Genomic DNA, 57,293 nt, shown 5'->3' with positions numbered 1-57,293 from the left:
ACCGCGCAGTGGCGGATGATGGCGCGGCGGCGGAGCTTGAGCGAGGGGGTCAGCAGGCCCGACTGCTCGGTGAAGTCCATCGCCAGGATCCGGAAGGCGCGGACCGACTCGGACCGGGAGACGGCGGTGTTGGCCGTCACGACCGCGCGTTGCAGCTCGGCGTGGATGTCCGGGTCGTGGGCGGCCTGAGCGGGGCTCAGCTGGGGGCGGCCGTTGCGGCGTTGCCAGTGGTCAAGGGCCTCGGCGTCCAGGGTGAGCAGCGCGCCGACGAAGGGCCGGTTGTCGCCCACCAGCATGCAGTGGTTGACCAGCGGGTGGTTGCGGATCCGGTCCTCCAGGGTCACCGGGGCGACGCTCTTGCCGCCGCTGGTGACGATGATCTCCTTCTTCCGGCCGGTGATCCAGAGGTAGCCCGTGCTGTCGAGGCGGCCGAGGTCGCCGGTGGCGAGCCAGCCGTTGCGCAGGGTGTCCTCGGTGGCCTCGGGGTTGTTCAGGTAGCCCTGGAAGACCTGGCCGCCGTGGACCCACACCTCGCCGTCCTCGGCGATCAGGACGCTGGTACCGGGGATCGCCTGGCCGACGCTGCCGAAGCGCGGGCGCTCGGGCGGGTTGGCGGTGCTGGCGGCGGTGGTCTCGGTGAGGCCGTAGCCCTCGATGACGGTGACGCCCGCGCCCTTGAAGAAGAGCGCGTGCTCGCGGTTCATCGCCGAGCCGCCGGACATCGCGTGCCGGACCTTGCCGCCGAGGACCGCGCGGACCTTGCCGTAGACGAGCGACTCGTAGAACTGGTGCTGCATCCGCAGCGCGGCCGTCGGTCCGGGGCCCTCGTCGAAGGCCTGCCGCTCCAGGGCGGCGGCGTAACGGACGGCGGCGTTGTAGGCCTTCTCGAAGATGCCGCCGCGTCCGCTCTCCTCGGCCTTCTGGCGGGCGCGCTGCAGCAGCTTCTCGAAGATGTACGGGACGGCCAGCAGGAAGGTCGGGGCGAACGACGCCAGCGACGGCAACAGGTCGGCGGGCCGCAGGCTCGGTTCGTGGCCGAGCCGGACCCCGGCACGGATCGCGCCGACCTGGACCATCCGGCCGAAGACGTGGGCCAGCGGGAGGAAGAGCAGCGTCGAGGCCTGGTCGCCGCGTCCCTTGGCGCCGAAGACCGACTCGTACTTGGTCACCAGGTTGTCGCACTCGGCCATGAAGTTGCCGTGGGTCAGCACGCAGCCCTTGGGGCGGCCGGTGGTGCCGGAGGTGTAGATGATCGTGGCGACGGTGTCCGCGGTGACGGCCGCGCGGTGGCGCTCGATCTCCTCGTCCGGCACGGAGCGTCCGGCGAAGGCGATCTGCCGCAGGGCTCCGGCGTCGAGCTGCCAGATCCGGCGCAGCGTGGGGAGGCTGTCGCAGACCGAGCCGACGGTCATCGCGTGGTCCTCGTGCTCGACGATGCACGCGACCGCGTGCGAGTCGCCGAGGATCCAGCGGACCTGCTCGGCCGAGGAGGTCGGGTAGACCGGGATCGGCTGCGCGCCGATGGACCAGAGCGCGTAGTCGAGCAGGGTCCACTCGAAGCGGGTGCGCGACATCAGCGCGACCCGGTCGCCGAAGCGGATGCCCTGCTGGAGCAGGCCCTTGGCGAGCGCCTGGACCTCGTCGCGGAACTGCGCCGCGGTGACGTCGTGCCAGGTGGCCTCCGACTGGCCGGGCTCCCCGCCCGACGCGTCCGGGTTGCTGGTACGCCTGCTCAGCACCGGGAGGAGGGGAGTCTCCTCGGCGGTGCGGTGGACGGAGTCCGCGAGGCCTTCCGTCCGTTGTGCCCGGACCAAGGCCGGAACGCTGAACTCACGCATCCGGCACCCCTTCTTCATACTGCTTCTTCATACTGCGTGTGGAGAACCCGCAAGTTACCTGAGGTAATCAGCCCTAGCCAGAGCGGCACGGGGGATGATCCAGCCTTTTCACAGGAGCTACACCGCACCTGTCCGCCTTCTGTGTACCAACTTCCCCGGATGGCAGGTGTTTTGGGCGATCTGCCGGAAATGCCCGGGGGATGGGGTGACACTGCGGCTCGCTGGCCGTGCCGTATCGACGGTGTATCGGGAGCGTCAGCGCAGTCGTGCCGAAGACGTGGTGAGAGATGTCATCGGAAGTGCGGCGTTCTGTGTCCTGGGACGGTCGAACTGACGTCCTTGCGAGTAGTAGAGTCGCGGCGATTCGGCCGGGCCCTGAGAGGAATCCATGCGCTTCCGCCGCAGATCCATCCGCGCGAAGATCACCGCGCTGCTCCTGGTGCCGCTGACCGCACTGACGGCCCTGTGGGCCTACACGTCGGTGCAGTCGGTCAGCCAGGTCTGGGGCCTGATGCGGGTCGCCAGCGACTACCGCTGGTTCGGGACGCCGGCGGACGCCCTCTCCCGGGCCCTTCAGGACGAGCGCCGCGCCGCCGTCGCCTACTCCGCGGCCACGCTCGAAGCCTCCGGCGCCCCGGCCGGCCAGACCGACACCGCCGACCTCAACACGCTGCACCAGGCCGAGGCGGCGACCGACGTCGCGTCCGCCGCCTTCACCCGGAACGCGAACGACCCCGGCCACCACGCGAGCCTGAACGCCGCCGAGCTGGCCACACTGGGTCTGATCGACTCGCAGCTCAAGGGCCTGACGGTGGAACGGGAGGCGATCGAGGGCCACTACCAGGGGTGGTACAGCGTCTACGACTGGTACACCGTCGCGCAGGATCCGTTCTTCCAGCTCCGGCTCCAGCTCAGCGACGTCAGCGGCGGCGACCTGGCCCGGACCGCGCAGAACCTGATCGAGATCGTCCGCGCCCGTGAGTACCTCTCCCGTGAGGACGCGATCGAGGTCGGCGCGCACATCCAGGGCAAGCTCGACGTCGAGCAGTACCAGGAGATGCTGTCGACCGGGGCCACCGAGCAACTGCTGCTCCAGGTCCACGCCGGGGAGTTGCCCTCCTCGATCGCCGCGCTCTACACCCCCTACCTCAACAGCTCCGACTACTTCGAGATGGAGTCGCTGCAGGCCGACGCCGCGCAGGAGGGCGCGGCACAGGCGGTGGACCGGCTCGGCTACCAGCAGTGGCGGCAGAGCGTCGACGCCAGCCTGAGCCGGCTCAGTGACATCAACCAGCAGGCCGCCCAGGTGGCCGGGCAGCAGGCCACCTCCTACGCGATGCGGGTGATCTGGCAGGACGGCATCGCCGGTGCGCTCGGCCTGCTCGCGGTGATCGCGACGATCGTCATCTCGCTGCGGATCGGCCGCCGCCTGGTCCGCGAGCTGGTCGAACTGCGCAACGGCGCCTTCGAGCTGGCCGGGGTCCGGCTGCCGTCGGTGATGCGCAGGCTCCATGACGGCGAGAAGGTCGACGTGGCCGTCGAGGCGCCACCACTGGCCACGCCCGGCGGGGGCAAGGCCTCCGGGGGCAGGCATGCCGACGGCTCGCACGACGAACTGGCGCAGGTCGGTCGGGCGTTCAACGCGGTGCAGCGCGCCGCGATCGAGGCCGCCGTCGAGCAGGCAGAGCTGCGGCGCGGCATCTCCGCTGTCTTCGTCAACCTGGCCCGCCGCAGCCAGGCGCTGCTGCACCGGCAGCTGTCGCTGCTCGACGAGATGGAGCGCCGGGCGGAGGACCCGGGCGAACTGGACGACCTGTTCAAGCTCGATCACTTGACGACCCGTATGCGCCGCCACGCCGAGGGCCTGATCATCCTCTCCGGTGCGGCCCCGGGCCGGACGTGGCGGCGGCCGGTGCGGGTGCTGGACGTGGTCCGCGCCGCCGTCGGCGAGATCGAGGACTACGCCCGGGTCCGGGTGCACCGGATGCCTCCGGTCGCGGTGGTCGGCAGCGCGGTCTCCGACCTGGTCCACCTGCTGGCCGAACTCGTCGAGAACGCCACGGTCTTCTCGCCGCCGCACACCCAGGTGCGGATCCAGGGCGAGGAGGTGGCCAACGGCTTCGTGCTGGAGATCGACGACCGCGGCCTCGGCATGGGCGAGGAGCCGCTGGCGGCGGCCAACGACCGGTTGGCGACGGGAGGCGACTTCGACCTCGGCGACACCGACCGGCTCGGCCTCTTCGTGGTCAGCCGCCTCGCCGCGCGGCACGAGGTCCGGGTCTCGCTGCGGCGCTCGCCCTACGGCGGCACCACGGCCGTCGTCCTGCTCCCGCACGCCCTGCTCACGCCCGCGCCGCCGCGGCCCGGCGACGCCGAGGTCACCGGCGAGCAGGTGGTGGTGCCCCAGCTGACGCGGGTGGCACGCGAGTTGACTCCGGCCGGCCGCACCCGTCCGGTGCTGGAGGGGGACCAGCCCGGGTCGGACCAGCCCGCGCTGGGCGGCCCGCGTCCGCACGAGCCCGAGCCCGGGTCCGGGGCCGGGGCCGGGAGACTGCCGCGCCGCCGTCGGAACGAGGCGCGCCGCGAAGCACGCTCTGAGGCACCTCGTGAGGTCCGGGACGAGATCAGGCACGAGGTTGTCGACGAGGACGTGCTGGCGGACGAGATCCTGCTGCGCAGCGACACCGAGACCGCCGTCGCACCGGCACTCCCCAGGCGCGTGCGTCAGGCCAACCTGGCCCCGCAACTGCGGAGCGCGCCCGAGGCGGATGCCGCCCCCGGGGCTGCGGCACCCGCGGTGGACCAGGTCGAGCGCACACCCGAACAGGCCCGCGCCGTCTTCGCCTCGTTCCAGCGCGGCCTCGCCCGAGGCCGCGCCGAGGCCGACCCCGCTGCAGCCCCGTCAACTCCCGCCCAGCAACCAGTCTCAGACTCAGCCTCAGACTCAGCACCGAAACCGGAAGGAACCCCCCGATGACCGGCACGACGAAGCCGTCCGGCGACCTCACCTGGCTCTTGGACGACATGGTCCGTCGCGTGCCGGCGATCCGGCACGCGGTGGTGCTCTCCAGCGACGGGTTGGCGACCGGGGCGTCGGGGGAGCTGGAGCGTGAGGACACCGAGCACCTTGCCGCGGTGGCCTCCGGTTTCCACAGCCTGGCCAAGGGCGCGAGCCGTCACTTCAAGGCGGGCGATGTCCGGCAGACCATGGTCGAGCTGGACCAGGCCTTCCTCTTCGTCACCTCGGCGGGCGACGGCAGCTGCCTGGCCGTGCTGAGCGAGGCGGACTCCGACGTGGGTCTGATCGCCTACGAGATGGCGCTGCTCGTCCGTCGCGTCGGTGAGCACCTGGGCACCGAGCCGCGGGCGTCCGCGTCCGCGGGGTGACCTCGATGCCGGGGGAGCAGCGGGACGGGCACGACAAGCACGACGGGCAGGACGCGCACGACGTGTGGGACGAGGACGATGACGATGACTGGGATGACCTGTCCCAGCTGGTACGTCCCTACACGCTGACTCGGGGACGGACCCGGCACTCCGGGTCCGAGGCGTTCGACGTGGTCACCCAGATCAGCGCGGTGCCGCGCGAACCGGGCATCGCGGACGAGGACGCACAGGATCCCGAGCACGAGGCGATCCTCGACCTGGTCCGCCACGGGCCGTTGTCGGTGGCGGAGTTGGCGTCGGACCTGGATCTGCCGCTGGGGGTCGTCCGGATCCTCCTCGGCGACCTGCTGGCGGCCGAGCTGATCCAGGTCACCCGGCCGGTACCGCTCGCCGAGCTGCCGGACGTCCAGATCCTGCGCGAGGTCATCCAGGGGCTGCGCGCGCTCTGACGTTCAGCGCCCTTTGGTGTTCAGCGCCTCTGACGTTCCGCGCTCTCTGACGATTCGTCAGTGCGGCTAGTCCTGGCGCGGCAAGCCCGTTCGACGTTTTCTCGCCCGGACGGGTCAATCGGGTGCGGCTCCGGAGTGGCGTGGCGGCGTGCGGGCAGCTTCGGCGCATGTCGCCTGGGATCTGCGCGCCCCCGCCGGTACCACCCCCGCACGTGCCGGTCGTACCACCGGCCGGACCGGGATCGTTCTCGCCGCCGCATCCGCCGCCCGTACCACCGGCGTTCCCCCCGCCGCTCAGCTGCGTCCGGGTGGTGCCGCACCGGCCGCACCCGCATGTCGTCGTGCACCCGCGCCCGCCGTTGCGGGTGACGCCGCACCGGACGCCGCCGCCCAAGCCGCCGCCTTCTCCGCTGCCCTCGATCGCGCTGGTTGATGTCAAGGCCGCCACCGCCGTGCCGCACGTGCTGCCGCAGCCGACCGTGACGGCGGCTCCCGCCGCGCCCGAGGCTGCGTTCGTATATGTCGCGATCACCATTCCCGCCCTGGTCGCCGCCGGGGCGGGCGCGCTCAACCATGTGCTGGGAAGGGGTCGTTGATGACCAATCTGGGATTTCTCGCGGCTGCTGTGGTGGGCGGACTGCTCGCGGTGCTGGTCCTCGCCGGGTTCGGGCGGACCGCCCGCTCGAAGGAGGGAGCCTTCTCCGGAGGCGCGTTGGGCTTCCTCGGCTCGGCCTCGCTCTCCTCCTTCGTGCTGATCGCGGCCTTTCTGATCGCCGGGTCGTGGTCCAACCTCAACACGGCGCGCGGGCACACCTTCGACGAGTCGCGTGCCGTCAACGCCGCCTACACGGACGCCGACACCACCACCAGGCCGCTGCTCAAGGACTACGTGACCGCCGTCATCGACAAGGAGTGGACCTCCATGGCGTCCGGCCAGGCCAGCCCGGCCGCCTGGCAGCGGCTCGACACGGTACGGGCGCACGTCGAGGCGCTGCCCGCCGCCACCCCCACGGCGCAGGCGGCCAAGGACCAGGAGCTCAGTGATCTGGACACGGTCTACACGACCCGGCAGATCCGGCTCGCGGACACCTCGGCGACCATGCCGTGGCCGCTCTATCCGGCGCTGATCTGCACCGGCCTGCTGGTGCTGCTCTACGCGCCGATCGCCGGGCTGACCTTCCACCGCCGCGAGGCGGTGGCGTTGGGGCTGGTCGGCGCGGTGGTCGGCTTCGGGGTCTGGATGGTGCTGCACCTGACCCATCCCTATGCCGGGCCCGTCCATGTGACACCGGTCGCATACGTCCAGAGCCTCGCCCGATTCCAGCAGTTGGGCACGGGCTGAGTCGGGCACCGGCTGAGCTGGGTGCGGGCTGAGCTGGGCACGGGCCGAGGCCGGAGCGGTGTCCCGCGGAACGGGCGGCCTTGACCGGCACCCCGGCCGGTGCCCTAAGGTGCGGCCGTGAACCCCGACGCCGTGAACCCCGTCGCTGTGAAAATACTTGTCGCGGGCGGCTTCGGCGCCGGCAAGACGACGCTCGTCGGCGCCGTCAGCGAGATCCGGCCGCTGCGCACCGAGGAGCGGCTCAGCGAGGCCGGGCGGCCGCTCGACGACACCGCCGGTGTGGAGGCCAAACAGACCACCACGGTGGCCATGGACTTCGGCCGGATCGACATCCGGCCGGGTCTGGCGGTCTACCTGTTCGGCACGCCCGGGCAGGACCGGTTCTGGTTCGTCTGGGACGAGTTGGCCCAGGGCACGCTGGGCGCGGTGGTGCTGGCCGACACCCGGCGGCTGGAGGACTGCTTCCCGTCGGTCGACTACTTCGAGCGGCGCGGGATCCCGTTCGTGGTCGCCGTCAACTGCTTCGACGCCGCTCCCCGCTACCCGGCGGACGAGGTCCGGTCCGCGCTGGACCTCGCGCCGGAGGTGCCGGTGGTGCTCTGCGACGCCCGGGCCAAGGACAGCGTCAAGGAGGTGCTGGTCGAGACGGTCTCGCTGGCGCTGGCGCTGGGGCCGGACAGGGCCTAGCCGAGACGAAGGCGCTCGTTGGTCAGGGTCATCGGACCGTCCGACAGCACGCGCAGGTAGGTCGCCCCGGAGGGGTTGCGGGCGAAGGGCGCGCCGATCCGGACCAGCAGGTAGCGGGCGGTGCCGTGCGCGGGAAGGGTCGCGGGACCGGAGACGATCCGCCAGTTGAAGTCCATCCAGGCGTTGTTGCTGGTGGCGAAGGCGGGGGAGAGCGGCTGGTCCCCGGTGTTGCGCAGCGTCGCGGTGATCCGGCTGATGCCCGCCGTGGGCTTGGCCCTCGCCGTCGCGGCCACGTGCAGCGGCGGCGGGGTGAGCACAGCGACGGCAAGCAGGACCACCGCCGGGAGCACCAGCAGCGCGGGCAGCGCCAGGCGGACCGGTCGGGCCCGCAGTACCGCCAGCCGCCAGGTCCACGCCGTGGCGAAGGACGCCCGCTCGTTGCAGGCGAGCGCGGTCAGCCAGAGCGGCGTCAGCAGCATGAAATAGGTCTCGGTCGACCGAGCCGACAGGAAGAACGCCGGCCACGGCAGCACGGCGACGGCGGGCGCGAGACGGGCCGGGTGGAGGGCGAAGAGCACCAGCGTCGCCAACAGGAACGCCGCCGCGGCCGTGGAGTAGAGACCGAGCGCGCCGCTGCCCCGGGTCAGGTAGTAGCTGATGTCGACCGGCCCGAGGCCCTGCGGTGAGGCGTGCTGGGTCAGCACGGCAACGATCCCAGGAGCCCAGTCCAAGCCGTCGCGGATCAGGAACGGCAGGTTGACGACCAGGAAGACGGCCCCGGCCAGGCCCGCGTAGCGACCGGTGACGGCGACGGCGGGACGCCAGGAGCCCAGCTCGCCCCGGCGCAGCAGCACCACCCCGAGCAGGACGAACGCGGTGAGGAACCAGGCGAGTTGGTGCGCGGAGTCGGCCAGGCCCAGGCAGCAGCCGGAGACCACTCCGGACCGTCCGAGGCGTCCGCCCGCGCCGATCCGGCTCCAGCCCGCCAACACCACGACCAGGAACGGCAGCGTCAGGAAGACCGGGTAGCCGTCGCGGGCGTACGGGAACATCCAGCTCATGCCGAAGAGCGCCAGCGTCGCGGCGGGCCGCAGCGGCACCGGCAGCAGCCGGAACATCAGCACGCCGGCGGCGACCACGGCGGCCAGCGACCAGAGCCCGGCCACGGGGACCCAGAACGGCGCGGGCAACAGCCCGTGCGCGGCGAACGGGGCGTTCAGCAGCACGCTCAGCGGCGGATAGCCGAAGACGTCGACGGGCCTGCCGGTCATCAGCGGGGTCAGGCCGACGTGGTAGACCGCGCCGGCGGTGGGGAAGTGGGCGCCGTAGACGTGTCCGCCTGCCGCGAAGGCGCGGGAGGCCATGCTGATCAGCGCGCCCTCGTCGTCCCCGTAGGGCAGGGTGCCCCGGCCGGAACCGGTGCCCAACTGCAGGACGACGCGGACCAGCGCCGCGCCGAGCACCGCCAGATCCAGTCGACGCAGCGTCACCGGCCGCCGGGCGAGGGAGATCAGGACGGCGAAGGCGAGCAGCGTGCCGTAGAGCACGCCGAAGCCCGCGCTGAGGTAGGCCCGGCTGACGGCCTCGCTGCGCAGGTCGGCCGGAAGGCCCTGGAACAGGCTGAGCAGCGCGACCAGCGAGAGGATCCGGTGCGCGAGCAGCGGGCTGATCAGCGGGTGCGAGGCGATGACCGGTGGTTCATCGGTGTGCGACTGTCCGGCGCCGGTCCGGTTGACGATGGTCCGCATGGCGAGGCCGACGCTAGTCGACGTAATCCGGCATTCACGGCGAACGGCCCCAACGAGTGGGGAAGGGCCCCAACGAGTGAGGACTGCGGAGCAACTATTCGCCTGGCCGGGCGAATCCGGACCAGGCGTTCGCGGGTCGGCCACGGCCCAGGCCGGATTGGCGGAAGAGGCCGCCGCCCGCGGTGGTGACGTAGAGGGTGTCCAGCTCGGGGCCGCCGAACGCGCAGCTGGTGACGTTGGGCACCGGCAGTTCGACGGTCTCCAGCAGCCGGCCCTGCGGGGACAGGCAGCGGACCACGCCGCCGCCCCAGAAGGCGATCCAGAGGTTGCCCTCGGCGTCCAGCGTCATGCCGTCCGGGTCTCCGCCGAGATGGGACAGGTCGAGCGAGCGCAGCGGGGTGGCGAGCGGGCCGTGCTCCGGGTAGGCGTAGAGGTCGATCCGGCGGCGCGGGGTGTCGGTGTGCCAGAGCAGGTCCGGCTCGGGCCAGTCGAGGCCGTTGGGGATCAGAAAGCCGTCGGCGATCGGGACGGCGGTGACGCCGGGGATGCCGGGGACGCCGCTCCTGTCCGCCGCGTCCGGCTCCAGCCGGTAGAGCGGTCCGGGCCGGCGCGGTTCGTCGACCTGCATGGTGCCGGCCACGATCCGGCCGAAGGGGTCGCACTTGCCGTCGTTCATCCGCCGGTCGGGGCGGTCGGTCTCCACCTCGGCGACGGTGCGCAGGGTGCCGGTCGCGGTGTCGAGCAGCGCGAATCCCTCGGCGACGGCCAGCAGCACGGTGCCGTCCCGGTACGGCGCGACGGTCCCGGGCATGGTCGGCAGGGCGATCTCGCCGACGGAACCGTCGGCGTGGGAGAGCCAGCGGAGCGTGCGGTCCTCGACGCCGATCCAGTAGACGCGTCCGGTCGCGGCGTCCCACAAGGCGCCCTCGCCCAGGGCGAGTGGCGTGACGTCGGCATGTTCCAACGGCATGTGCTGCTCCGGATTCTGTGGCGAGGTGGGACCTCGGTGCCCACAACCATGCTCGCAGGCCGCACAATGGTTCTTCACGGACCGAACACACCGGAAGGATGCGGGGGCGGGCTAGGCGATGCAGGGGGCGGTACTGACGCACTGGCGGCTGGGCAAGTTGGTCAGTCCGGGCAAGTTGCGCGGGCTGGTCGAGCTGCGCCCGCTCGGCGTGTTGCGCCGCGTCTGCGGCCTGCGGCGGCTCGGGGGCGTGGTGCTCACGCTCGCGGTCGTGGCGTCGGTCGCCGTGGTCGGGCAGGCGGCCGGTTGGCTGGCCGATCCGCCGCCGGGTCAGTTGGCGACGCAGGCGGCCGACGGCGAGGCCCGGCTGCTGGCCCTGGCACTGCGTCAGATTCCGCCCGACGGCCTGCCGGACGAGGCCCGCTTCGCGGAGACGGCGACTTCGGTGCCGAGCGAGCTGCTCCGCGTCGACGTCCGACGTCCCGGCGACGCCGTGCTGACGGTTCGGCTCGTGGGCCAGGCGAGCTCGGGCGCCTTCGACGGGCGGAGCGCGGCCACGGTGGTGCGCTGCTACGCCATGGACTGGCAGCCGGTGCAGCCAGTGCAGCCGGTGCGGTCGGGCGGTTCGGTCGTTGGTCGGACCGGCGGTTCGGTCGGTGGTCCGGCCGCTGACGGGGCTGGTGACGGGGCGGGAGACATCGTCGGTGATCCCGTGCCGACGGCCTGCCCGGCCCTGCCTGGGGTCCCGGCGGGAGTGCCGAGCGGGAGCGAGTTGGCGGCGGAGCTGAACGCGGGCTCGACGGGGGAGCGGACCAGTCGGGCGGGCGTCTTCGCCACCGGACAGCCGGGTGCGTGCGCATTCGCGGAGACTGAACCGTCCGGGCGGCTGCTGGCCTGGGCCGCGCCGCTGCTCGCGCCCTGCACGACCGCCGCGGCACGCGAGGCGGCGGCTTTCGGCACGTGAGTGGACCGGGTCGATATCGCACGAGATCGGGCATGCCCGCCCGAGAATGACCGGGTGACCCTTTCTCGCGGACAAGCGCAGTCTCCCGGACATGCGCAGTCTCTCGAACGCGCGCTGCGCGGTGCGCTCCGGGGTGAGGTGGACTTCGGGACCGCGCAGCGGGCCGTCTACGCCTACGACGCGTCCAACTACCGTCAGGTCCCGCTCGGGGTGGTGAAGCCCGCGTCGGCGGACGACGTGCGGGCGGCGGTGGCCCTGGCGCGGGAGCACGGGGTGCCGGTGCTGGCGCGCGGGGCCGGGACCAGCGTCGGCGGACAGGCGATCAGCCCCGGAGCCCTGGTGCTCGACCTGCGGGCTCGGTTCGCCGGGGTGACGGACGTCGATCCGGAGGCGCGGACCGCGTGTGTGCTGCCCGGGACGGTGCTGGACACGCTCCAGGCGGCGGCCCGTCCGCACGGGCTGGTCTTCGGACCGGACCCGTCCACGCACAGCCGCTGCACGCTCGGCGGGATGATCGGCAACGACTCCTGCGGCCCGCACTCCGTCGTCTGGGGCCGCACCGCCGACAACGTCCGCTCGCTCGACCTGCTGCTCGCCGACGGCACCGAACTGACCGTCAGCGGCCCGCTCTCCGCCGACGCACGGGCGGAGCTGCTGCGCAGCACACCCGGTCGCGCGGGCGAACTGCTGCGTGGGCTGCATGCGCTGGCCGAGCAGAACCTGGCCACGCTGCGCCAGGACTTCCCGCAGCTGCCGCGTCGCGTCTCCGGCTACGCGTTGGATGCACTGCTGCCCGAGCGCGGCTTCGACCTGGCCCGCGCGCTGACCGGTACCGAGGGCACCTGCGCGCTGCTGCTGGGCGCGACCGTCGTACTGGCCCCGTTGCCGAGCCGCCACGTCCTGGTCGTCGCCGGATACGCGGACGAGAGCGCCGCCGCCGAGGCGGTGCTGGAGTTGCTGCCGCTGCGCCCGCTGACGGCGGAGGGCATGGGCGGGGACCTGGTCCCCGGCGGCCTGGCCGGGTTGAGCGGCGGCAGCGGCGGCTGGCTGTTGCTGGAGGCGGAGGCGGGCGACCACGCCCGGGCGCTCGAACGGGCCGCGCGGGCGCAGGGGGCGGCCGTCGCCGTGGTCGAGGACCCGGTGGCGCAGCGGGCGGCGTGGCGGGTGCGTGAGGCCGCGGCTGGGACGGCGACCCGGGCGCCGGACGGCTCGGAGGCCTGGCCGGGCTGGGAGGACGCCTCCGTGCCGCCGGAGCGGCTGGCCGGGTACCTGCGCGAGCTGCGGGAGCTGATGGCCGCACACAGGCTCCAGGGAACGCCCTTCGGGCACTTCGGCGAGGGCTGTGTGCACCTGCGGATGGACTTCGACCTCGACCGCCCGCAGAACGGCCGGTTCCGCGGCTTCCTCACCGAGGCCGCCGACCTGGTGGTGCGGCACGGCGGGTCGCTCTCCGGCGAGCACGGCGACGGCCAGGCGCGCGGCGAGTTGCTGGCGCGGATGTACCCCCCGCGCGTCATCGAGCTGTTCGGGGCGTTCAAGTCGCTCTGGGACCCCGAGAACCTGCTCAACCCGGGCAATCTGGTCGACCCGCGCCCGCTCGACGCCGATCTGCGGCAACCGGCGCTCCGGCGGGAGTTGCCCCTGGCCGACGGCGCGCGCCGCTGCGTCGGGGTGGGCGCGTGCGTCACCGACGACCCGGCGACGGTGATGTGCCCGAGCTACGCGGTCACGAGGGAGGAACGGCACTCGACGCGTGGCCGGGCCCGGTTGCTGGGCGAGATGCTGGGAGGCGCCCTCGTCACGGACGGCTGGCGCTCGCGTGAGGTGCGCGAGGCGCTGGACCTGTGCCTGGCGTGCAGGGCCTGCGCCAGCGACTGCCCGGTGCATGTCGACATGGCGACGTACAAGTCCGAGTTCCTGCACCGCTTCTACCGGCACCGGCTGCGACCCAGGATCCACTGGACGCTGGGCGGACTGCCGCGCAACCTGCGGCTTCTGCGCGCACTTCGGCTGGCCCGGCCGGTCGGCGCGCTGGCACGGAGCCGCTTCGGGCCGCTGCTGGCACGGCTGGCCGGGACCACTCCGCAGCGCCCGCTGCCGCCGATCCCCGCGCGCGCCTTCACCGAGGGCGTGGCAGACACGGGTTCGGGTGGTCGGCCGGTGCTGCTCTGGCCCGACACTTTCGGCAACCACTTGCAGCCCGAGGTGTTGCACGCCGCCGCAACGGTGCTGCGCCGGTTCGGGTTTCGGCCGGTGCTGCCCGAAGGACCCGTCTGCTGCGGGCTGACGGAGGCCACCACCGGACGTCTCGACGCGGCCCGTCGCACCCGCAACCGCACCCTGCGCACGCTCGCGCCGCTGCTGGACGCCGATCCGGAGCTGCCGATCGTGGTGGCGGAGCCGAGCTGCGCGGCCGAACTGCGCGGGCCGCACTCTCGACTGGCCGACCGGGTGCGGACGTTCGCGGAGCTGCTGAACGAGCAGCTGGACCGTCGGCCCGAGCTGCTCGACTCCCTGACGCTCGCGGGCCGGCCGCTCGCGGACCGGCCGAGCGCGTTGGTGCAGACGCACTGCCACCAGCACGCCGTCCTCGGTACCGACGCCGACCGGCGCCTCGCCGCCCGTCTCGGGCTCACCCTGCGCCAACTGCCGCCGTCCTGCTGCGGGTTGGCGGGAGACTTCGGTTTCGAGCCTGGACATCACACGGTGTCCGTCGCGGCCGCCGAGCGGGTGCTGCTGCCCGCGCTGCGGGCCGAGCCGGACGCGACCGTGCTGGCGGACGGCTTCAGCTGCCGGACCCAGATCGCGCAGCTCGCCGACGGCCGCCGCGCGTTGCACTTCGTCGAGTGGCTGGAGCGACTGCTGCCCGAAAGTGGGACCCGGTCGGACATCTGACGGACACGCGGGGGTAACGATCCGGCGCCCTTGCAGAAAGTTGCTGCAAGGGCTTTCCAAGCCGATTGCATCGCTGTTACGTTCCTCCCCAAGCCCGGCGGCTGTGCGACCCGGGCACCCACCCCCGAAGGAGTCCATCGATGCGTCGTGGCATTGCGGCGGCCGTTCTGGCGACGGCGATAGCGGTTTCTGCAAGCGCTTGCGGTTCCTCTGGCAGCAGCTCCGGCGGCGCCTCCGCCAACGCGGGTCCGGTGACCATCACGTGGTGGGACACCTCCGACGCCACCAACGAGGCGCCGACCTACAAGGCCCTGGTCGCGCAGTTCGAGGCCGCGAACCCGAGCATCAAGGTGGACTACGTCAACGTCCCCTTCGCGACCGCGCAGACCAAGTTCACTGCCGCGGCAGCCGCCGGCAAGGGCGCGCCGGACGTGCTCCGCTCCGACGTCGGCTGGGTCGCGGGCTTCGCCCAGCAGGGCTACCTGGTCCCGCTGGACGGGACCCCCGCCTCCGCCGACAAGGCCAAGTTCGAGCAGCAGCTGGTCCAGCAGGCCACCTACCAGGGCAAGCTCTACGGCATGCCCGAGGTGACCGACACCTTGGCGCTGATGTACAACAAGCAGCTCTTCACCAAGGCCGGCATCACCGCCGCGCCGACCAGCTGGGCCCAGCTCACGGCCGACGCCGCGGCGGTCAAGACGAAGGACGGCGTCGACGGCTTCGCCTTCAACCCGGCCTCCTACTACGCCATGCCGTTCCTCTACGGCGAGGGCACCGACATGGTGGACCTGAGCGCGAAGAAGCTGGAGTTCAACTCCGCCCCCGCGATCAAGGCGATCACCACCCTCAAGAACCTGCTCGCCGCTCCGGGTGTGAGCAAGCTGGACACCACCGCCAACGGCTACGCCAACATCATGGACGCCTTCGAGAGCGGCAAGGTCGCCTCGATCATCCAGGGCCCGTGGGAGACCACCAACGTGCTGAAGGGCTCCGCCTTCGCCAGCGCGTCCAACCTCGGGGTCGCGGTGGTCCCGGCCGGGTCGGCCGGCAAGGCGGGCGCGCCGATCGGCGGCGCCAACCTGGTCGCCTACGCCGGTTCGGACGCCGCGCACCAGGCCGCCTCCGAGAAGTTCATCGCCTTCATGACCTCTGCCGCCTCGCAGCAGACCATCGCCACCAAGAACTCCACGCTGCCGACCCGCAGCGACGCCTACACCTCGGCCGTCACCGCCAACCCCGGGATCGCCGACTTCCAGGCGGTGCTGTCCGCCGGTGTGCCGCGTCCGCCGCTGGTCCAGTACAGCGACCTCTACAACACCTTCCAGACCGACCTCACCAAGATCCTGCTCAACCAGGAGAGCGTGCAGACCGGGATGAACAACGTCACCATCCAGGCGCAGAAGGAACTCCCCGACTACGCCGCGCAGTGACCGGACGCCGGTGACTCGAACCCGGTGAGCAGATCCGGGTGACTCGTACCCGGTGACCAGACCCCGGCCGGCCGTCACGGCGCCGTGGACGGAGGGTTCCACGGCGTTGCGGGCGGCCGGTCGGTCGCAGTTCCCTTCCCAGGTAGTAGCAGGTAGCAGCAGTGTCTGAAGAGGTGTCAGCATGACCGTGGCAGCACCCGCCAAGGCCGCGCCACCGGATCCGGTGGGCCGGGCCGAGGCGCGACGCCCAGGGCCGTTCCGCCGGATCCGGCAGTCGTACGACCAGTTCTGGTACGCCTGGGCGATGTGCGCCCCGGTCGTCGTGGTGCTCGGCGTGCTCGTCGGCTATCCGCTGGTGCTGGGCGTGATGTACACCTTCACGGACGCGACCAGCCTCAACGTCGGGCACACCATCGGGGTCAACCACATCCCGGACACCTTCAGCTGGGTGGGGCTGAAGACGTACATCGACATCCTGTCGGGGCCGGACAACCAGTTCTGGCCGCACTTCGGGTGGACCATCGTCTGGACCGTCAGCTGTGTCGTCCTCACCATCTCGCTGGGCCTCGGGCTGGCCGTGCTGCTCAACCGCAAGGTGCGCGGCCGGACCGCGTACCGGATGCTGCTGATCCTGCCGTGGGCGGTGCCGACCTTCGTCACCATCTTCTCCTGGCGGCTGCTGCTGGCCGACGACGGGCTGGTCAACAGCCTCCTCGGTCTGGTCGGCATCGGTCATGTGCAGTGGCTCAGCGACCCGCTGTGGCAGCGGGTGGCCGCGATCGCGGTCAACGTCTGGGTGGGCGTGCCGTTCATGATGGTCTCGATGCTGGGCGGCCTGCAGGCCATTCCGGGCGAGCTCTACGAGGCCGCCGAGATGGACGGCGCGACCGCCTGGCAGCGGTTCCGCAACGTCACCCTGCCGGGCCTGCGACCGGTCAGCAGCACCCTGGTGCTGCTCGGCATCATCTGGACCTTCAACCAGTTCAACGTGATCTACCTGCTGTTCGGCACCACCAACAGCGACAGCGTGCAGATCCTGGTGACCTACTCGTTCCGCCTCTTCTTCGGCCAGGAGCCGATGGACTACGCACGCGCCGCGACGGTCGGCGTGCTCTGCCTCTCCGTCCTGGTCGTCTTCACCGAGTTCTACCGGCGCTGGATCCGCCGCATGCAGGGAGACGCAGCATGACCAAGCCCCGTCGTCGAGGCGAGCGCAGCCCGCTCGCCTCCCTCGGACTCCACTCGGTCCTCGCCGTGGCGGCGTTCGTAGCGGCCTTCCCGGTGGCCTGGGTCGTCTACGTCTCGCTCGGCCCCGGGCAGTACGACTACCAGCACCCGCAGCACATCCTCGGGCGTGCGTCGCTCTCCAACTACAGCTACGTGCTGGGCCACACCGACTTCTTCACCTGGTTCGCCAACTCCGCGATCGTGGCGGCGGGGACCATGGTGTTCGGTGTGCTGCTCGCCGCCAGCGCGGGTTACGCGGTCTCGCGGATGCGGTTCCTCGGGCGCGGCGTGCTGATGTACTCGTTCCTGCTGACCCAGATGTTCCCGGTGGCCGTGCTGCTGGTGCCGCTCTACAAGATCCTGGCCGACACCAAGCTGCTGGACACCTACCAGGGCCTGATCCTGGTCTACTGCACCACCACCGTCCCCTACGTCGCCTGGCTGATGAAGGGGTACTTCGACACCATCCCGGTGGAGATCGACGAAGCGGGCCGGATCGACGGGCTCAGCCCCTTCGGCACCTTCTGGCGGCTGATCCTGCCGCTGGCCAGGCCGGGCCTGGCGGTGGCGGCCTTCTACTCCTTCATCACCGCGTGGGGCGAGGTCGCCTTCGCCTCCTACTTCCTGCTGTCGTCGGACAAGTACACCCTCGCCGTCGGCATGCAGCAGTTCGTCAGCCAGTACAACTCGCAGTGGAACTACCTGGCGGCCACCGGCGTGCTGATCGCCATTCCGGCGGCGATCGTCTTCTACCTGGTGCAGAAGAACCTGGTCGCCGGGCTCACCGCGGGCGGCACCAAGGGCTGACCGAGTCCGCGCCTCCCGTTCCACACCACCTCTCGCAGTTCAGTCGAAGTTCTCTCGCTTCCAAGGGAATCCATGACCCAGCATCTCGTCGTCCCGGTCCGTCCCGCGCTCAGTGGTGAAGGCGAGCCCGACGCGCGGCGGAGAGCCGACTGGTGGCGTGAGGCGGTGATCTACCAGGTCTATCCGCGTAGCTTCGCCGACGCGAACGGCGACGGCATGGGCGACCTGGCGGGCGTCCGCGCGCGCCTGCCCTACCTGCGCGACCTGGGCGTGGACGCGGTCTGGCTCTCTCCGTTCTACGCCTCGCCGCAGGCCGACGCGGGCTACGACGTCTCCGACTACCGCCGGGTGGACCCCATGTTCGGCGAACTCGCCGACGCGGCAGGCCTGATCGAGGACGCGCACGCGCTCGGCCTGCGGGTCATCTTCGACATCGTGCCCAACCACTGCTCGGACCAGCACGAGTGGTTCCAGCAGGCGCTGCGCGAGGGCCCCGGCTCGGCGCTGCGCCGCCGCTTCCACTTCCGGCCCGGAAAGGGCGAGAACGGCGAACTGCCGCCCAACGACTGGGAGTCCATCTTCGGCGGCCCGGCCTGGACCCGGGTCACCGAGCCGGACGGCACCCCGGGAGAGTGGTACCTGCACCTCTTCGCGCCCGAGCAGCCGGACTTCGACTGGGACCACCCGGCCGTCGCCGACGAGTTCCGCTCCATCCTGCGGTTCTGGCTGGACCTCGGCGTCGACGGCTTCCGGATCGATGTCGCCCACGGCCTGGTCAAGGCCCCCGGCCTGCCCGACCTCGGCGTGCACGACCAGCTCAAGCTGCTCGGCCACGACGCGATGCCCTTCTTCGACCAGGACGGCGTCCACGAGATCTACCGCTCCTGGCGGCCGATCCTCGCCGAGTACTCGGGCGGTGAGTACGGCGACGACCGGATCTTCGTCGCCGAGGCGTGGACCCCGACCGTGGCCCGCACCGCCGAGTACGTCCGCGAGGACGAGCTGCACCAGGCCTTCAACTTCCAGTACCTGGCCACCCCGTGGGAGGCCGAGGCGCTGCGCGAGGTGGTCGACCTGACCCTGGACGCGATGCGTCCGGTCGGCGCGCCCGCCACCTGGGTGCTCTCCAACCACGACGTCACCCGCCACGCCACCCGGTTCGCCAACGAGCCGTCCACCAGCACCCAGATCCGCACGCCCGGCGACCGTGAGCTCGGGCTGCGCCGCGCGCGGGCCGCGACGTTGCTGATGCTGGCCCTGCCGGGGTCCGCGTACCTGTACCAGGGTGAGGAGTTGGGCCTGCCCGACGTCACCGACCTGCCGGACGAGGTGCGTCAGGACCCGTCCTTCCACCGCCAGAACGGCCAGGACGGCTACCGCGACGGCTGCCGGGTGCCGCTGCCGTGGTCCGGCACGGCGGCGCCGTTCGGCTTCGGGCCGGCCGAGGGCGGGCCCAGCTGGCTGCCGCAGCCGCCCGGGTGGGCGGAGTTGAGCGTCGAGATGCAGACCGGCGACCCGACCTCCACGTTGGAGCTCTACCGTTCCGCGCTCGCGATCCGTGCCGAACACCCGGCGCTGGGCGCGGGCGACGGCGTGGACTGGCTGGACGCGCCCGAGGGCGTGCTGGCCTTCCGTCGCGGCGCATTCACCTGCGTCGCGAACACCGGCTCCGCGCCGGTGCGGCTGCCCGTGCCTGGGCGGCCCTTGCTCACCTCGGGCGCGGAGCCGGTGCTCGACGGCGGGACTGCCGGCAGCGGGACCGCCGGCAGTGGGACTGTCGAGGTGGCTGCCGACACCACCGTCTGGTGGACGGACCGATGAGCCTCCCGTCACAGGGCGGACCGGCATCACCGCCCGCCCGGCTGGCGGACATCGCCGCCCAGGCGGGCGTCAGCGAGGCGACCGTCTCCCGGGTGCTCAACGGCAAGCCGGGCGTCTCGGCGACCACCCGGCAGACGGTGCTGGCGGCGCTGGACGTGCTCGGCTACGACCGCCCGGTCAAGCTGCGGCAGCGCAGCGCCGGGCTGATCGGGCTGATCACACCGGAGTTGAACAACCCGATCTTCCCGGCGCTGGCCCAGGTCGTCGAGCAGGTGCTGACCCGTCACGGTTACACGCCGCTGCTCTGCACCCAGACCCCGGGCGGCTCGACCGAGGACGAACTGGTCGACATGCTGGTCGACCGCGGTGTCACCGGCATCGTCTTCGTCTCCGGCCTGCACGCGGACACCACCGCCGACCACGAGCGCTACGCCCGACTCGCCGGGCGCGGCGTGCCGTTCGTGCTGATCGACGGGTTCAGCGAGCGGATCGACGCGTCCTTCGTCTCGCCCGACGACCGCGCGGCGATGTGGATGGCGGTCCGGCACCTGGCCGAACTCGGCCACCAGCGCGTCGGCCTGGCCGTGGGCCCGGCCCGGTTCGTGCCGGTGGCACGGAAGCTCACGGGCTTCACGGCGGCGGTGCGCGAGCTGCTCGGGTACGCCGACGCCGAGGTCGAGGAGTTGGTCCAGCACACCCTCTTCACCGTCGAGGGCGGTCACGCCGCCGGCGGGACACTGCTGGACAAGGGTTGTACGGCGATCGTCTGCGGCAGCGACCTGATGGCCTTCGGCGCGATCCGCGCCGCCCGCCAACGCGGACTCGACGTGCCGGGCGAGGTGTCCGTGGTCGGCTTCGACGACTCTCCGCTGATCGCCTTCGCGGACCCGCCGCTCACCACGATCCGCAAGCCCGTCGAGGCGATGGGCGCGGCGGCGGTCGACGCCCTGCTGGAGGAGATCAACGCGGTCCCGGTCCACCGCGCCGAGTTCGTCTTCCAGCCCGAGTTGGTGGTCCGGGGTTCGACGGGAGCATGCGGTTCGCCGGGCGCGCGGCAGCGCGGACGAGGCTGAGGGATGGCGTACCGCGCGCTCTTCGCTCCGCGCGGGGCGAAGGGGTTCACGGCGGCGGTGCTGGTGGCACGGTTCCCGGTGGGGATGTTCTCGCTGGCGGCGACGCTGCTGGTCACCTCGCTGCACGGCTCCTACAGCCTGGCCGGGCTCGGCGGCGCGACGGTCCTGGTGGCCATCGCCGTCGTCGGGCCCTGGCAGGCACGGCTGGTGGACCGTCACGGGCAGGCCAGGGTCAGTGTCCCGGCGGTGCTGCTCGCCACGCTCGGCGGCCTCGGACTGGTCCTCACCCTGCGCGCCCACGCGCCCACCTGGCTCTACCTCGCCTGCGCCGCGCTCAGCGGCGTCGGCCCCAACACCGGTTCGCTGGCGCGCGCCCGCTGGTCCTTCCTGCACCGGGGCAACCAGGCGGTGCTGCACACCGCCTACGCCTACGAGGGTGTGGTGGACGAGCTCTGCTACGTCCTCGGCCCCATCGCGGCCATGACGCTGGCGACCTCCTTCTCGCCGCTCACCGCGTATCTGACGGCTTCTCTGCTGGGCCTGGCGGGCATCCTCGCCCTGGCCACCCAGCGCCGCACCGAACCGCCGCCCGGACGCACCCACGAGGCAGCCCGGACCCGACCCGGCGGCGCGCTGCGCGCTCCGGGGATGCCCGCGCTGGTGCCGATGCTCATGGCGGCGGGCTGCGTCTTCGGCACCATGGAGATCACCACCGTCGGCTTCGCCCAGTCCCACGGACACAAGGCCGAGGCCAGCCTGGTGCTCGCCGCTTACGCGCTCGGCTCCTGCCTGTCCGGCATCGCCTTCGGCCTGTGGCGGCCCCGTGGCCCGGCGGTGGTCCGGCTGCGCTGGGCGCTGGTCGCCATGACGGTGACGCTGGCTCCGCTGCCGCTGGACCGCAGCCTCTGGCAGGTGGCGCTGAACCTGCTCGTCGCGGGGTTCGCCACCGCGCCGACCATGTCGACCAGCATGGGCCTGGTCGCCGAACTCGTCCCTGAGAACCGGCTGACGGAGGGCTTCACGCTGACCACCACCGGCCTGCTGATCGGCGTCTCGGCGGGTACGGCGGCGGGCGGTTGGACGGTCGACCACCTCGCTCCGGGAGCCGGGTACCACGTCCCCGCGGCGGCCGCGCTGGTGGCGCTGCTTCTGTCGCTTCGACTGAGGCGGTTCGCCTGAAGCTGCACGCCTGAAGCTGTACGCCTGAAGCTGTACGCCTGAAGAACTGTCCGAATCGTCCGGCCGTCGGGCAAACAGCAGGCGAAAGTGTGTACGTGCAATAGGCTTTGGTGCTGTGAACACAGCGCGGTTGGCCGACATCGCGGCACAGGCGGGGGTCAGCGAGGCCACCGTCTCCCGAGTGCTGAACGGAAAGCCGGGCGTCGCCGCGGCGACCAGGCAGACGGTGCTGGCCGCCCTCGACGTGCTCGGCTACGAGCGTCCGACCCGGCTGCGACAGCGCAGTGCGGGCCTGATCGGCCTGATCACGCCCGAGCTCAGCAACCCGATCTTCCCGGCGTTGGCCCAGGTGATCGAGCAGGTGCTGACCCGCTACGGCTACACGCCGGTGCTCTGCACGCAGACGCCCGGCGGTTCCACCGAGGACGAGTTGGTGGAGATGCTCGTCGAACGCGGCGTCACCGGCATCGTCTTCGTCTCCGGCCTGCACGCCGACACGACGGCCGACACCACGCGCTACGACAAGCTCCAGGGCCAGGGCGTGCCGTTCGTGATGATCAACGGCTACAGCGAGCGGATCAGCGCGCCGTTCATCTCTCCTGACGACCGGGCAGCGATGTGGATGGCCGTCCGCCACCTGGCCGGGCTGGGCCACGAACGCATCGGGCTCGCCGTGGGTCCCTCCCGCTTCGTCCCGGTGCTGCGCAAGGAGGAGGGCTTCACCGCCGCGCTGGGCGAGGTCCTGGGCCTCTCCGAGGAGGAGGGCCGGGGGCTGATCCAGCACTCCCTCTTCACCGTCGAGGGCGGCCACGCGGCGGCCAACGTCCTGCTGGACAAGGGCTGTACGGCGATCGTCTGCGGCAGCGACCTGATGGCCTTCGGTGCGATCCGCGCAGCGCGGGCGAGGGGGCTCACCGTCCCGGGCGACATCTCCGTCGTCGGCTTCGACGACTCCCCGCTGATCGCTTTCGCGGACCCGCCACTCACCACCATCCGCCAGCCGGTCGAGTCGATGGGCGCGGCGGCGGTCAACGTCCTGCTGGAGGAGATCGGCGGAAACCCCGCGCAGCGGGGGGAGTTTGTCTTCCAGCCGGAGTTGGTCGTGCGCGGCTCGACGGGCTCTGTCGCGTAAACCGTCGGGCGAGCGGGCAAGTTGCACTCTTTAGGGGCGCGAGAAACCACCCTGTGCGGATGGCCCCGTTCATTGGGGACCATCTGCCGTGGGTGGCTTGTCGCGCGCGCAGTCAATCAAGCAGAGCCCCGCGCCCCTGATGGTTGCTCCTAGAGCTCAGCCTCGATGCCCAGGGCACCGAGGTACAGCCCCAGCGCCAGTCGCGCCACCGCAGGGTACGTGCCGATCGGCTCGGCCAGCGGGCAGTCGATCGCGTCCGCAAGGGACTTGAGCAGGTCGGCGTTGACCTCCGGGCCCAGCAGGTACGGCGCCAGCGCCGGCTGCACACAGCCGGTCTCACGCAGGTGGGTCATCGCCGCCACGACCGACTCCGCGGAGTCGAGGGACGCGGCCACCACCGGGACGGCCAGGCGCGCAGCCAGCAGAACCGCGGTGACCTCGGCCAGCTCCAGCGCCTCCGCGCCGCCCGTGCCGGCCAGCACGATGCCGTCGGCGGAGGTGTTGATGGCGAAGAGACGCGCGCGGTCCGCGCGGGCCAGACCGGCCTCACTGAGGCGCACGTGGACGGCCTCGGCGAGCAGCGGGTGCGGGCCGAGCGAGTCCGTCCGCTGGACGGACTCGAACCCGGCCAGCACAGCGTCCAGCTCGGCGCTGGGGCCGGGGGAGAGCGGAACCACGATCGGCGGCGTGCCCGCCTCCACCGCCGCGCTGAGCACGTCCTGGACGGACGGGCAGTCGCCCAGGCCGTCGACGTTCTTGGCGGCCGTCAGATAGGCCGCGGTGACCTGCGCGTCCGGCTGGTCCAGGCGGATCAGCGTGGCGATCTCCTCCGCCAGCCGCCGGGAGTCCGGGTTGGCCGGCGCCGGGACGGCGAGCACGAGCGTGGAAGCGCTCGCGGGGATCTCGGGCCGCTCGGGACGGCGGTGGCGTCCGCGCGCGCGGGCGGTGGGCGTACGGACAGGCAGCGGCGTGCCTGGAGTCGCGGCAGTGCTCATGGGGGACGATGGTAGGTCATCCGTTCGCGCCCTGGGAGGCGGGTGCCCTATACCGGGGAGTAAGGCCCCGAACGAACCGAAGTCGCGTGAGCAGCGTCACACAGGTCGTACGGGCACGTGGTTACTGACTGTGTGTCACGGGGGAGTTCCATGCTGTTGATCAAGTCGGTCGATATGTGTGCACTGTGCGAGAGCTTGTTGCCCAGAGCGACGACGATGCGCCCGGATTTGCCCGGTTCGGGCGGTCAACTCCCCGCGCTGTAAAGAAAGCAGTCACCTCCTGTAAACGCATGTGCACACGCATAAGCACCTGCACGTGCACGTGCACTGGCGATATCATCACCGGCAGTGAGAACGCTGCATGGTGCACCGCTCGCACGTCCCGGGGAGATACCTATGCGTCGCATCTACAACGGCATCGCCGCCACGGAACTCGAGGGAGTGGTCTGGCAGAAGGCCCGGATGAGCAACTCGCAGGGCAACTGCGTCGAGCTGGCCCGCCTGGAGGGCGGTGACGTCGCGGTCCGCAACTCGCGGTTCCCGGACGGCCCGGCCCTCATCTACACCAAGGCGGAGATCGTCGCGCTGCTCCACGGTATGAAGGCCGGGGAGTTCGACCACCTGGTGGACTGAGCGCCCTGACCCCCGTCCTGCACGTTCCAGAGGTGTCCTATGGGGATGGCCCGGGAGTAGCTCCCGGGCCATGTCTTTTGTGTGAAGCGTCTTGCGGGGGAGGCCTCTTGTAGGTGAGGCGTGTTCGGCAACCCGCGGCCGGAGGCTCAGCCGCGCGACTGGAGTTCGAAGACGGCCCAGACGACCTTGCCGACGGTGACGGGGTGCCAGCCCCAGGACTGACTGAAGGACTCGACGAGATGCAGCCCCCGGCCGGACTCGGCGACCCAGTCGGCCTCACGCGGCACCGGACCGTTCTCGCACGGGTCGGTCACCGCGCAGACCACCTGCGGGTCGCTGCGCACCAGGCTGAGTCGTATCAGCGGCTGGTTCGTCGCCGTGCTGCAGCTGCCGCCGCCCACCGCATCCTCGGCCCGCAGGTCCATCCGGTCACCGATGGGGCTGGAGCCCGCGCCGCGTCTTCCCCAGACGCTGCGGGGCTCGGGCACGTGGGCCGGCAGGCCGTAGCGCAGCGCGTTGGTCACCAACTCGCTTGCCACCAGGGCGATGTCGTCGAACAGGTCGCCGAGCTCCCAGCGGTTCAGGGTGAGCCGGGTGAACTCCCTGGCTGTACGGACGGATTCGCGTCGAGGGGCGAGCGCGCAGCTCACCACGGTTTCGCGGTCCGCGAGCACCGCCGGGCTCAGGCCCATCAAGAGCTCCTCCCATGCGGGCGCGGCCCCGTCCGGTGGTGCCGGCCGGGGCGAATTCTCGGCGGATTGCCAGGGGGCGTGCAGGTGCACATGCCCATGGTCCTCTTCGCATACGTCAGATGCAAGAGTGGATTCACGTGCATTCGCGCCTAGGGCAGATGCACGTGCATCTGCCCATGCAGCGAGTAATGTAGTCGTAGCGCTGCGCAGTGATGGAGGGTCGCGACTCGGACATCTTGACCAGCGCATGGACAACCGGGCACGATGCGCGCCCGGGCAGTGCCTGACAGTGGCAGACTGTGGCGTGTTACCAGCGGGTGGAGGTTCGACGGAATGACCACGGTTCAGCCGGGGGGCGGTTCGATGGTGCGCCGCATCCTCCTCGGCTCCCAACTCCGCCGTCTTCGCGAGGCCAAGGGCATCTCGCGCGAGGACGCCGGCTACACGATCCGGGCCTCCGAGTCGAAGATCAGCCGGATGGAGTTGGGCCGCGTCAGCTTCAAGGAGCGCGACGTCGTGGACCTGCTGAGCCTGTACGGGGTCGAGGAGTCCGAGCGCGGTCAGCTGCTGACGCTGGTGCGTGAGGCCAACCAGAACGGCTGGTGGCACAGCTTCAGCGACGCCATGCCCAACTGGTTCCAGACCTATGTGGGGTTGGAGGAGGCCGCCGCGCTGATCCGCACCTACGAGGTGCAGTTCATCCCTGGCCTGCTGCAGACCGCCGACTACGCGCGCGCCATCATGGGCCTGAACCGGCCCTACATGGCGGAGGAGGAGATCGACCACCGGGTCGACCTCCGGATGCGCCGTCAGCGGATGGTCGTCGAGGGCTCCGGGCCGCGTCTCTGGGCCGTGATCGACGAGGCCGCGCTGCGTCGCCCCATCGGGGGACCGAAGGTGATGCGGGCTCAGGTCCAGGCGCTCATCGAGATGGCCGAGCTGTCGAACGTGGTGCTCCAGGTGATGCCGTTCCGCTTCGGCGGCCACGCGGCCGAGACGGGCGCGTTCTCGATCCTCCGCTTCCCCGAGCAGGACCTGCCCGACGTCGTCTACCTGGAGCAGCTGACCAGCGCGCTCTACCTGGACAAGCGCGACGACGTCGACGCCTACGTCCAGGTGATGGAGCGGCTCAGTGTCGACAGCCTGACGCCGGAGAAGACGGTGGACCTGCTCACCGGGCTGCTCAAGGAAGCCTGACAGGGCCCCCTGCACGCGGACCGAGGCGCGGGTCGAGGCCGTAGCGGGCGAAGAGGTCCGCGCGGATCACGACGCCCGGCAGCTCGGCGCCGGGGAGCACCAGGCCGATGCACGCGCCCATCAGCGCGCTGCGCAGCACCGCGTGCTCGGCGGCCGGGTCGGTCGAACCGCGCCGCCGCAGCACCTCTTGGAGCAGCGCGCCGAGTTGCTGCTGCTCGTCGTCCTGGACGAAGCGGCCGTCGATGGGCGCCAGGATCAGCGCCAGGTGCGTCCGCATCAGCGTGGGCTGGTCCAGGGCCAGGCCGGTGATCGCGTCGATCGTGGTGGCCAGCCAGACGTCCGGGTCCTCGCTGTGCTCGGGGTTGCCGGGCTCGTCCAGCGGACGCAGCGCGGCGGCCAGGGTCAGGTGCATGTGCCGGTGCATCGCGGTCTGCAGCAGGAACCGCTTGCCGGGGAAGTAGTACGAGACGAGCCCGCGGGCCACCCGCGCACGCTCGGCGATGTCGCCGAGGGTGACCCGGTTGAAGCCGTGCTCGTCGATCAGCTCCACGGTGGCCTGCATGATGCGCTCGCGCGAGCGCGCCCGCATGACCTCGTTGACCGCTTCCCGACGTGGTGACATGGCGCTCCCGCACTGCCTTGGGCCGTTAGGCCGTGGGCCAATCATTGGCTTGGCGCCAATATACGCGCGGAACCTGGGCGTCCCACCGGCCCGGCGAAACGGGCGCTGAGCTGCGCGAAGCAGGCTCCGCGAGGCAGGCTCGGCGAGGCAGGCTGTCAGCGCAGCACGGTCTCCGGCTCCGCGCCGCGCAGGGCGGCGGATTCGAGGTGGGCGTCCGGCAGCGCCGGGTGGCGACCGATGACGACCACCCCGATCACGATGCAGAGCAGCCCGGCGGCCTCGCCCGCCAGCGCGGCCGGCGTGAGCTGGAGCTGGTCGCCCAGGAAGCCGACCCCGCAGGCGATGCCCGCCAGCGGCTGCGCCGCGGTCAGTGCGGGCGCGGACATCTTCAGCGGCGCCGACTCGAACGCGTTCTGCACCAGGACCAGTCCGACCACGCCGATCGCCAGCACGGCATAGGGCTGCCAGCCGGTCACCAGCAGGCCGAGTCCGCCCTGATCGAGACGCAGCTCGGCGGTGCGGGTGAGCGCGTCCTGCAGGCCGTAGAGGAGCCCGGCGGCGAGTGCCAGCAAGGTCGCCTGGCGGATCCGGGGCAGCCGTCCGGCCACCGAGACCAGCAACAGCGCGAGCCCGGCGACGATGCCGAAGACCAGCCAATGGCGCAGCGCGCCGATCTCGGCGCCGCCGCCGGTGGGCTGGCCGCTGAGGATGAAGACGGTCACGCCGACCGCCAGCAGCACCACCCCACCCCAACCCGAGGCGCCCAACGTCTGTCTGGTGATCCGTCGGGCCAGGGCCATGGCGAAGAGCAGTTGGGTCGAGAGCAGCGGCTCGACCAGGGAGATCCGCCCGGCGGAGAGCGCCATCGCGCTGAGCACCTGACCGCAGACCATGAAGACGATGCCCAGCAGCCACTCGCGCGACCGCACCAGGCGCAGCAGTAGCCGGTAGGAGATCAGGTCGGCACGCGTGGCGGACTGCGCCGCGTGCTGCTGCAGGACGAAACCCAGTCCCAGCAGACAGGCTGCGCCCACGCCGAGAAGAAACACCGTCACGGGGATTCCCCCACAGTTAACGTGCCATCACGGGCCACTCCCGGGAAGCGTATCGCGGGGCTCCCGAACCGACCTCCGCACTCAGCGCATTCCCACCTTCTTCAGGAAGTACGTCAGCTTCTTGGGGAACTACGCCACTTCAGGAGGGTTAGGTCGGCGGTGGGGGCACGTCGGGCCTCAGACCAGCGCCGACAGGCCAGGGGCGAAGGTGAGGACGACCGGGGTCAGCGCCAGTGCCACGGCGGCCACCGTCAGTCCGAGCCGGGAGGGCCAGGGCAGGCGCGTGCCACCCGCCAGCAGGCGGTCGACCCGGTCGGGTATCTGGGCCAGCGGATGCGGGCAGGTGCTCTCGGGATTGAGCTCGACCAGCGCTATCGCCGTGGCCAGCCGCCCGTGGCGGCGCGCGGCGGAGTCGTCGGCCGCGAGCTCGACGAGGTGGCCCACCTGGTCCCGGAACTGGCCGAAGAGCCGTATCGCGGGGAAGCCGGAGGCGAGGGCCTCGGCGAAGCCCAGCAGCCAGTGGTGCCGGGCGCGGACATGACCGTGCTCGTGGGCGAGCAGCGCGTCCAGCTCGCGGGTGCTGAGCCGTCGCAGCGCCGCCGTGGTGACCACCACCCGGGGCACCGGACCGGGCAGCGACCAGGCCTTGAGCTCCTCGCTCTCCAGCACGACCAGCTTCTCCGAGCGGTTCCACGGCACGGGCGGGTCGGTGGGCGCGGACTGCTTCAGCTCGGGATGCAGGTCGGGTGCCTGAGCCTTCAACTGCTGCCGTTGACGCAGCCGGGTCGCCCGGGAGCCGGAGACCTCGACGGCCAGGGCCAGCGCGGTCCGCACGCCGCCCACGGCGAAGACGAAGGCCGCCCCGATCGCCCACGGGCGGGCCAGGGGGAAGCCGTACGCCTCCTCCACACCCGCCGGAGCCCCGGCGAAGACAAAGGATCTGATGGCGGGCCAGGCCGCCGCGCCGGTCAGCACCAGCGCGCACGCGCAGCAGAGCAGTACGCCGACCACCACGCACTGCCACGCCCACAGCCCGACCACCGGCTCCCGCTCCGTCCAGCGGGCGCGGGCCAGCCCGCGCGGGCCCAGCAGAGCGAGCAGCGCGCCGAGCGCGACAAGTCCGGGCAAGGCTCCCACCGCTGCGCGGCACCTCCGAGGGCAGGACGGGACGCACGCGTCACTGCGTACGCGCTCAACCTATGGCGGATCCGCCCGTCACGGAATCCGTTTGCCGAAAGCAGTGACGCAGGACACGGAGTCGGCGGTTCAGCTCCGTTCCGGACGGTTCAGAGCAGCGCCCGCACGTCAGAGCGCCACCAACAGGTCAGAGCAGCATCAGCATGGTGGCCATCGACAGACCCATGACCACCCGACAGGCGTCCGGCAGGGCGGGGGCGCTGAAGAGCGACCCGGCCCGGTGGCCGGTGGCGGGAGCGGTCAGCCGCAGGCCCGAGAGGAGCGAGAGGGCCAGGAACGCGACCAGCAGAGTCCCCGTCAGTGCGGGCAGCCCACGCGGCGGCATGTCAGCCATCCCGGTCATCCCAGCCATTCCGGCCATACCTGGCATCGCGTCCGAACTGACCGTGCTGCCGCTCATCGCGACGGCCATGTACACCATCGCCGCGTGGCCGAGGCAGTGGTACGCGTGGTGCAGTCGGTGACCGGTCGCGAGCAGCACCGCGCCCAGCGAGAGGAGCGCGGCCGACCCGTAGACGGCGACCCAGAGGCCCGTAGGGGCCGCCACCCCGGCCGCCATCGCGGCCATGCCGAGGCTCATCACCGCCTCGGTGCCGTCCGCCGCGCGGTCCGCCCGTGGCGCGGATCGGCGCAGGCACAGGCGGGCGGCGCAGTAGAGGCCGGTGCCTCCGCAGAGCAGCACCAGAAGCCAGCCGAGCACGCCCGCGTCCCGCATCCACGCCCCCTGACCCGCCACCCGTTCTTCGGACACTGTGACGCAGGGTGATCGATGCAGTACAGGGCGCGATGGGGGCGCACGGGGGCAGATCCAGTGGTGTGAACGCCGCGTTCACGGCGTCTCCACCTTACGGCCGACCCTGACAGCCGACGTACTCCAAATGGAGTATGCGGCGGTGCCGGGTACCCGACGCGACTACGGATCGCGGGGACGCCAATCATCCTGCGGGCGCTCTTCCTGCGGCCTTTCGATCAATAGCTTGGAACAGTCCGCTTTCATCACCGATCCGATCCGGGGACTGCCGACATCATGGGCCGACTCATCCGCCTGCCGCTGCAGCGCCGTTCCGACCTGACGCACGCCCGCCCGCCACGTGCGGTGATCATTTCGGCGAGCGTCGGAGCCGGACACGACGCGGTGGCGAAGGAGCTTGAGACCCGGCTCGCCGAGGCCGGCCTGAACGTCGACCGCCACGACTTCCTGGACCTGCTGCCCGGCGTCACCGGCAAGATCTTCGTCGGCACCTACCACACGATGCTCGAGCGGGCCCCGTGGACCTGGAAGCTGCTCTACGGCGGCATGGACAACCCGCGGATGATGAACGGCCAGGCGGCCCTGTTCACCTGGCTGGCCGGCCGGGCGATGAAGCGGGCGCTGCCGGACGACACCGCGGTCGTCGTCTCCACCTACCCGCTGGCCAGCCAGGTGCTGGGTCGGCTGCGCAAGCGCGGCCGGATCAGCCAGCGGGTGCACACCTACCTGACCGACTTCTCGGTGCACCGCCTCTGGGCGTCGCCGGACGTCGACTCCCACCTCGCCGTGCACACGGTCCCGGCCGAGCAGGCCGAGGGCACCGAGTGCCAGGACGTCCACGTGGTCACCCCGCTGGTGGACCGCCGCTTCACCCCGGTCACCAAGGCCTCCCGCGCCGCCGCCCGGCAGCGCTGGGGCCTGGCCCACGACGCGAAGATCGCGCTGCTGGTCGGCGGCTCCTGGGGTGCGGGCGAGCTGGAGCACACCGTCGCCGACGTCGAGGCCGCCGACCCGCGGCTGACCTGCGTTGTCGTCTGCGGGCGCAACGAGACGCTGCGCGCCCGGCTGGAGGAGGCCGGAGTCACCGCGCTGGGCTGGGTCGACGACATGCCGAGCCTGATGCACGCGGCCGACGTGCTGGTCCAGAACGCCGGTGGCATCACCGTGCTGGAGGCTGTCGCCTCCGGCATCCCCGTCGTCACCTACCGCTCCATCCCGGGCCACGGCCTGACCAACGCGGCGGCGCTCGACCAGTCGGGCGTGGCCCCCTGGGCGCGCACCCACGCCGAGCTGGCGCCGCTGCTGGACCGGGCGATACGGTCCGATTCCGCCGTCCCCGCGCCGTGGGGCGTCGACGCGGTCGAGCTGCTGCTGGAGTCGGCCGGGCTCACCCATCTCACCGCGGAGCTCCCCGGCGTGGTCGTCCCGCTCGCTTCGATGGAGAACGCACGATGAACCGTGCCGTCAAGACGGTCGCCGGCATCGCCGGCGGTCTGGCGCTGGCACACGCCGCGCCCGCGCTGACCTCGATCCAGCCCTTCGAGCCGCTCCGCACCAAGTTCTTCCCCGGTTACGGGGGGCTCGGCGACCCGGGCCACGTCGCCCTCAGCTTCGACGACGGCCCGGACCCCATCTCGACCCCGCGCTTCCTGCGACTGCTGGAGAAGCGCGACATCAAGGCGACCTTCTTCCTGCTCGGCTTCATGCTGGAGCGCGACCCGGGCCTCGGCAAGGAGATCGTCGCGGCTGGCCACGAGATCGCCGTCCACGGCTACCTGCACCGTCCGATGGTCGTCCGCACGCCGCGTGCCACCAAGGACGACCTGACCCGTGCCCACGGCCTGGTCACCGAGGCGACCGGCGTCGCGCCGCGCTGGTACCGGCCGCCGTACGGCATCGCCACCACCTCCGCGCTGACGACCGCCCGCGGCCTGGGCATGACCCCGGTCCTGTGGACCTCGTGGGGCGCGGACTGGCGGGCCGGCGCGACCGGCACCTCCGTCTACCAGACGGTCACCCGGAACCTGCGCGGCGGCGGCACCGTCCTGCTCCACGACTCCGACTGCACCAGCGCCCCGGCCTCCTGGACCGCGACGCTCGCCGCGCTCCCGCGCCTGCTGGACCACTGCGCCGAGCAGGGTTGGCAGGTCGGCCCGGTCGGCGAGCACGGGATCTGACGGCCGGTCACCCCGCCGTGAACTGAACGTCAGCGGGGCCGGTCCTCCTCAGGAGGACCGGCCCCGCTGACGTGTCTGTCTGCTGTTACAGCCGTTACTACAGCCGTCCCGACTCGCGGAGACGGGTCAGGAAGCGCCGCGTGCGTTCGTGCTGCGGATCGCCGAAGACCTCGGCGGAGGTGCCGCGTTCCAGCACGACGCCGTCGGCGAGGAAGCAGACCTGGTCGGCGACGTCGCGGGCGAAGGCCATCTCGTGGGTGGCCAGGACCATGGTCATGCCCTGGCCCTTGAGGTCGCGGACGACCTCCAGCACCTCGCCGACCAGCTCCGGGTCGAGGGCCGCGGTGATCTCGTCGAGCAGCAGCAGCCGTGGCTCGCCCGCGATCGCGCGGACCAGGGCGACGCGCTGCTGCTGGCCGCCGGAGAGACGGTCCGGGTACTCCTTGGCCTTGGCCGCCAGACCCAGCCGGTCCAGCAGTTCCAGCGCGCGGGCCTCCGCCGCCGCCTTGGGCACGCGGTGGACCCGGCGCGGGGCGAGGGTGATGTTGTCCAGGACGCTGAGGTGGGGGAAGAGGTTGTAGGCCTGGAAGACGACGCCGATCCTTCGGCGCACCGCGTCGGCGTCGGCGCGGGGATCGGTGATCTCCTGGGCGTCGAGCCAGATCGCGCCGTCGTCGACCACCTCCAGCAGGTTGGCGCAGCGCAGCAGCGTCGACTTGCCGGAGCCGGAGGCGCCGATGAGGACGGTCACCGAGTGCTCGGGCACGTCGAGTGACACGCCGTCAAGGATGACCTGCTCACCGAAGGTCTTGCGCACCGACTCGAAGCGCAGCACCGGGTTCGAGGTGCTCGGGGCCAGGATGCTCATACGACGCCTCCCTGGGCGCGCTGGTTGTCCATCCGGCGGGTGAGCCAGTCGGCGTAGCGGGTCATCGGGATGGTCAGCAGGACGAAGCCGAGCCCGGCCAGCACCAGCGGCGTGTAGTTGAAGCTGCTCGCGACCATGATGTGCGCCGCCGCGACCGCGTCGATCGCGCCGCCGAGGTAGACCAGGCCGGTGTCCTTCTGCAGCGAGGCCATGTCGTTGACCAGCGCCGGGACCACCCGGCGGACCGCCTGCGGCAGCACCACGAACCGCATCGTCTGAGCGTAGCCGAGGCCGAGCGACCGGGCGGCGGCACGCTGGCTCGGGTGGACGGACTCGATGCCGGCGCGGAACACCTCGGCCAGGTAGGCGGAGTAGTTGATGACCAGCGCCGTGCCGCCGAGGACGATCGGGTCGTTGGTGACGCCCTGCAACTGCAGTGCGGGGACGCCGAAGACCACCAGCAGCACCAGGATGATCAGCGGGAAGCCGCGGAAGAAGTCCACATACGCCGTGGCCAGCAGTCGCACCGGCAGGAAGACCGGTCCGCGCAGCGTCCGCAGTGCGGCGATCAGCAGTCCGAGCACCAGGACGGTCGGGCCGCAGACCACCAGCAGCTCCAGGTTGAGCACGAAGCCGTGCAGCACCGGAGAGAGGGCCTGACGGGCGTAGTGGCCACTGAAGAAGGTCGTCCTGGTCACCGGCCACCCGGGGGAGCCGGTGATGACGACGGCGAGCACGGCCGCCACGACGACCGTGCTGCCGCCCGCGATCAGCGCGGATCGCCGCGCCCGCGAGCGGCGGTAGGCCTCACGGTCCAACCGCCGCCGGGAGGGGACGTACGCCGAGGGGGCGGACGCTGCGCCCGCGGCGTCCGTCCCCTCGTGCATCTCGGAATCCGAATCCGTCGTCACTTCAGAACCGGCGCGGTGTCGGAAGCGGGCAGCCACTGCTTGGCCAGGGTGGTCAGGGTGCCGTTGGCCTGGAGGGCGTCGACGGCCTGCGAGACGCAGGAGGTCAGCGCGCTGCCCTTGGGCAGGACCAGGCCGAACTGCTCCGGCTTGCCGTCGGAGGTGGCGGCGCCGGACGGGAACTGGCCGGTGACCGTGGCGTTCGTCAACTCCGCCGAGGTGATGTAGAAGGCGGTCGGCAGGTCGGTGACGAACGCGTCGATCTGGTGGTCCTTCAGCGCCGACGTCAGCAGGTCCGTGGTGTCGTAGACGGACGGCTGGGTGGTCGGGTCGATGACCTTCTGCACCACCGTCAGGCCGGTGGTCCCGACCTGTGCGCCGATCTTCGCGCCCTTGAGCCCGGCGACGGTGGTGGCGTTCGCGAACTTCGAGCCCTTGAGGGTGATCACGGCCTGGCGGACGTCGTAGTAGCCGGTGGAGAAGTCGACGGCCTGCTTGCGCTCGTCGGTGACGGAGACCTCGTTGATGTCGAAGTCGAACTTCTTCTGACCCGGCGTGACCACGTTGTTGAACGGCGCCACGGTCCAGCCGACCTTGCCCTTGTCGTAGCCGAGCTGCTGGGCGACCGCGTAGGCGACCGCCGACTCGAAGCCCTTGCCGTCCGACGGGTCGTTGTTGTCGAACCAGGGCGTGTAGGCCGGGTTGTCGGTGCCGATGGTCAGCTTGCCCGAGGTCATCGTGGCCAGCGCGCCCTTGGTGCAGGAGGCGGCCGCAGCGGAGGCGCCTGCCGAGGCACCCGAGCCGGAACCCGAGGAGCTGGACTGCGGCGCGCAGCCGGCCAACGCCAGGACGGCTGCGCCGACGACGGTGCTGAACAGACGAGTGGTCTTGAGCAGGGCGTTCACGGTGACTCCTGGGAGGAAGGCAAGTGGCCCGGAGCTTACCGATCAGTTGTCACAGCACGGTGAAGCCGGATCTTCGCATCCGTTCCGTCTCGAATGGTGGACGCGGTGACCAGCGCCACCCCTCCGGTTGCGGGCGCCCCTTGTACGACAGAACCTTCTGTATATACGGTGAGCCCACCACATTTTCTTTCGTTCAGGCAGGGTTGTGATGGAAAATCTCTCGTCAGCGCTCCCCATGGCAGGCAATTCCATTGCGGCCTCTGTGAATCTGGCTCAGCACCCGGCATGGCTGCGGCTCAAGGCCGCCGTCGAGGCGCTCCGCCCGCTGCAGTCGAAGGACGGCTCGATCGACCTCAACTCGCACGGCGCGTCCACCAAGGACGAGGCAGACACGCAGCTGTCGGTCATCACCGCGTCGATAGGCGAGCTGGCCCCGCACTTCCCGCACGACAAGGCGTACCTGGACGCCGTCGTGCTCGACTTGATGCGCTGGGCCGCGTCCGGCTACGCCCTGCCCGACTTCCTCGACTCGCTGCTGGCCTTCCAGCCTGCCGACCAGCGTGTGGACGGGCTGCCCCACCTCGTGGTCTTCCCGATGTACACGCAGAACGGCAACCCGAACCGGAACATCGAGGCGGTGCTCCTCAACGTGGTCTGGCCGGACTGGCTGTCCGAGCTGGAGCGCACCCGCTACGACAACCCGATGTTCGTGCCGATCACCTTCGTCGACTTCACCGCCGGGTACGACACCAACTCCGCGGTGCTCTTCCCGGAGACGGTCGCGGTGCGTGAGGTGCCGGAGCGCTTCACCTGGGGCGGCATCTTCTGCGACCGTGAGGCGGCCCGCTTCCGCGCGGTCTCGACCTCCGCCGTGAAGACCCTCGGCCTGGAGATCCCCGAGGAGGCTGCCGCGCTGCTCACCGACCAGGAGCTGGCGCAGCAGACCTTCGTCCTGTGGGACCTGGTCCACGACCGCACCCACAGCCACGGCGACCTGCCGTTCGACCCCTTCATGATCAAGCAGCGCTCCCCCTTCTGGATGTACGGGCTGGAGGAGCTCCGCTGCGACCTGACCGCCTTCAAGGCCGCCGTCCAGCTGGAGGCCGAGGGGTACGAGCAGGGCCGCAACGTGCAGTACGCGATCCTCTTCGACCGGATGTTCCGCTTCCCGGTCTCCGGCGGCCGGGTCCGCAACTACGACGGCCTGGGCGGGCAGCTGCTCTTCGCGTACCTGCACAAGCACGACGCGCTGCGCTGGACCGACAACAAGCTGCACATCGACTGGCAGCGCGCCCCGCAGGTCACCAGCGACCTGTGCGGTGAGATCGAGAAGCTCTACCGCGACGGCATCGACCGCCCGAAGACCGCCCACTGGCTCGCCGCCTACGAGCTGGTCGCGCAGTACCTGACCCCGCACCCCGCCTCCACCTGGGCCAAGGGCGCCGACGCGCTGCCCTTCAAGGAGCACAGCGACGCCAAGTCGCTCAACAAGGCGCTGTGCGACGCGGTGCTCCCGGACGAGTTCCCGCTCAGCATGTTCTTCGAGGCGCTCAGCAAGAAGCTGTCCGGCGTCATCGCATCGACCTCCGGCATGACCGGCACGAGTGTTGTGGAGAATGCAGCGTGAGCAACGCAGAGAATGTCGACCTGAAGGGCCGCGTCGTCGCGGTGGCCGGCGCGACCGGGATGGCGGGGCGGGCGACCGTGCTGCGCCTGGCGCAGGCCGGGGCGACCGTCGCCTGTGGCGACATCGACGCCCGGAAGCTCGACGAGCTGATGGATTCCGTCCGCCGCGCCGTGCCCGGCGCGATCGTGGTCGGTCAGGTGGTCGACCTGCTCGACCCGCAGGCCGCCCACGACTGGGCCGAGCACGTCGAGGCCGAGTACGGCCGGGTCGACGGGCTGATCCACATGGTCGGCGGCTGGCGCGGTGCCAAGACCTTCGGCGACGTCGACCTCGCCGACTGGGACTTCATGCACGACATGCTGGTGCGCACCCTCCAGCACACCAGCCTCGGTTTCCACGAGGCGCTGAAGCGCAGCGACAACGGCCGGTTCGCGATCATCTCGGCCGCCGCCGCGCACAAGCCGACCGGCGGCAACGCCGTCTACGCGACCGCCAAGGCCGCGGCCGAGACCTGGACGCTGTCGCTGGCCGACTCGTTCAAGGACAGCTCCGCCGCAGCTGCGATCCTGGTGGTGAAGGCCCTGGTCTCCCCGGAGATGCGGGCCGAGAAGCCGAACGCCAAGTTCGCCGGGTTCACCGAGACCGCCGACCTCGCCGAGCAGGTGCTCTCGCTCTGGGCCCGGCCCGCCGACGAAGTGAATGGAACGCACCTGTGGCTGACGCCCCAGTGATCGACAACAGCAACGCCACCAGCACCGGCACCGACGCCGTCCGTCGGCACGAACCCGCCGTGCGCGGCTTCGCCAGCGACAACTACGCGGGTGTGCACCCGGAGGTGCTCGCCGCGATAGCGCTGGCCAACGAGGGCCACCAGATCGCCTACGGCGAGGACGACTACACCACTCACCTGCAGGACGTCTTCAAGGCGCACTTCGGTGAGCGCGCCCAGGCGTTCCCGGTATTCAACGGGACCGGCGCCAACGTCGTCGCGCTGCAGGCGCTGCTGCCCCGCTGGGGCGCGGTGGTCGCCGCCGAGACCGCCCACTTCCACGTGGACGAGGGCGGCGCGCCGGAGAAGATGGCCGGCATCAAGATCCTCACCGTGCCGACGCCGGACGGCAAGCTCACCCCCGAGCTGATCGACCTTCAGGCATGGGGCTGGGGTGACGAGCACCGCGCGCAGCCGCTCGCAGTCTCGATCACCCAGAGCACCGAGCTGGGCACCCTCTACACCCCGGACGAGATCCGCGCGATCTGCGAACACGCCCACGAGCGTGGGATGCTGGTCCATCTCGACGGGTCCCGGCTGTCCAACGCGGCGGCCTCGCTGGGCCTGCCGTTCCGCGAGTTCACCACCGACGTCGGCGTGGACGTGCTCTCCTTCGGCGGCACCAAGAACGGGCTGCTCGGCGGCGAGGTCGTCGTGGTGCTCAACCCGGACGCGGTCAGGAACATCCAGTACCTGCGCAAGACCTCGATGCAGCTCGCGTCCAAGATGCGGTTCATCTCGGTGCAGTTCGAGGCGCTGCTGGCCGGCGACCTCTACCTGCGCAACGCCGGGCACGCCAACGCCATGGCCAAGCGGCTGGAGACGGCGGTCGCCGCGATCGACGGCGTGACCGTGGTCCGCCCCGTGCAGGCCAACGCGGTCTTCGCGATCCTCCCGCGCGAGGTGAGCGAGCGGCTGCAGAAGCGGTTCCGCTTCTACTTCTGGAACGAGCACACCGGAGAGGTGCGCTGGATGTGCGCCTTCGACACCACGGAGCAGGACATCGACTCCTTCGCCGCGGCGATCGCGGAGGAGCTGGGGCGCTGACCGGCAGCCGCTTCGGGGGCTCGCGGCTCCCGGATGCGGTGCGGTGCGGAACGAGCGACGGCGCACGGCCCGTACGGATCAAGCAGGTTGATCCGTACGGGCCGTGCGCCGACTCGTTTCACCACGGGCCCTGGCAGGCAGGCGCTGGCGGGCTCTGGCTAGCCCTTGATCCAGCTGAGGAACTGACTCCAGCGCCCTCCGCGTTCGGCCTTGCCGGGCTCGGGGGCCACCGGCTCGGTCGAGCGCGGACGCTGCGCAGTGGTGGTCCCTCGCGCGATCTCGACCGGCGTGAAACGAGCCGGAAGGGACGCCAGACCTCGGCTGAACGGCCCCGGACGCCACCTCAGGCTCTCCTCGGGGACGGCGAGCACGACGTCGGGGAGCTGGTTGAGCAGGTACTCGATCGCGGTGACCGCGATCTGACGGGCCGGCTCCTTGGACGGGCAGGCGTGGGGTCCGGCACTCCAGGACAGATGAGCCCGGCTGCCCGCCTGCCGCGCCGCGGCAAGGGCCGGGCCGGTGTTGGCGGCGGCGAGGCTGATCAGGACGAGATCGCCGGCCCGGAAGTGCTGTCCGGCGAACTCCATGTCGTTCGCCGGATAGTGCGCCGCGAAGTTGGCCATGGGCGGGTTCTCCCACAGCGTGTCGTCGATCGCCTCGTCGATCAGCCCGCCCTTGTTGGCGTACCCGTCGTCGGTGAGCACCCGGTGCAGGGTGTTCCCGATGAGGTTGCGCAGCGGCTCGGTACCGGCTCCCAGCAGCAGCGCGAGCTGGTACACCATCTCCTCGTCCGTCAGCTTCGCGTGGTGCTGCAGCAGCCACGAGGTGACGTCGTCGCCGGGCCGGCTGCGCTTGAGCGCCACGAGCTCGCCGCAGGCGCCGAACAGCACGCCCACCGCCTGCTCGGCGTTGACGCCTTCGAACATGCCGGAGACGCCGAACATCACCCGGTCGCCGATGTCGGCGGGGCAGCCGAACAGCTCGTTGAAGACCATCAGGGAGACCTGCTTGGCGTAGTCGCTCAGCAGGTCTGCGGAGCCGCGTGCTCCGAACTGGGCAATGAGGAAGCGCGAGACCTGCTCGGTGCTCCGGGCCAGGCGGTGCGTGTCGATGCGGGACATCGCGTCGGTGATCGCCTGACGCAACCTCAGGTGCTCGGCACCGTCGCTGCACATGGCGTTGGGCCGGTAGGCCAACGTCGGGACGACCGGGCTGTCCGCGGGCAGCTTGCCCTCGGCGAAGTCGCGCCAGCGGCGGGCGTCCTTGCGGAAGGACGTCGGGTCCTGCAAGAGGCGCAGGGCGGCCTGGTAGTCGGTGACCAGGGTGGCCTCGACGCCGGGGGCGAGCTCGACCGGGGCGGCCGCCCCGTAGTGACGCAGGTAGGCGTAGTAGGCCTGCGGGTCGGCCGCGAACTCCGGCCCGTAGAGCGGAACTCGGCCGCCTACGGCGTGCGCCGGACACCCGGGCGGGGGAACCGGGGCGGAAGAGCGAACGTCCATGTCTGCCTGTGGCTCCTAAGCCGGCGGGTCAGCAAAAGCTGACGAGACTAGTCAGAGGGCCGGCTGCTGCATCCCCGCACGAACGCGGGGTGGACCCACCTGCTCCGCAAATGCGGTGCGATCGTATCACCGGCTCACGGACCGTCCCTTCCCCTTCCAGGGCCGGTCGTTGGGGGTGTGGCCCGCCGCTGGACGGCGGGTGGGCGGCGGGTGGACAGCGGCGTCGCGGAGGGGTCGAAATCCGCTGGCGCCGGCACTGAAAAGTCGCTGCCGACCCACCAAGATCATCTCATGTTAGGCTCCGACGCCGTTGTCCCGCAGGGCAGTTCACATGTGCGCCACGTCGCACACATGATCCGTTTTGCGCTCATTCCGGTTGGGCATGCCTGCAGGGTTTGCTGAAGATGATCGCGCTGACCTCCCGTGGGATTGTGCTCATCCTCCAGAGCCGAGGGCTTCGTCCCGCGTGCGACGGTCGATCAATCACCGGGAGGGGAGGGGGCGGTGCGCTTGGGAGAACGGAAGGGTGAGTGGACAGCATCTTCTCGGGTGAGGGGCGTTCCATCGAGGAGTTCCTCGGCGAACGCTGGTCCGACATGTGTGACGGGCTTGACCTGCAGCCATCCATGACCGGGCCGGTGAGGGGCCAACTCCGTGAGCTTCTTCGGCCATGGGCCGACATACCCGTCGGGCGGACGTGCCCGTTCCCCTCGTACGTCGCCGGCGACGGTTTCCCCGCCGAGATGTCGGTGAAGTGGTCCCACGGGAGACCGGAACTTCGCATCCTCTTCGAGGCGTTGGGCGCCGCAAGGCCCATCACCGCGGCTTCCAACCTGACCGCCGCAGCGGAGCTGACGGACCAGTTGGCCGGCGAGCCGCTGGTGAGCCTCGACCGCTACGGCAAGGTGGCCGACGTGTTCGCGCCGCGCGCGGACCAGGAGACGGCGCCCGTACCCGTCTGGCACTCCCTGGCCTGGCTGCCGGAGCGCCCGCCGGTCTACAAGATCTATTTCGGGCTGTACGCCGTGACGCCGCAGGAACGTTACGCCATGGTCGGTGAGGCGATGGAACGCCTGGCGATGGGCACCGCGTGGGCCGACACCTGCGCACAGGTGGCCCGAGCGACCCAGGCGGACGGAGTCGAGCGCGAACTGGAGTTCTTCGCACTTGACCTGGAGAGCAGCGGGCGGGCCCGGGCCAAGGTCTACTACCGCAACCACACCAGCAGCGTCGCGGTCCTGGAGCAGATGGCCTCGATCGCTCGGGCCAATGACCCGGGCCGGGCCCGCTCGGCCTTCCGTACCCTGCTCGGCAGAGCTCCCGACGCCGCCGGAAGCGCCCCGCTGACCTGCCTGGCCTTCCGGGCGGACGCCCCACGCGCCGACGAGTCGACCACCTACTTCCGGGTGTCGAGTTTCACCGCGTCCGACGAGGAGGCCGCGGGCAGGATCGGCGCGCTGATGGCGCACGAGGGCCTCGACCCGCAGCGTCACCACGCCCTCCTCCAGGCCGTGGCGCCACGGCCGCTGAACCGGAGCCGGGGCCTCCAGGAGCTGGTCAGCTACCGCTCGCGCGGCCAGGACGGCGACGTGTCCGTCTACTTCAGGTTTCCGGTCTACGCCCCACTTCCCGCCCAGCCCAGTCCGCTGTCACAGCAGTCCCGGGGAATCCTCCAGGAGGTCGAGTCCGCATGACTACCATGATCGCGCCCCTTCAGGCAGTCGCCGACAGAAACGAAGAACATGTCCGCGCCTACCGCGCGAGCAGCCTGATCCTTCTGCTGGAGGACCCCACGACACCGGCGGCCACCAAGGACGCCGTACTGGCCCACCTGGCACCGTGGTCGAACGCGTTCCAACGGATGATCAGTGTCCGGGCCGAGTTTGAGACCGACCCCCAGCTCAGAGAGCTCGCCCTTGAGCACCAGCAGGAGGAGGTCGGCCACAACGGGATCCTGGCGGACAGTCACGACACCGGCCGGACCGCCGACTGGGACCCGGTCGTCGAGGCCGGAGCCGCCTGGTTCGTGGACCAACTGCGCACCCTGCCCGGACTGCAGCGTGTCGTCCTGGCCCACCTCGTGCTGGAGTGCGGCAGCCTTGCCTTCAGCAACGCCGGTTCGCTGGCCTTCCCCGGCAACACCTACTTCGCCCTGCACGACGAAGAGGACGAAGAGCACATCGAGATGGGCTACCGCCTGCTCGCCGAGCGCCAGGAGTGGCGGCTCGGCGACGTCACCGAACTCCTCGACCAGGCCTGGCAGATCATCATCATGGTCTCCGACCGGATCGCCGAGTTGGCACGCCGCGACACGGTCGGCGCAGCATGAGCGACCTCCCTCGGGAGCCCCTCGACTCCGGCTCCGCCACAGGAATCGCCGAGGACTGCGCGAGGGTGTTCCAGCAGACCCTCGCCGACCGCCTCGTCGCTGCCTACGCCCTGGGGAGCCTCGCGCACGGAGGGTTCGCACCCGCCGTCAGTGACATCGACCTCGGACTCGTCCTGGCGGACCGCCGCCCCGACGACGACGAGACCATCCGCCGGGTCACCCGTGACCTCCAGCAGAAGGACAGCTCCTACCAGCGCCTGTCGGTGTTCTGGAGCTCCTTGCCGGCCCTGCGCGCGGACGGGGACGACGGCAGATTCCCGGCCGTCGACCGGTTCGACCTCTCGAAGAGCGGCCTGCTGCTCCTGGGCGAGGACGTACGCCGGGACGTGGCACGCCCGGGCGCCGATGCGCTACTGACCGACGGCATCCGCTTCGCGCTGGAGGTGCTCGCGGCAGGCCCCGTCCTGGCCGAGTTCCACAACCCGGCGCGCCTGGCGGGCGACATCAAACGGTTCACCAAGGCGGTCCTGCTCCCCGTCAGGTTCCTCTACACCGTCGCCACGGCCGATCTCGGATCCACCGACGACGCCATCCGCCACCACCTCGCACAGCCCGCGCCGGTGGCTGCGGAACTCGTCCGTGCCGCGACGCGGGCACGGCACGGCGAGCCGGACTCGGGCGAGCGCCTGACCGAACTGCTTCGGGCAGAGCTCATTCCCCTCTACCTCTGCTACATCGACAGCTGCCTGCCCAGACTGGCCCCCGAGGACCGGGATCTGGCAGAGGGCCTCACCGACTGGCGGACACGACTCCTGGACTGACACCGCGCTCCACCCACCTGGACGGCCTGTGCCCCCTCAGCCGAGGGGGCACAGGCCGTCCGCGTACGTCGTCCTGGTTCGTCCAGGTTCATCCCGTGTGGTCCTGCTGACTCCTGCCGACCCGACGCAGGCCCCAGGCGGGCCCGAGTCGGGCCCCAGTCGGGCCCGAGGACAGGACTCCCCTGTGCAGCAAGGCTGCTGTACCGTAGCGAGCATGTCGAAGCACATCACCATCCGGGTGGACGAGGAGTTCCACGCCCGGTTGGCGGCGCGGGCGGCGGCGGAGGGCACCACCATCACCGCGCTGGTCACCGAGGCGGCCAAGCGCGAGCTCGACCCGGACCGGCAGCGATTCCTGGAGGCTGCCGCGGAGTTCAACACCTCGGAGAACTGGGCGTACTTCCAGGAGCGGTTCGGCGGGAAGAAGACTGCGTGAAGTCCGACGGCGTGAAGGCCGACGAGGCCTGGGCCTGGAACGTGTTGGCGCACCACCTCCCGTCCGACCCGACGGTGTGGGATCCCTCCGGGATCAGCGCGGCGATAGCCCGGCACGCCAGTGACGTCGTCCTGGTCGCCGACGAGCCCCCGCGCGACGTCCAGTGGCGCGCCGCGGCGCTGCTCCACACGCTCTCGGTGTGCCCGCCGCTCGACTCCCCGATGAACGAGTTCTACGCGGCCACGCTCACCCGTTCCTACCTGGCCATGGCCGGCGTGAAGCCGCTGCCGAACCCCTTCGCGATGGCGGATCTGGTCGAGCACGCCAAGGAAGGCCGCAACGACGTCTTCGCCACGGCGGAGGCGCTGCGTATGCTCACCGACTGACAGACGGACCACCAGTATCGGGTACCACGACGCGGGGGCGGCGGCTGTGTTCAAGTCAGGGGTGGGCTTCTACGCCCTGTTCGGGTTCGGCTGGTGGATGTGGGGGCTCGGCGGGGTCGCCGTGGCCGTCGCGCTGCCGGTCGGCATCGCGGTCGCGCTGGCGCTGATGCTGACGGCCCGTCGCCGACTGCCTGACGAGGCGGGGGAGTTCGCGTCTCCGCAGGTGCGGCGGACGTTCGGCTTGATCAACGGCGCCCAGTGGCTGCTGATCGGCGGAGCCGTGGCCGGGTGCGTCGTCGGCGGAGTGCCGGAGCTGCTGCCCGCGCTGGTCGCCGTGATCGTTGGTGCGCACTTCGTCCCGCTGGCCGCCGTCTTCGGCGATCCCCGCCTCCGTGTTCCGGGCGCGCTGCTCGTCGCCACGGGGATCGCGGGCGTGCTGCTCCGATCCCTTTCCCACCCCTCGGCCGGGACCATGGCCACCTCAGTGGGTGTGCCGTGCGCGGTGATCCTCTGGGGGACGGGCGTGTGGGTGGTGGCCACTGGCGCGACGGCACCGCGCCGGGCTGACTGAGCGCTGACTGGGCGTCAGCGCGGGTCGGGCCGGTCCAGGTTCCAGTGGCGGACGGTCTGGCAGACCCAGCCGTCGGTGTTGGAGCGTGGCAGCAGCGAGAGGCGGGTGACCGTGCGCTGGCCGCCCTCGTGGTCGCCGTAGAGGAGGTCGATGTTGAGGCGCTGCCGGTTCTTGACCGCCTCGGCGAGCGTCGCGAAGGTGGGGTCGTCCGTGTCGCGCAGGGCCGCGTGCCAGGTGCCGTGGTCGCCGGCGGCGACGTACATGTCCAGGCCCTGGCGACGGAAGGCGTCGGCCGGTGCGGGGGTGTCGGCGGTCGGCAGCGACCAGCCGTGGACGATGCCGAGGCCGGGGCCGAGATTGCGCAGCGCGGTGCCGAGGTAGATTGCCTCCGCGCCGAGATGGGCGTAGGCGCCGCTGCCGGAGAGATGGGTGGTATGGCCGTCGGACCAGATCAGCTTCTGCTCCGGGTCGGTCGGCCGGGCCCCCACCAGCACCGGGCGCAGCGAGACCTGGAGTGCGCGCTCGGCCGAGCGCGCCGCACGGTCTGCCGAGCGGATCGATGCGAAGCTTGCGACGGCCAGCACCAGCGTGCCGGCCGCGGTGAGCACGTTCGCACTCGTACCCCAGTCCAGCGACACGCCCGAACCCCCCTCCGGGCCTGGAGATCCAGCCATCTGACGGATGGTGCCCGCCGGTTGGCGGGTGATCTCATCGGATTGTGTGGCAGCTTAGCTGCCGGACAGCAGTCACACACGTTCGGGTGAGTTTCTCTCGGCGGTCTCCTGGGAAGTGCCGCGCGGCCACGCACAGGCGAGTGAATCGCCCGTGGGTCAGTGAGCGGGAGACGCCCCGGCGTGAGCGATGCTGTGAGGGTTGCTTATATCCGGATCGAACACCGCGAACCGTTCGAACCACTCGAAGCGTCCCAAGATTCGCACAGCCGTACAGATCGGAAGGTAGGGGAAATCGCTATGGGAGCCATCACGCGTCGGAACGTTCTCGCGGGGGGAGTCGCGGTCGCGACTGCCCTGGGAGTGTCCGCGTGCGGAGGTTCCGGCAGTGCGAATCGCGGTGGGGGAAGCGGCGACGGCCAGCCGGTCGGTGGCTCCAGTTCCTCTCCTACGGCGAGCGCGCGACCGGTGACCTTGATCGGTGACGGTTCGATGGCGGACACGGGTCCGCAGCCGTTCCAGCCGGTGCCGGAAAAGTTGCAGCCGGGCCAGCGTCCGCCGCAGTTCGTGGTCTTCAGTTGGGACGGTGCGGGTGAGGACAGCAAGAAGCTGTTCTCGCACTTCCGTGGAGTGGCGCAGGAGGTGAAGGCGACGATGTCGTTCTTCCTCTCCGGGATCTACGTGCTGCCGGAGGGCAAGAAGGACCTCTACCTGCCGCCGGGCCACCGGCCGGGCGCGTCGGACATCGGCTACCTGGCCGACGACCACGTGAAGATGACGCTGGACCAGGTGCGGGGGGCGTGGCTGGAGGGCCACGAGATCGGCACCCACTTCAACGGCCACTTCTGCAGCCCCGCCACCGGTGTCGGCACCTGGACCCCGGCGCAGTGGCGCAGCGAGCTGGAGCAGGCCATCGGCTTCGTCGAGAAGTGGAAGACCAACACCGGGTACACGGACATGGAGCCGTTGCCGTTCGACTACCGCAAGGAGCTGATCGGCGGCCGGACGCCCTGTCTGCTGGGGCAGAACCAGCTGCTGCCGACGGTCGCGGACATGGGGTGGAAGTACGACGCGAGTTCGCCGGGTGGGCTGCAGATGTGGCCGGGCAAGACGGCGCAGGGGTTGTGGAACTTCCCGCTGCAGTCGATCCCGTTCCCCGGGCACAGCTTCCAGGTGCTGTCGATGGACTACAACATGCTGGCCAACCAGACCGGCGGCACGCCCAACGGTGATCCGTCCAAGCGTCCGTACTGGCAGCAGCAGTCGTACCTCTCCTACATGGCGGGCTTCAACCGGGCGTACACCACCAACCGGGCGCCGTTCTTCATCGGCAACCACTTCGAGAGCTGGAACGGCGGCATCTACATGAAGTCCGTCGAGCAGGCCCTGCGCGACATCGCGGGCAAGCCCGACGTCCGGCTCGTCTCCTTCCGGCAGCTGGTGCAGTGGCTGGAGGCGCAGGACCCGGCGGTTCTGGCCAAACTTCGTACGCTCAACGTCGGCCAGAAGCCTGCCGACTGGCGCGAGTACACCACCCCGCAGCCAGTCTGAGCTGCGCTGATCTGTTCCGGTCGGCGGTCGTCCGCCGATTGTCACCGGCCCCCCGCCGATCGGCGGGGGGCCGGACTGCACCTCGGGGTGACGTGTCGAACGCATCCTTACGGAATCCTGATAGTGGTCGCTCGACCGTCTTTCTCCCACCCGGAAACCCGGAGCCCGCCTTGATCTCCCGAGCCGCCGCACCCCGGGTGCAGCGTGTGAGCGCTCGCACCGCCGTCTGGTACCTGCGGATCGTCGCCTGCCTGAACCTCTTCGCCGCCGTCTCGCTGAGCTTCCGTGAGCAGGTCCGGCACCACAACCACGGTGACCTCTACACCCCGTACCTGCTGACTGCGGGCTTCAGCTCGGCCGCGTTCGCGGTGCTGATGGCGGTCATGATGAACCGTCACAAGCGCGCCGCCTGGATCGCCAACCTGGTCCTCTCCGGCCTGCTGCTGACCGGGGTCGTGCTGGCGCTGCTGGAGCATCCCGGCGTGGACCACCACTGGTTCAACTGGGGCACGCTGGCCGTCCTGGTCGTCTTCGTCGGCGCGCTGCTGCTCGGCCGCGCCGAGTTCCAGGCCAAGGGCGACGCGACCAACCCCAAGCTGGCCGTCTGGACGCTGATCGGCGGCGGCGTGGTCACCCTGCTCGTCGGCACCGGCCTGCTCAGCCTCACCACGGCCGGACGCGCGGCGTCGATCGGCGACCGCGCCGAGTACGTGGTGCTGCGCGCCATCACGCTGGGTGCGGACGGCTCGCAGTACTTCGAGGTCAGCATGCCGCGCGCGATCGACGTCACGATCAACGTGCTCTGCGTGGGCGTGCTGCTGCTGGTCACCTACGCGCTCTTCCGCGCCCCCAAGGGCAAGGAGTACCTCAGCCACGAGGACGAGACGCGGCTGCGCGAGCTGCTGGTCAAGCACGGCGCCCGCGACTCCCTCGGCTACTTCGCGCTGCGGCGCGACAAGTCGGTGATCTTCTCGCCGAGCGGCAAGGCCGCGGTGACCTACCGCGTCGTCGGCGGCGTCTCGCTGGCCTCCGGCGACCCGATCGGCGACGTCGAGGCCTGGCCGGGCGCGATCGAGAAGTGGCTGGAGCAGGCCCGCGAACACGCCTGGGTCCCGGCGGTCACCGGCGCGAGCGAGGAGGGCGGCGTCGTCTACGCCCGCCACGGCCTGGACGCGCTGGAGCTGGGCGACGAGGCGATCGTCGAGATCGCCGAGTTCAGCCTGGAGGGCCGCGCGATGCGCGGCGTCCGCCAGGCGCACAAGCGCGTCGCGCGGGCGGGTTACACGGTCGCCGTCCGCCGCCACGGGGACATCGGCGAGGCGGAGATGGAGACCATGCTCCACCACGCCGACCAGTGGCGCGACGGCGCGACGGAACGCGGCTGGTCCATGGCGCTGGGCCGGCTCGGCGACCCGGACGACGGCCGGTGCGTCATGCTGGAGTGCCGCGACGGCGAGGGCGAGCTCAAGGCGTTGCTCAGCTTCGTCCCGTGGGGCGAGCACGGCCTCTCCCTGGACCTGATGCGCCGTGACCGGGACTCCGACAACGGGCTGATGGAGTTCATGGTCATCGAACTGATCCAGCGCGCGCGGGAGGTGGGGGTCGAGCGGGTCTCGCTGAACTTCGCGGTCTTCCGCGCGGTCTTCGAGCGGGGAAGCAGGTTGGGTGCCGGACCTTTCCTGCGGGCGTGGCGCTCGGTGCTGGTCTTCTTCTCGCGCTGGTGGCAGATCGAGTCGCTCTACCGGGCGAACGCGAAGTACCGGCCGCAGTGGGAGCCGCGCTACGTGCTGTTCGAGCGCAGCCGCGACCTTCCGCGGATCGCGCTGGCGAACGCGTGCGTCGAGGGCTTCATCGCGCAGCCGCGGCTTCCCGCGTTGCTGCGCGGGCGTCGGCGGGGTGTTGCTACGGCGCAGGCCACGCACGAGCGTGAACTGGAGCACGTGGCTTAGCCTTTGCTTCGGCGGGAAGTTGCACTACCAGGGGCGCGGGGCTCTGCTCGATCAACTGCGCGCGCGAGTCACCACCGATGAGCGGATGGCCCTGCGCGTTCGGGGCTCTACCTTCGTGGGTGGCTTGTCGCGCCCACGCGGCGGAGCCGCACATCAGCAGAGCCCCGCGCCCCTCAGGTGTCAGCGGGGCTCAGCCGCTCGGTCGGGAGCCGGGCCTGCACGGTGAAGCCGCCGTCCGGGCTGGGCTCCGCGAAGAGGACTCCGCCCAACTGCTGCGCGCGTTCCCGCAGGCCGATCAGGCCGTGGCCGCCGCTGGGCAGCAGCAACGGCTCGGCGCCTTCCCCGCGTGGGCCGTTGGTGACCGTCACATGCAACGCGCCGTGCGCGTGCTCCGCGTGGGCGACGTGGACGGTGACCGTGGAGCCGGGGGCGTGCTTCCGCACGTTCGTCAGCGCCTCCTGGACGGTGCGGTACGCCGCTCGTGCGACCGGCTCGGGGACCGTGCCGTCGGTGACCGCGCACTCCAGCGTCGCCGACAGGCCCGAGCCGGTGACCAGACGGGGGAGGTCGGCCAGCGTCGGCTGCGGGGTGAGCTGCTGTGCCTCGCGGCCCGCCCCGGCCGCCCGCAGGACGCCGACCATCTGGCGGAGCTCCTCCAGCGTCTTGACTGAGAGCTGACGGATCGTCCGGGCGGTGTCGCGGGTCGCGTCCGGGTCCTCCGCGCGGATCTGCAGCGCGCCGGCTTGGATGGAGATCAGGCTGACCTGGTGCGAGACCACGTCGTGCATCTCCCGGGCGAGCCGTGCCCGCTCCGTGGAGAGCACGCTCTGCGCCAGCAGGTCCCGCTCGCGCGCCTGACCACGCGTCAGCTCGTCGAGGCGGACGGCGAGTTCCCGGCGGGTGGTGACCAGCATGCCGAGGGCCAGTGGTGCGCCGCCGGTCAGCAGCGCGTACATCACGGCCAGCGCGGTCGTCCGGTCCCAACCGGGGAGGTTGTCGGACCAGGGCCACGGCAGGAACTGCGCCAGCGAGACCAGGAGCGCGCAGTAGCCCACCAGCCAGCGGTTGCGGTGCTTCACCGCGACCGAGTACTTCACCGCGACCGAGTAGACGGCGATCATCGGCGCCAGCCAGATGTAGCTGAGTTGGAGGCCCGGCAGCGTCGCCAGCAGCACCCACACCGGCCAGCGCCTGCGCAGCAGCAGCGCGGCGGCGGCCAGCAGCGAGGTCGTCATCTGGACCGTCGAACCCAGGTCGTTGGCGAGGAACGCCTCGACCGTCGCGAGCAGTGCCGGGGTGGGGACGGTCACCCACGGCGAGAGGTACCAGGGACGCCTGAGCGCGGACGGCGCGGCTGCCGTGCCGAGGGAGCTCACTTCTCGGTCCTGCCGGAGCCGGGAGTCTGGCCCGATGACTGCCCCGGAGTCTGGCCCGGAGACTGGTGGTCCCCGGCGAGCAGACCGGCCTGGTGGGCGAAGACCGCGGCCTGGACCCGGTTGGAGGTACCGAGCTTGGCCAGGATCGCGCTGATGTGGTCCTTGACCGTGCCGGTGCTCAGGAAGAGCCGGGCCGCGATGTCCGCGTTGGAGAGTCCCTCGCCCAGCAGCGCCAGCACGTCCAGCTCGCGGGTGGTCATGGTGGCGAGCCGGGCAGCGGTCTGCTTGTCGGGGCCGGAGTCGAGGTAGCCGGCGATCACCGTGTCGGTCACCGTCGGGGAGAGGATCCGCCCGCCCGCGGCGAGCACCCGGACCGCGTGGACCAGCTGCTCCGGGTCGGTGTCCTTGAGCAGGAAGCCGCCCGCGCCACCGCGCAGCGCGGTGCCGATGTACTCGTCGGTGTCGAAGGTGGTCAGCATCGCCACGGCCGGGGGCTCGGGCAGCTCCATCAGCCCGCGCAGCACGGTCAGGCCGTCGACGTCGGGCATCCGCACGTCCAGCAGCACCACCTGCGGGCGCGTCCGGGCCACGGTCGCCACCGCGTCGCCGCCGCCGCAGGTGGCCACGACCTCGATGTCCGGGGCCGAGCCGACGATCAGGCTCAGGCCGGAGCGGACGAGAGTCTCGTCGTCGACGATGACCACAGGGATCACAGGGCGGTCCTTCAATCTTCCGTGCGGGTTTTCGGTGGCGTTCGCTGCAGGTTCCGTGCGTGAGGTTCGCTAGGCGAGGTTCTCTGCGCGAGGCTCGCTACGCGTGTCCTGCATCGCGTGTCCTTCGTAAGAGCCTACGAGGCTTCGCACCCGTGTGGGGTCTTGCCGAAGGAGCGTCGAACGGGAGAGGCTGCGCACGGCCACAGTGGTTCCACGGACGGCACCGGACGAGGAGTGATCCATGGCACAGCGGCTGCGTCTGGGCGGCATCGCCTACGGCGGCGACTACAACCCGGAGCAGTGGCCCGAGGAGGTGTGGGCCGAGGACGTCGCGCTGATGCGCCAGGCCGGGGTGAACCTGGTCAGTCTCGGCATCTTCTCCTGGGCCCGGCTGGAGCCACGGCCCGGCGAGTTCGACTTCGGCTGGCTGGACCGGGTGATCGACGGCCTGCACGCGGGCGGGATCGCCGTGGACCTGGCCACGCCCACCGCCGCGCCGCCCGCCTGGTTCCAGCGTGCCCACCCGGACGACCGCCCGGTCACCGCCGACGGGCGGGTACTCGGCTACGGGGCCCGGCAGACCTACTGCCCGAGCTCGCCCGCGTACGCCGAGGCGTGCGCGCGGATCACCCGCGAGCTGGCCGCCCGCTACGCCGGTCACCCGGCGGTGGTGCTCTGGCACATCCACAACGAGTACGGCTGCCATGTCGCGCGCTGCTACTGCGAGCGCAGCGCCGCCGCGTTCCAGGAGTGGCTGACCGACCGCTACAAGACCGTGGACGCGCTCAACGAGGCGTGGGGCACGTCGTTCTGGGGACAGCGCTACGGCTCGTTCGAGGAGGTCGACGCGCCGCGCGCCGCGCCCAGCGCGGTCAACCCGACCCAGCAGCTGGACTTCCGCCGGTTCTCCTCCGACGCGCTGCTGGCGCGCTACCGGGCCGAGCGGGACATCGTCCGGGCCGCCGATCCGGACGTGCCGATCACCACCAACTTCATGGCCGGGCTCACCGACAACCTGGACCTGTGGGCCTGGGCGCGTGAGGTCGACGTCGTCGCGACCGACCACTACACGTCCGCCGAGCGCGCGGACAACCAGATCGGGCTGGCGCTCTCCGCCGACCTGACCCGCTCGCTGGCGGGCGGCGCGCCGTGGCTGCTGATGGAGCACTCCACCTCGGCGGTCAACTGGCAGCAGCGCAACATCGCCAAGCGGCCGGGCGAGATGGCCCGCAACAGCCTGGCGCACGTGGCGCGGGGCGCGGACGGGGTGATGTTCTTCCAGTGGCGCGCCTCCCGCGCGGGGGCCGAGAAGTACCACTCGGCCATGGTCCCGCACGCGGGTACCGACACCCGGATCTGGCGCGAGGTCGTCGACCTCGGCACCCGGTTGCAGCAGCTCGCGCCGGTGTGCGGCAGCCGGGTGCGGGCGGAGGCGGCGATCGTCTGGGACTGGGAGTCGCTCTGGGCGCTGGACCTGGAGTACCGGCCCAGCGTCGAGCTCAGCTTCCGCGAACGGATCGACGCCTACTACGAGCGGCTCTGGCGCGCCGGGGTGACCGTCGACTTCGTCCACCCGACGGCCGACCTGAGCGGCTACCGGCTGGTCGTCGCGCCGTCGATGTACGTCACGCCGACCGCCTGGGCCGAGCAGCTGCGCTCCTGGGTCCGCTCCGGCGGCACGCTGCTGACCAGCTACTTCACCGGGATCGTCGACGAGAACGACGCGGTCCACCTGGGCGGCTACCCGGGCGCGCTGCGCGACGTGCTGGGGGTGCGGAGCGAGGAGTTCCTGCCGCTGCGCAAGGACGAGCGGACCAAGCTGGTCGCGCCGCCCCGGCTGGACGGCGCCGCCGCAGCGCCCGGGACGGCCGGTCGCTGGGCCGAGGACCTGACGCTGACCGGCGCCTCTGCCGTGCTGCAGCACGCCGACGGCCCGGTCGCTGGTCGTCCCGCTGTCACCCGGCACGCCTACGGCGAGGGCACGGCCTGGTACGTGGCGACCGCGCCCGACCCCGGCACCCTCGACGCGGTGCTGCGCGCCGCGCTGGCCGACGCGGGCGTCCGGACGCCGAGCGGGCTGCCGGACGGCGTCGAGCGGGTCCGGCGCGTGGCGGAGGACGGGCGCGGCTGGGAGTTCGTGATCAACCACGCCGACACGGAGGTCGCCGTCCCGGCTCCGGGCGGGGGACACGTCACCGTGCCGGGCGGCGCGGTGGAGGTACTGGACATCGCATCGAACATCGCAGGAGGAGCTGTATGACGGTCGAGCGCAGCACGGTCTTCGGCACGACGGCGGAGACGTACGACGCGGCCAGGCCCAACTATCCGGACACGCTGATCGACACGGTGCTGGAGTTCGCGGGCTCCGTTTCCGCAGACCGCCGTGCGGTGGAGATCGGCGCGGGGACGGGCAAGGCGACCGTCGCCTTCGCCGGACGGGGCGTGCCGGTGCTCGCCGTCGAGCCCGACCCGCGAATGGCGGAGGTGCTGCGGCGCAACACGGCCGCCCTCCCCGGTGTGGACGGCCCCGGCGTCGAGGTGCGGATCGGCCGCTTCGAGGACGCCGCGCCGCAGGACCACGGTGCGGGCCTGGTCTACGCGGCCCAGTCCTGGCACTGGCTCGACCGGGAGACCCGCCGGGATCACGTCCACCGCGCACTGGCCCCGGTCGGCGCGGTCGCGCTGTTCTGGAACCTGACCGGCATCGTCGACCGCGACCTCGCCGAGCGGATGACCGCCCTCGACGACCGCTGGGACATGGGCATGCGCCATGTCGCGGGCTGGGCCGCCGAGTTCGCGGGCGAGATCGAGGCGACGGCCGACAACGACTGGGCGGGGTTCGAGTTCCGCGAGGACGCGCGCTTCACCGACCAGCGCTCGGTCCGCTTCCGCAACGGTGTCTCCTGGCACACCAGCGACCAGTGGGTGGAGCGGCTGTCCACCCACTCCGGCACGCAGATCCTGGCCCCGGCCGACCGGGCGGAACTGCTCGACGCGGTGCGTGCGTTGCTGGACGCCAACGGCGGCGGCCTGGAGGCGGCCTCGTTCACCGACCTGTTCCTGGCACGGGCGGTCTAGTTCCTGGCACGCGTGGTCTAGTCGTCCCTCGGACGAGTCGGCCTCGCCTCACGTTCCTTGCACCGAGCCCGCTCTATGGTGGACTGGTTTGCAGACGGACGGGGCGGGACAGAGCGCGTGGGTACGACTGAGATCGCAGCCGTCGCGGCGCAGCGCACGCGCCCGGCGGTCACGTCGCCCGACCCTGCCCGCACGCGTGCGCGGGTCCCCGCGTGGCTGTGGACGTGGGGGACGGCGGCGCTCTTCGCCGTCCTCTACACGCTGCTCGCCGTCCGTCGGCACCAGCAACAGCAGACGGCCGGGTACGACCTCGGCATCTTCGAGCAGACGGTCCGCGCCTACGCGCACTTCCAGGCGCCCATGGTGCCGCTCAAGGGCACCGGGTTCGACGAGCTCGGGGACCACTTCAGCCCGGTGGTCGCGGTGTTGGCGCCGTTGTACCGGGTGTTCCCCAGCCCGGTGACGCTGCTGGTGGCGCAGAGCGTGCTGCTGGCGCTGGCGATCGTGCCGCTGGCCGGATGGGCGCTGCGGGTACGCGGACCCGTCGCTGCCGCCGTGGTCGGCGGCGGGGTGGGCGTGTCCTGGGGGATCGTCCAGGCCGCCGACTTCGACTTCCACGAGATCGCCTTCGCCGTGCCGCTGATCGCGTACGCCGTGCGGGCGCTGGGCGAACGGCGGTGGGGGGCTGCCGCGTTGTGGGCACTGCCGCTCCTGCTGGTCAAGGAGGACCAGGGGCTGACCGTCGCCGCCATCGGCGTCTTCGTCGCGCTGCGCGGCCCGCGTCGGCTGGGGCTCTGGCTCACCGCCGCCGGGGCGCTCGGCACCTGCGCGGAGGTGCTGCTGGTGCTCCCGGCCTTCAACGCCCATGGCGGCTTCGACTACTGGCAGCAGATCGTCGGCGGCGGCACGGCCACCACCGGCGGCATCACCCAGGCGGGCGGCGGCGGTTCGCTGTTCGGCCTGCTACTCCACCTGCCCTGGCCCGGCGTCAAGTGGGCGACCGTGCTGTTGCTGCTCGCCCCGACCGGGTTCCTGGCGCTGCGCTCGCCGCTGGCACTGCTCTGCGCGCCGACGCTGCTGTGGCGCTTCGCCTCCGGCAATGCGCACTACTGGGGCTTCCACTACCACTACAGCGCCGTGCTGATGCCGACCGTCTTCGGGGCGCTCGTCGACGCGCTGGACCGGGGCCGGTTGTCGCCGCGCGTGGTGCGCGGCGGGCTGGCCTTCAGCGCCGCCTTCAGCATGGCGACGCTGCCGTGCTTTCCGCTCTGGGACCTGACCCACCGCGGCGAGTGGACCACCACCGCCCATGTCCGCGCCGCCGACCGCCTGTTGCACCGCATCCCGCCCGGCACGACCGTCGGCGCGGGCAACCGCCTGGCGGCGCAGCTCGTCTCCCGCGACACGGTCACCCTGGCCTGCCTCGACGCCGCCCAGGGCGTCACGCCGGAGTGGGTCGTCGTCGACGCCAAGGACTCCAAGGCGGTGGCCCCCTGCTCCGCGGCGGCGGCGATCGCCGCCCTGCATGGCTACGAGGCACGCGGGTACCGGGTGGTGGGGAGCAACGACGGGGTGACCCTGCTGCGGCGCTGACGAAGGCGGGGGCATGACCGGGGGCGTGAAGGGGAGGGGCATGAAGGTGGCCGACAGTGCGCAGGACCCGGAGCGCTTGGCTGAGGCGGGCCTCGCCTGGCTGCTGAGCAGCGCCCGGCACGGCGGGGACGGCACGCTTCACTGGACCACCCGGCCGAGCGACAGGGAGCCCAACCCGGTCCTCTACAGCGGGACTTCCGGGATCGTCGTCGCGCTGCTCGAGGCTTACCGGCACTTCGGCGACAGCTCTTACGGCGACGCCGCGCTGAGGGCCGCGCGCAGCATCGCGGCGGCGACGTCGGACTGGGAGCTGCACGGTCTGCACTTCGGCCTGAGCGGCATGGCCTTCGCCCTGCACGCGGTGGGCGAGCGACTGGACGATCCCGCGTCCACGGCCGCCGCGCGGCACGCGCTGGACCGGGTCCGTGCCGGCTTCGACGGCACCCGCTGGGGCCGGTATCTCGAACTGCTCAGCGGCAACGCCGGGATCGCCCTGAGTGCGCTGGCCCTCGGCGACCAGGAACTGGCACTCCTCGCCGTCGAGCCGTATACACGGACTGCCGAGCCGACCACGTACGGCCTCCAGTGGGAGCAGCGCCGGGAGGCCGGGTCACGGCTGCACCACGTCTCGCACGGCACGTTGGGCATCGTCGCCGCGCTGGCCTTGGTCGGTCGGGCGGCGGGGCGGGATGACCTTGTCGAGCTGGCCCGCGCGGGCGCGGCGGATGTGGTGGCGCGTGACGAGGCGGGGCCGTGGGGGTTCCTGGTGCCGCACTCCGATCCGCAGGCGTCGCCGGAGAAGATCGAGCGCTACAGCTTCGGTTGGTGCCACGGCCCGGCGGGAGACGCTCAGGTGTTCCGGATCCTGCGCGATGTCGACCCGGGCGGAGGCTGGCAGGCGCTGGTCGACCGTTGCTGGTACACCGTCATCCACTCGGGACTGCCCCGCCGGCTCCGGCCCGGCTTCTGGGACAACAGCGGCCGTTGTTGCGGCACCGCCGGGGTCCTGGCGTTGGCCTGCGACCTGATGGCGGAGAGCGGCGGGGCGGAAGCCGCGGAGTTCGCGGACGTGCTGGTCACCGATCTCGCCCGGCGGGCGACGGTCGACGGCGCGGGCGCGCGCTGGTCCAACGTCGAGCACCGGCGGAACCCGAGTCTGCTGGAGCCGGAGTACGGCTGGGCGATGGGAAACGCGGGGATCGTGCGGGAGTTGCTGCGCTTCGTCCGGCTCTCGCGGGGCGACGACCCCGGATATTCAGTTGCCTTGCCCGACCAGTCCTCCGTTACTGTGGGAGGCATGAAGCGCGCTGCAGCAGTCGTGACGACGACGCCGGACCACGTCCCGGCGCGCTGATCTTCGCTGTCAGTCCGAAGCCCCGGGGCGAGTGCCCCGGGGCTTCGGCGTTCGTTCGCGCGTTCCGGGCACTCGCTCCTCCCGTGAATCAGGAGAGCGCGATGCGCGAGCACGACGCGAACGACCAGCACGAGAACCAGCTGCACCAGCACGACCACCGGCGGCTCGGGCGTGAGCTCGGGCTGTTCGACAGCGACCCGCTGATCGGGGCGGGGCTGCCGTACTGGCTGCCCGACGGCGCGGCGGTGCGGCACAGCCTGGAGGAGTACATCCGCGAGGTGGAGCGGCGGGCCGGGTACCGGCACGTCTACTCGCCGGTGCTGGGCAAGCGGGAGTTGTACGAGATCTCCGGCCACTGGCAGCACTACCGCGACGACATGTTCGCGCCCATGGAGCTGGGCGGGCAGCACGGCGAGGAGCAGTTGGTGCTGCGGCCGAGTCTCTGTCCGCACCATGCGCTGATGTTCGGGTCCCGCTCCCGCAGTTACCGGGAACTGCCGCTGCGGCTGGCCGAGTTGGGGGCGATGTTCCGGTCCGAGCGGACCGGGGTGCTGCGCGGGCTGACCCGGGTGCGGGC

The 57,293-nt window shown here is 71.3% G+C and carries 51 protein-coding genes (2 of these 51 cut by a window edge); 35 read left to right on the top strand and 16 right to left on the bottom strand.

What is annotated here, in order from left to right; all coding sequences use genetic code 11:
• Positions 1-1,838, bottom strand: the 5' portion of a protein-coding gene (locus ABH940_RS19215) for a long-chain fatty acid--CoA ligase (RefSeq protein WP_370105819.1). The gene continues 52 nt to the left of window position 1, outside the view; the window shows 1,838 of its 1,890 coding nt (coding positions 1-1,838); its start codon is at positions 1,836-1,838; its stop codon lies beyond the left edge, outside the window.
• Positions 1,839-2,226: 388 nt separating this feature from the next.
• Between ABH940_RS19215 and ABH940_RS19210 the strand changes: the two genes are divergently transcribed.
• The 6 genes from ABH940_RS19210 to ABH940_RS19185 all read left to right on the top strand — a co-directional run bounded on the left by ABH940_RS19210 (position 2,227) and on the right by ABH940_RS19185 (position 7,703).
• A complete protein-coding gene (locus ABH940_RS19210; protein ID WP_370070344.1) occupies positions 2,227-4,815 on the top strand; it encodes a nitrate- and nitrite sensing domain-containing protein in 2,589 nt (862 codons plus the stop codon).
• Complete coding sequence (locus ABH940_RS19205) at positions 4,812-5,225, top strand: roadblock/LC7 domain-containing protein (RefSeq protein ID WP_370070342.1); 414 nt, start codon at positions 4,812-4,814, stop codon at positions 5,223-5,225. Before ABH940_RS19210 ends, ABH940_RS19205 begins: the two co-directional genes overlap by 4 nt.
• Before the next feature lie 5 nt (positions 5,226-5,230).
• Positions 5,231-5,674: a DUF742 domain-containing protein gene (locus ABH940_RS19200; RefSeq protein ID WP_370070340.1), complete on the top strand. Its 444-nt coding sequence runs from the start codon at positions 5,231-5,233 to the stop codon at positions 5,672-5,674.
• 341 nt (positions 5,675-6,015) lie between these two features.
• Positions 6,016-6,270 (top strand): hypothetical protein, encoded by a 255-nt coding sequence (locus ABH940_RS19195; protein ID WP_370105818.1) that lies wholly within the window; start codon positions 6,016-6,018, stop codon positions 6,268-6,270.
• On the top strand, positions 6,270-7,016 hold the full coding sequence (locus ABH940_RS19190) for a hypothetical protein (RefSeq protein ID WP_370070336.1): 747 nt from the start codon (positions 6,270-6,272) through the stop codon (positions 7,014-7,016). Before ABH940_RS19195 ends, ABH940_RS19190 begins: the two co-directional genes overlap by 1 nt.
• 117 nt (positions 7,017-7,133) lie before the next feature.
• Complete coding sequence (locus ABH940_RS19185) at positions 7,134-7,703, top strand: ATP/GTP-binding protein (RefSeq protein ID WP_370070334.1); 570 nt, start codon at positions 7,134-7,136, stop codon at positions 7,701-7,703.
• Here ABH940_RS19185 and ABH940_RS19180 read toward each other — a convergent pair.
• Both ABH940_RS19180 and ABH940_RS19175 read right to left on the bottom strand, forming a co-directional pair.
• Positions 7,700-9,451, bottom strand: coding sequence for a hypothetical protein (locus ABH940_RS19180; protein ID WP_370070332.1), 1,752 nt, complete (start codon positions 9,449-9,451; stop codon positions 7,700-7,702). The two genes, ABH940_RS19185 and ABH940_RS19180, sit on opposite strands and share 4 nt — an antisense overlap.
• 94 nt (positions 9,452-9,545) lie before the next feature.
• Complete coding sequence (locus ABH940_RS19175) at positions 9,546-10,421, bottom strand: SMP-30/gluconolactonase/LRE family protein (protein ID WP_370070329.1); 876 nt, start codon at positions 10,419-10,421, stop codon at positions 9,546-9,548.
• Between the two features lie 118 nt (positions 10,422-10,539).
• On the opposite strand from ABH940_RS19175, the gene ABH940_RS19170 reads away from it, so the two are divergent.
• The 9 genes from ABH940_RS19170 (at position 10,540) to ABH940_RS19130 (ending at position 22,946) form a co-directional block, all read left to right on the top strand.
• Entirely contained in the window at positions 10,540-11,382 is an 843-nt protein-coding gene (locus ABH940_RS19170; protein WP_370105817.1) for a hypothetical protein, read from the top strand.
• 54 nt (positions 11,383-11,436) lie between these two features.
• Complete coding sequence (locus ABH940_RS19165; protein ID WP_370105816.1) at positions 11,437-14,277, top strand: FAD-binding and (Fe-S)-binding domain-containing protein; 2,841 nt, start codon at positions 11,437-11,439, stop codon at positions 14,275-14,277.
• Positions 14,278-14,417: 140 nt separating this feature from the next.
• On the top strand, positions 14,418-15,707 hold the full coding sequence (locus ABH940_RS19160; RefSeq protein WP_370070323.1) for an extracellular solute-binding protein: 1,290 nt from the start codon (positions 14,418-14,420) through the stop codon (positions 15,705-15,707).
• 181 nt (positions 15,708-15,888) lie between these two features.
• Positions 15,889-16,896 (top strand): carbohydrate ABC transporter permease, encoded by a 1,008-nt coding sequence (locus ABH940_RS19155; protein ID WP_370070321.1) that lies wholly within the window; start codon positions 15,889-15,891, stop codon positions 16,894-16,896.
• On the top strand, positions 16,893-17,741 hold the full coding sequence (locus ABH940_RS19150; RefSeq protein WP_370070319.1) for a sugar ABC transporter permease: 849 nt from the start codon (positions 16,893-16,895) through the stop codon (positions 17,739-17,741). Before ABH940_RS19155 ends, ABH940_RS19150 begins: the two co-directional genes overlap by 4 nt.
• 72 nt (positions 17,742-17,813) lie before the next feature.
• A complete protein-coding gene (locus ABH940_RS19145; RefSeq protein ID WP_370105815.1) occupies positions 17,814-19,562 on the top strand; it encodes a glycoside hydrolase family 13 protein in 1,749 nt (582 codons plus the stop codon).
• The gene (locus ABH940_RS19140; protein ID WP_370070314.1) at positions 19,559-20,635 is read left to right on the top strand and encodes a LacI family DNA-binding transcriptional regulator; all 1,077 of its coding nucleotides are present in this window, start codon (positions 19,559-19,561) and stop codon (positions 20,633-20,635) included. The genes ABH940_RS19145 and ABH940_RS19140 overlap by 4 nt, the downstream gene beginning before the upstream one ends.
• Positions 20,636-20,638: 3 nt before the next feature.
• Complete coding sequence (locus tag ABH940_RS19135; RefSeq protein WP_370070312.1) at positions 20,639-21,814, top strand: MFS transporter; 1,176 nt, start codon at positions 20,639-20,641, stop codon at positions 21,812-21,814.
• Between the two features lie 115 nt (positions 21,815-21,929).
• Entirely contained in the window at positions 21,930-22,946 is a 1,017-nt protein-coding gene (locus tag ABH940_RS19130) for a LacI family DNA-binding transcriptional regulator (protein ID WP_370070310.1), read from the top strand.
• A gap of 149 nt (positions 22,947-23,095) precedes the next feature.
• Here the strand turns inward: ABH940_RS19130 and ABH940_RS19125 are convergent, their stop codons facing one another.
• Positions 23,096-23,941, bottom strand: coding sequence for a sirohydrochlorin chelatase (locus ABH940_RS19125; RefSeq protein ID WP_370070307.1), 846 nt, complete (start codon positions 23,939-23,941; stop codon positions 23,096-23,098).
• 396 nt (positions 23,942-24,337) lie between these two features.
• Here ABH940_RS19125 and ABH940_RS19120 point away from each other — a divergent pair, with 396 nt between their 5' ends.
• Positions 24,338-24,574 (top strand): DUF397 domain-containing protein, encoded by a 237-nt coding sequence (locus ABH940_RS19120; RefSeq protein ID WP_370070305.1) that lies wholly within the window; start codon positions 24,338-24,340, stop codon positions 24,572-24,574.
• 146 nt (positions 24,575-24,720) lie between these two features.
• Here ABH940_RS19120 and ABH940_RS19115 read toward each other — a convergent pair whose 3' ends face one another.
• Positions 24,721-25,266 (bottom strand): ATP-binding protein, encoded by a 546-nt coding sequence (locus tag ABH940_RS19115; protein WP_370070303.1) that lies wholly within the window; start codon positions 25,264-25,266, stop codon positions 24,721-24,723.
• 333 nt (positions 25,267-25,599) lie between these two features.
• Here ABH940_RS19115 and ABH940_RS19110 point away from each other — a divergent pair, with 333 nt between their 5' ends.
• Positions 25,600-26,463 carry a helix-turn-helix domain-containing protein gene (locus ABH940_RS19110; protein ID WP_370070301.1) on the top strand — a complete coding sequence of 288 codons (864 nt, stop codon included), beginning with the start codon at positions 25,600-25,602 and terminating at the stop codon, positions 26,461-26,463.
• Here the strand turns inward: ABH940_RS19110 and ABH940_RS19105 are convergent.
• The 4 genes from ABH940_RS19105 to ABH940_RS19090 all read right to left on the bottom strand — a co-directional run bounded on the left by ABH940_RS19105 (position 26,450) and on the right by ABH940_RS19090 (position 30,088).
• The gene (locus ABH940_RS19105) at positions 26,450-27,085 is read right to left on the bottom strand and encodes a TetR/AcrR family transcriptional regulator (protein ID WP_370070299.1); all 636 of its coding nucleotides are present in this window, start codon (positions 27,083-27,085) and stop codon (positions 26,450-26,452) included. The genes ABH940_RS19110 and ABH940_RS19105 overlap by 14 nt on opposite strands.
• 155 nt (positions 27,086-27,240) lie before the next feature.
• The gene (locus ABH940_RS19100; RefSeq protein WP_370105814.1) at positions 27,241-28,140 is read right to left on the bottom strand and encodes a DMT family transporter; all 900 of its coding nucleotides are present in this window, start codon (positions 28,138-28,140) and stop codon (positions 27,241-27,243) included.
• Between the two features lie 177 nt (positions 28,141-28,317).
• Positions 28,318-29,277 (bottom strand): M56 family metallopeptidase, encoded by a 960-nt coding sequence (locus ABH940_RS19095; RefSeq protein WP_370070295.1) that lies wholly within the window; start codon positions 29,275-29,277, stop codon positions 28,318-28,320.
• A gap of 187 nt (positions 29,278-29,464) precedes the next feature.
• The gene (locus ABH940_RS19090; RefSeq protein ID WP_370070293.1) at positions 29,465-30,088 is read right to left on the bottom strand and encodes a DUF5134 domain-containing protein; all 624 of its coding nucleotides are present in this window, start codon (positions 30,086-30,088) and stop codon (positions 29,465-29,467) included.
• A 276-nt stretch (positions 30,089-30,364) separates the two neighbouring features.
• Between ABH940_RS19090 and ABH940_RS19085 the strand changes: the two genes are divergently transcribed.
• Positions 30,365-31,543, top strand: a complete 1,179-nt coding sequence (locus tag ABH940_RS19085) for a glycosyltransferase (protein WP_370070290.1) — start codon at positions 30,365-30,367, stop codon at positions 31,541-31,543.
• Positions 31,540-32,265, top strand: a complete 726-nt coding sequence (locus ABH940_RS19080) for a polysaccharide deacetylase family protein (RefSeq protein ID WP_370105812.1) — start codon at positions 31,540-31,542, stop codon at positions 32,263-32,265. The genes ABH940_RS19085 and ABH940_RS19080 overlap by 4 nt, the downstream gene beginning before the upstream one ends.
• A 97-nt stretch (positions 32,266-32,362) precedes the next feature.
• Here the strand turns inward: ABH940_RS19080 and ABH940_RS19075 are convergent, their stop codons facing one another.
• Genes ABH940_RS19075 through ABH940_RS19065 form a run of 3 tightly spaced genes read right to left on the bottom strand, consistent with a single transcriptional unit; the run spans position 32,363 to position 34,946 of the window.
• Positions 32,363-33,133 carry an amino acid ABC transporter ATP-binding protein gene (locus tag ABH940_RS19075; RefSeq protein WP_370105810.1) on the bottom strand — a complete coding sequence of 257 codons (771 nt, stop codon included), beginning with the start codon at positions 33,131-33,133 and terminating at the stop codon, positions 32,363-32,365.
• Positions 33,130-34,020, bottom strand: coding sequence for an amino acid ABC transporter permease (locus ABH940_RS19070; protein ID WP_370105809.1), 891 nt, complete (start codon positions 34,018-34,020; stop codon positions 33,130-33,132). The genes ABH940_RS19075 and ABH940_RS19070 overlap by 4 nt, the downstream gene beginning before the upstream one ends.
• 20 nt (positions 34,021-34,040) lie before the next feature.
• Positions 34,041-34,946, bottom strand: coding sequence for an ABC transporter substrate-binding protein (locus ABH940_RS19065; protein ID WP_370105807.1), 906 nt, complete (start codon positions 34,944-34,946; stop codon positions 34,041-34,043).
• 235 nt (positions 34,947-35,181) lie between these two features.
• Here ABH940_RS19065 and ABH940_RS19060 point away from each other — a divergent pair, with 235 nt between their 5' ends.
• From ABH940_RS19060 to ABH940_RS19050, 3 genes are read left to right on the top strand one after another with little or no spacing between them, the layout of a single operon-like run.
• Positions 35,182-36,573 (top strand): DUF6421 family protein, encoded by a 1,392-nt coding sequence (locus tag ABH940_RS19060; protein WP_370105805.1) that lies wholly within the window; start codon positions 35,182-35,184, stop codon positions 36,571-36,573.
• A complete protein-coding gene (locus tag ABH940_RS19055; RefSeq protein ID WP_370105803.1) occupies positions 36,570-37,304 on the top strand; it encodes an SDR family NAD(P)-dependent oxidoreductase in 735 nt (244 codons plus the stop codon). The genes ABH940_RS19060 and ABH940_RS19055 overlap by 4 nt, the downstream gene beginning before the upstream one ends.
• Positions 37,286-38,389 (top strand): low specificity L-threonine aldolase, encoded by a 1,104-nt coding sequence (locus ABH940_RS19050; protein WP_370105800.1) that lies wholly within the window; start codon positions 37,286-37,288, stop codon positions 38,387-38,389. Before ABH940_RS19055 ends, ABH940_RS19050 begins: the two co-directional genes overlap by 19 nt.
• Before the next feature lie 158 nt (positions 38,390-38,547).
• On the opposite strand, the gene ABH940_RS19045 is transcribed toward ABH940_RS19050, so the two are convergent.
• Positions 38,548-39,888 carry a cytochrome P450 gene (locus ABH940_RS19045; RefSeq protein WP_370070274.1) on the bottom strand — a complete coding sequence of 447 codons (1,341 nt, stop codon included), beginning with the start codon at positions 39,886-39,888 and terminating at the stop codon, positions 38,548-38,550.
• A 530-nt stretch (positions 39,889-40,418) separates the two neighbouring features.
• On the opposite strand from ABH940_RS19045, the gene ABH940_RS19040 reads away from it, so the two are divergent.
• The 6 genes from ABH940_RS19040 (at position 40,419) to ABH940_RS19015 (ending at position 44,431) form a co-directional block, all read left to right on the top strand.
• Positions 40,419-41,582, top strand: coding sequence for a tryptophan dimethylallyltransferase family protein (locus ABH940_RS19040; protein WP_370070272.1), 1,164 nt, complete (start codon positions 40,419-40,421; stop codon positions 41,580-41,582).
• Entirely contained in the window at positions 41,579-42,217 is a 639-nt protein-coding gene (locus ABH940_RS19035; RefSeq protein WP_370070270.1) for a hypothetical protein, read from the top strand. The genes ABH940_RS19040 and ABH940_RS19035 overlap by 4 nt, the downstream gene beginning before the upstream one ends.
• Entirely contained in the window at positions 42,214-43,038 is an 825-nt protein-coding gene (locus tag ABH940_RS19030; protein WP_370070268.1) for a hypothetical protein, read from the top strand. Before ABH940_RS19035 ends, ABH940_RS19030 begins: the two co-directional genes overlap by 4 nt.
• Positions 43,039-43,252: 214 nt before the next feature.
• Complete coding sequence (locus tag ABH940_RS19025) at positions 43,253-43,474, top strand: toxin-antitoxin system HicB family antitoxin (RefSeq protein ID WP_037604596.1); 222 nt, start codon at positions 43,253-43,255, stop codon at positions 43,472-43,474.
• Positions 43,471-43,860, top strand: coding sequence for a hypothetical protein (locus ABH940_RS19020; protein ID WP_370070265.1), 390 nt, complete (start codon positions 43,471-43,473; stop codon positions 43,858-43,860). The genes ABH940_RS19025 and ABH940_RS19020 overlap by 4 nt, the downstream gene beginning before the upstream one ends.
• Positions 43,861-43,906: 46 nt before the next feature.
• Positions 43,907-44,431, top strand: a complete 525-nt coding sequence (locus ABH940_RS19015; RefSeq protein WP_370070263.1) for a hypothetical protein — start codon at positions 43,907-43,909, stop codon at positions 44,429-44,431.
• Between the two features lie 14 nt (positions 44,432-44,445).
• Here the strand turns inward: ABH940_RS19015 and ABH940_RS19010 are convergent, their stop codons facing one another.
• The gene (locus tag ABH940_RS19010) at positions 44,446-45,105 is read right to left on the bottom strand and encodes a hypothetical protein (protein ID WP_370070261.1); all 660 of its coding nucleotides are present in this window, start codon (positions 45,103-45,105) and stop codon (positions 44,446-44,448) included.
• A gap of 297 nt (positions 45,106-45,402) precedes the next feature.
• Here ABH940_RS19010 and ABH940_RS19005 point away from each other — a divergent pair, with 297 nt between their 5' ends.
• Together ABH940_RS19005 and ABH940_RS19000 are read left to right on the top strand one after the other, a co-directional pair.
• Complete coding sequence (locus ABH940_RS19005; protein WP_370105798.1) at positions 45,403-46,653, top strand: hypothetical protein; 1,251 nt, start codon at positions 45,403-45,405, stop codon at positions 46,651-46,653.
• 206 nt (positions 46,654-46,859) lie between these two features.
• Positions 46,860-48,602: a phosphatidylglycerol lysyltransferase domain-containing protein gene (locus ABH940_RS19000; RefSeq protein ID WP_370070257.1), complete on the top strand. Its 1,743-nt coding sequence runs from the start codon at positions 46,860-46,862 to the stop codon at positions 48,600-48,602.
• 173 nt (positions 48,603-48,775) lie between these two features.
• On the opposite strand, the gene ABH940_RS18995 is transcribed toward ABH940_RS19000, so the two are convergent.
• The gene (locus tag ABH940_RS18995) at positions 48,776-49,978 is read right to left on the bottom strand and encodes a sensor histidine kinase (RefSeq protein ID WP_370105796.1); all 1,203 of its coding nucleotides are present in this window, start codon (positions 49,976-49,978) and stop codon (positions 48,776-48,778) included.
• A complete protein-coding gene (locus tag ABH940_RS18990; protein WP_370070253.1) occupies positions 49,975-50,691 on the bottom strand; it encodes a response regulator in 717 nt (238 codons plus the stop codon). Before ABH940_RS18990 ends, ABH940_RS18995 begins: the two co-directional genes overlap by 4 nt.
• 241 nt (positions 50,692-50,932) lie before the next feature.
• Between ABH940_RS18990 and ABH940_RS18985 the strand changes: the two genes are divergently transcribed.
• The 5 genes from ABH940_RS18985 to thrS all read left to right on the top strand — a co-directional run.
• Positions 50,933-52,951 carry a beta-galactosidase gene (locus ABH940_RS18985; RefSeq protein WP_370105795.1) on the top strand — a complete coding sequence of 673 codons (2,019 nt, stop codon included), beginning with the start codon at positions 50,933-50,935 and terminating at the stop codon, positions 52,949-52,951.
• Positions 52,948-53,769 (top strand): trans-aconitate 2-methyltransferase, encoded by an 822-nt coding sequence (locus tag ABH940_RS18980; RefSeq protein ID WP_370105794.1) that lies wholly within the window; start codon positions 52,948-52,950, stop codon positions 53,767-53,769. Before ABH940_RS18985 ends, ABH940_RS18980 begins: the two co-directional genes overlap by 4 nt.
• A gap of 117 nt (positions 53,770-53,886) precedes the next feature.
• Positions 53,887-55,362, top strand: a complete 1,476-nt coding sequence (locus ABH940_RS18975) for a DUF2079 domain-containing protein (protein WP_370070247.1) — start codon at positions 53,887-53,889, stop codon at positions 55,360-55,362.
• A gap of 40 nt (positions 55,363-55,402) precedes the next feature.
• Positions 55,403-56,716: a lanthionine synthetase LanC family protein gene (locus ABH940_RS18970; protein ID WP_370105793.1), complete on the top strand. Its 1,314-nt coding sequence runs from the start codon at positions 55,403-55,405 to the stop codon at positions 56,714-56,716.
• A 101-nt stretch (positions 56,717-56,817) separates the two neighbouring features.
• A protein-coding gene (gene thrS, locus ABH940_RS18965) for a threonine--tRNA ligase (RefSeq protein WP_370105792.1) crosses the window boundary here: on the top strand, positions 56,818-57,293 show its beginning. It continues 796 nt past the right edge of the window; only the first 476 of its 1,272 coding nucleotides appear in the window; its start codon is at positions 56,818-56,820; its stop codon lies off the right edge, out of view.

Source organism: Streptacidiphilus sp. BW17, assembly GCF_041262485.1.
Classification (GTDB): Bacteria; Actinomycetota; Actinomycetes; order Streptomycetales; family Streptomycetaceae; genus Streptacidiphilus.
This window is presented reverse-complemented; position numbering and strand designations above follow the sequence as displayed.

Coding starts and splice junctions, on each gene's coding strand:
- ABH940_RS19210 (WP_370070344.1), top strand. CDS start 2,227: ATGCGCTTCCGCCGCAGATCCATCCGCGCGAAGATCACCGCGCTGCTC.
- ABH940_RS19205 (WP_370070342.1), top strand. CDS start 4,812: ATGACCGGCACGACGAAGCCGTCCGGCGACCTCACCTGGCTCTTGGAC.
- ABH940_RS19200 (WP_370070340.1), top strand. CDS start 5,231: ATGCCGGGGGAGCAGCGGGACGGGCACGACAAGCACGACGGGCAGGAC.
- ABH940_RS19190 (WP_370070336.1), top strand. CDS start 6,270: ATGACCAATCTGGGATTTCTCGCGGCTGCTGTGGTGGGCGGACTGCTC.
- ABH940_RS19180 (WP_370070332.1), bottom strand. CDS start 9,451: ATGCGGACCATCGTCAACCGGACCGGCGCCGGACAGTCGCACACCGAT.
- ABH940_RS19175 (WP_370070329.1), bottom strand. CDS start 10,421: ATGCCGTTGGAACATGCCGACGTCACGCCACTCGCCCTGGGCGAGGGC.
- ABH940_RS19170 (WP_370105817.1), top strand. CDS start 10,540: ATGCAGGGGGCGGTACTGACGCACTGGCGGCTGGGCAAGTTGGTCAGT.
- ABH940_RS19160 (WP_370070323.1), top strand. CDS start 14,418: ATGCGTCGTGGCATTGCGGCGGCCGTTCTGGCGACGGCGATAGCGGTT.
- ABH940_RS19155 (WP_370070321.1), top strand. CDS start 15,889: ATGACCGTGGCAGCACCCGCCAAGGCCGCGCCACCGGATCCGGTGGGC.
- ABH940_RS19150 (WP_370070319.1), top strand. CDS start 16,893: ATGACCAAGCCCCGTCGTCGAGGCGAGCGCAGCCCGCTCGCCTCCCTC.
- ABH940_RS19145 (WP_370105815.1), top strand. CDS start 17,814: ATGACCCAGCATCTCGTCGTCCCGGTCCGTCCCGCGCTCAGTGGTGAA.
- ABH940_RS19140 (WP_370070314.1), top strand. CDS start 19,559: ATGAGCCTCCCGTCACAGGGCGGACCGGCATCACCGCCCGCCCGGCTG.
- ABH940_RS19135 (WP_370070312.1), top strand. CDS start 20,639: ATGGCGTACCGCGCGCTCTTCGCTCCGCGCGGGGCGAAGGGGTTCACG.
- ABH940_RS19125 (WP_370070307.1), bottom strand. CDS start 23,941: ATGAGCACTGCCGCGACTCCAGGCACGCCGCTGCCTGTCCGTACGCCC.
- ABH940_RS19120 (WP_370070305.1), top strand. CDS start 24,338: ATGCGTCGCATCTACAACGGCATCGCCGCCACGGAACTCGAGGGAGTG.
- ABH940_RS19115 (WP_370070303.1), bottom strand. CDS start 25,266: ATGGGCCTGAGCCCGGCGGTGCTCGCGGACCGCGAAACCGTGGTGAGC.
- ABH940_RS19110 (WP_370070301.1), top strand. CDS start 25,600: ATGACCACGGTTCAGCCGGGGGGCGGTTCGATGGTGCGCCGCATCCTC.
- ABH940_RS19105 (WP_370070299.1), bottom strand. CDS start 27,085: ATGTCACCACGTCGGGAAGCGGTCAACGAGGTCATGCGGGCGCGCTCG.
- ABH940_RS19085 (WP_370070290.1), top strand. CDS start 30,365: ATGGGCCGACTCATCCGCCTGCCGCTGCAGCGCCGTTCCGACCTGACG.
- ABH940_RS19080 (WP_370105812.1), top strand. CDS start 31,540: ATGAACCGTGCCGTCAAGACGGTCGCCGGCATCGCCGGCGGTCTGGCG.
- ABH940_RS19075 (WP_370105810.1), bottom strand. CDS start 33,133: ATGAGCATCCTGGCCCCGAGCACCTCGAACCCGGTGCTGCGCTTCGAG.
- ABH940_RS19070 (WP_370105809.1), bottom strand. CDS start 34,020: ATGCACGAGGGGACGGACGCCGCGGGCGCAGCGTCCGCCCCCTCGGCG.
- ABH940_RS19060 (WP_370105805.1), top strand. CDS start 35,182: ATGGCAGGCAATTCCATTGCGGCCTCTGTGAATCTGGCTCAGCACCCG.
- ABH940_RS19045 (WP_370070274.1), bottom strand. CDS start 39,888: ATGGACGTTCGCTCTTCCGCCCCGGTTCCCCCGCCCGGGTGTCCGGCG.
- ABH940_RS19035 (WP_370070270.1), top strand. CDS start 41,579: ATGACTACCATGATCGCGCCCCTTCAGGCAGTCGCCGACAGAAACGAA.
- ABH940_RS19030 (WP_370070268.1), top strand. CDS start 42,214: ATGAGCGACCTCCCTCGGGAGCCCCTCGACTCCGGCTCCGCCACAGGA.
- ABH940_RS19025 (WP_037604596.1), top strand. CDS start 43,253: ATGTCGAAGCACATCACCATCCGGGTGGACGAGGAGTTCCACGCCCGG.
- ABH940_RS19010 (WP_370070261.1), bottom strand. CDS start 45,105: ATGGCTGGATCTCCAGGCCCGGAGGGGGGTTCGGGCGTGTCGCTGGAC.
- ABH940_RS19005 (WP_370105798.1), top strand. CDS start 45,403: ATGGGAGCCATCACGCGTCGGAACGTTCTCGCGGGGGGAGTCGCGGTC.
- ABH940_RS18985 (WP_370105795.1), top strand. CDS start 50,933: ATGGCACAGCGGCTGCGTCTGGGCGGCATCGCCTACGGCGGCGACTAC.
- ABH940_RS18980 (WP_370105794.1), top strand. CDS start 52,948: ATGACGGTCGAGCGCAGCACGGTCTTCGGCACGACGGCGGAGACGTAC.
- ABH940_RS18970 (WP_370105793.1), top strand. CDS start 55,403: ATGAAGGTGGCCGACAGTGCGCAGGACCCGGAGCGCTTGGCTGAGGCG.